At 61.9% G+C, this 57,671-nt stretch carries 42 protein-coding genes and 1 pseudogene (1 of these 43 cut by a window edge); 28 read left to right on the plus strand and 15 right to left on the minus strand.

Translation table 11 applies throughout. The features are described 5' to 3' along the window. From MHH62_RS15235 to MHH62_RS15255, 5 genes are all read left to right on the plus strand, one after another. Positions 1 to 487, plus strand: partial view of a cysteine hydrolase family protein gene (locus MHH62_RS15235; protein WP_014719280.1) — the 3' portion only. The gene continues 104 nt to the left of window position 1, outside the view; 487 of the gene's 591 nt are visible here — the last part of the coding sequence; the start codon falls outside the window, past its left edge; it ends in the stop codon at positions 485 to 487. Positions 488 to 623: 136 nt separating this feature from the next. Beyond that, on the plus strand, positions 624 to 944 hold the full coding sequence (locus MHH62_RS15240; RefSeq protein WP_014719281.1) for a hypothetical protein: 321 nt from the start codon (positions 624 to 626) through the stop codon (positions 942 to 944). Positions 945 to 1,019: 75 nt separating this feature from the next. Beyond that, a complete protein-coding gene (locus tag MHH62_RS15245; RefSeq protein ID WP_003192796.1) occupies positions 1,020 to 1,577 on the plus strand; it encodes a Smr/MutS family protein in 558 nt (185 codons plus the stop codon). A 78-nt stretch (positions 1,578 to 1,655) separates the two neighbouring features. Then, positions 1,656 to 2,201 carry a GTP cyclohydrolase I FolE gene (folE, locus tag MHH62_RS15250; RefSeq protein ID WP_014719282.1) on the plus strand — a complete coding sequence of 182 codons (546 nt, stop codon included), beginning with the start codon at positions 1,656 to 1,658 and terminating at the stop codon, positions 2,199 to 2,201. 101 nt (positions 2,202 to 2,302) lie between these two features. Further along, positions 2,303 to 2,674: a glutathione S-transferase N-terminal domain-containing protein gene (locus MHH62_RS15255; RefSeq protein WP_020302241.1), complete on the plus strand. Its 372-nt coding sequence runs from the start codon at positions 2,303 to 2,305 to the stop codon at positions 2,672 to 2,674. Positions 2,675 to 2,794: 120 nt separating this feature from the next. Here the strand turns inward: MHH62_RS15255 and MHH62_RS15260 are convergent, their stop codons facing one another. From MHH62_RS15260 to MHH62_RS15270, 3 genes are read right to left on the minus strand one after another with little or no spacing between them, the layout of a single operon-like run. Beyond that, on the minus strand, positions 2,795 to 3,115 hold the full coding sequence (locus MHH62_RS15260; protein WP_020302240.1) for a hypothetical protein: 321 nt from the start codon (positions 3,113 to 3,115) through the stop codon (positions 2,795 to 2,797). After that, entirely contained in the window at positions 3,112 to 4,437 is a 1,326-nt protein-coding gene (locus tag MHH62_RS15265) for an acyclic terpene utilization AtuA family protein (RefSeq protein WP_019818582.1), read from the minus strand. Before MHH62_RS15265 ends, MHH62_RS15260 begins: the two co-directional genes overlap by 4 nt. 1 nt (position 4,438) lies before the next feature. After that, positions 4,439 to 5,731, minus strand: coding sequence for a citrate:proton symporter (locus MHH62_RS15270; protein WP_003192804.1), 1,293 nt, complete (start codon positions 5,729 to 5,731; stop codon positions 4,439 to 4,441). Between the two features lie 125 nt (positions 5,732 to 5,856). Between MHH62_RS15270 and MHH62_RS15275 the strand changes: the two genes are divergently transcribed. Further along, positions 5,857 to 6,753 (plus strand): LysR family transcriptional regulator, encoded by an 897-nt coding sequence (locus MHH62_RS15275; RefSeq protein WP_014719286.1) that lies wholly within the window; start codon positions 5,857 to 5,859, stop codon positions 6,751 to 6,753. A gap of 102 nt (positions 6,754 to 6,855) precedes the next feature. Here the strand turns inward: MHH62_RS15275 and MHH62_RS15280 are convergent, their stop codons facing one another. After that, the gene (locus MHH62_RS15280) at positions 6,856 to 7,458 is read right to left on the minus strand and encodes a glutathione S-transferase family protein (RefSeq protein WP_014719287.1); all 603 of its coding nucleotides are present in this window, start codon (positions 7,456 to 7,458) and stop codon (positions 6,856 to 6,858) included. A 290-nt stretch (positions 7,459 to 7,748) separates the two neighbouring features. On the opposite strand from MHH62_RS15280, the gene MHH62_RS15285 reads away from it, so the two are divergent. Further along, positions 7,749 to 9,095 carry an NCS2 family permease gene (locus tag MHH62_RS15285; RefSeq protein WP_014719288.1) on the plus strand — a complete coding sequence of 449 codons (1,347 nt, stop codon included), beginning with the start codon at positions 7,749 to 7,751 and terminating at the stop codon, positions 9,093 to 9,095. A gap of 66 nt (positions 9,096 to 9,161) precedes the next feature. Beyond that, entirely contained in the window at positions 9,162 to 9,800 is a 639-nt protein-coding gene (locus MHH62_RS15290) for a LysE family translocator (RefSeq protein ID WP_014719289.1), read from the plus strand. Here MHH62_RS15290 and MHH62_RS15295 read toward each other — a convergent pair. Both MHH62_RS15295 and uraH read right to left on the minus strand, forming a co-directional pair. Next, on the minus strand, positions 9,784 to 15,069 hold the full coding sequence (locus MHH62_RS15295) for a DUF6543 domain-containing protein (RefSeq protein WP_339231262.1): 5,286 nt from the start codon (positions 15,067 to 15,069) through the stop codon (positions 9,784 to 9,786). The two genes, MHH62_RS15290 and MHH62_RS15295, sit on opposite strands and share 17 nt — an antisense overlap. A 148-nt stretch (positions 15,070 to 15,217) precedes the next feature. Next, complete coding sequence (gene uraH / locus MHH62_RS15300) at positions 15,218 to 15,571, minus strand: hydroxyisourate hydrolase (RefSeq protein WP_014719291.1); 354 nt, start codon at positions 15,569 to 15,571, stop codon at positions 15,218 to 15,220. Positions 15,572 to 16,012: 441 nt separating this feature from the next. Here uraH and puuE point away from each other — a divergent pair, with 441 nt between their 5' ends. The 8 genes from puuE to MHH62_RS15340 all read left to right on the plus strand — a co-directional run bounded on the left by puuE (position 16,013) and on the right by MHH62_RS15340 (position 23,223). Continuing rightward, positions 16,013 to 16,939: an allantoinase PuuE gene (gene puuE / locus MHH62_RS15305; protein ID WP_014719292.1), complete on the plus strand. Its 927-nt coding sequence runs from the start codon at positions 16,013 to 16,015 to the stop codon at positions 16,937 to 16,939. Then, positions 16,936 to 17,451, plus strand: coding sequence for a 2-oxo-4-hydroxy-4-carboxy-5-ureidoimidazoline decarboxylase (uraD, locus tag MHH62_RS15310; protein WP_014719293.1), 516 nt, complete (start codon positions 16,936 to 16,938; stop codon positions 17,449 to 17,451). Before puuE ends, uraD begins: the two co-directional genes overlap by 4 nt. A 41-nt stretch (positions 17,452 to 17,492) precedes the next feature. Further along, a complete protein-coding gene (gene alc / locus MHH62_RS15315) occupies positions 17,493 to 18,488 on the plus strand; it encodes an allantoicase (protein WP_014719294.1) in 996 nt (331 codons plus the stop codon). 135 nt (positions 18,489 to 18,623) lie between these two features. Next, positions 18,624 to 19,127 carry an ureidoglycolate lyase gene (locus MHH62_RS15320; RefSeq protein ID WP_014719295.1) on the plus strand — a complete coding sequence of 168 codons (504 nt, stop codon included), beginning with the start codon at positions 18,624 to 18,626 and terminating at the stop codon, positions 19,125 to 19,127. Positions 19,128 to 19,178: 51 nt separating this feature from the next. After that, complete coding sequence (locus tag MHH62_RS15325; RefSeq protein ID WP_003192825.1) at positions 19,179 to 20,462, plus strand: urate hydroxylase PuuD; 1,284 nt, start codon at positions 19,179 to 19,181, stop codon at positions 20,460 to 20,462. A 195-nt stretch (positions 20,463 to 20,657) separates the two neighbouring features. Next, positions 20,658 to 22,001: a nucleobase:cation symporter-2 family protein gene (locus MHH62_RS15330; protein ID WP_339231264.1), complete on the plus strand. Its 1,344-nt coding sequence runs from the start codon at positions 20,658 to 20,660 to the stop codon at positions 21,999 to 22,001. 44 nt (positions 22,002 to 22,045) lie between these two features. Continuing rightward, positions 22,046 to 22,414, plus strand: a complete 369-nt coding sequence (locus MHH62_RS15335) for a hypothetical protein (protein WP_130175205.1) — start codon at positions 22,046 to 22,048, stop codon at positions 22,412 to 22,414. A 23-nt stretch (positions 22,415 to 22,437) separates the two neighbouring features. Then, positions 22,438 to 23,223 (plus strand): outer membrane protein OmpK, encoded by a 786-nt coding sequence (locus tag MHH62_RS15340; RefSeq protein ID WP_003192827.1) that lies wholly within the window; start codon positions 22,438 to 22,440, stop codon positions 23,221 to 23,223. A gap of 108 nt (positions 23,224 to 23,331) precedes the next feature. Here the strand turns inward: MHH62_RS15340 and MHH62_RS15345 are convergent, their stop codons facing one another. Both MHH62_RS15345 and MHH62_RS15350 read right to left on the minus strand, forming a co-directional pair. Next, positions 23,332 to 24,480, minus strand: coding sequence for a patatin-like phospholipase family protein (locus MHH62_RS15345; protein WP_288856113.1), 1,149 nt, complete (start codon positions 24,478 to 24,480; stop codon positions 23,332 to 23,334). A 30-nt stretch (positions 24,481 to 24,510) separates the two neighbouring features. Then, positions 24,511 to 25,446, minus strand: coding sequence for a lipid A biosynthesis lauroyl acyltransferase (locus tag MHH62_RS15350; RefSeq protein WP_019818602.1), 936 nt, complete (start codon positions 25,444 to 25,446; stop codon positions 24,511 to 24,513). A 119-nt stretch (positions 25,447 to 25,565) separates the two neighbouring features. Here MHH62_RS15350 and minC point away from each other — a divergent pair, with 119 nt between their 5' ends. The 8 genes from minC to MHH62_RS15390 all read left to right on the plus strand — a co-directional run bounded on the left by minC (position 25,566) and on the right by MHH62_RS15390 (position 33,768). Then, a complete protein-coding gene (gene minC, locus MHH62_RS15355) occupies positions 25,566 to 26,303 on the plus strand; it encodes a septum site-determining protein MinC (protein ID WP_014719299.1) in 738 nt (245 codons plus the stop codon). Between the two features lie 199 nt (positions 26,304 to 26,502). Further along, positions 26,503 to 27,315: a septum site-determining protein MinD gene (minD, locus tag MHH62_RS15360; RefSeq protein WP_003192835.1), complete on the plus strand. Its 813-nt coding sequence runs from the start codon at positions 26,503 to 26,505 to the stop codon at positions 27,313 to 27,315. 3 nt (positions 27,316 to 27,318) lie between these two features. Continuing rightward, complete coding sequence (minE, locus tag MHH62_RS15365) at positions 27,319 to 27,573, plus strand: cell division topological specificity factor MinE (RefSeq protein WP_003175252.1); 255 nt, start codon at positions 27,319 to 27,321, stop codon at positions 27,571 to 27,573. 106 nt (positions 27,574 to 27,679) lie between these two features. Beyond that, on the plus strand, positions 27,680 to 28,315 hold the full coding sequence (locus tag MHH62_RS15370) for an RluA family pseudouridine synthase (RefSeq protein WP_003192838.1): 636 nt from the start codon (positions 27,680 to 27,682) through the stop codon (positions 28,313 to 28,315). A 195-nt stretch (positions 28,316 to 28,510) separates the two neighbouring features. After that, positions 28,511 to 29,800, plus strand: a complete 1,290-nt coding sequence (locus tag MHH62_RS15375) for a M18 family aminopeptidase (RefSeq protein ID WP_057976990.1) — start codon at positions 28,511 to 28,513, stop codon at positions 29,798 to 29,800. A gap of 199 nt (positions 29,801 to 29,999) precedes the next feature. Then, on the plus strand, positions 30,000 to 30,167 hold the full coding sequence (locus MHH62_RS15380) for a hypothetical protein (RefSeq protein WP_014719301.1): 168 nt from the start codon (positions 30,000 to 30,002) through the stop codon (positions 30,165 to 30,167). Positions 30,168 to 30,239: 72 nt separating this feature from the next. Then, on the plus strand, positions 30,240 to 32,405 hold the full coding sequence (locus MHH62_RS15385) for a mechanosensitive ion channel domain-containing protein (RefSeq protein WP_191949367.1): 2,166 nt from the start codon (positions 30,240 to 30,242) through the stop codon (positions 32,403 to 32,405). A 16-nt stretch (positions 32,406 to 32,421) separates the two neighbouring features. Continuing rightward, on the plus strand, positions 32,422 to 33,768 hold the full coding sequence (locus MHH62_RS15390) for an amidohydrolase (protein ID WP_198833574.1): 1,347 nt from the start codon (positions 32,422 to 32,424) through the stop codon (positions 33,766 to 33,768). A gap of 51 nt (positions 33,769 to 33,819) precedes the next feature. On the opposite strand, the gene MHH62_RS15395 is transcribed toward MHH62_RS15390, so the two are convergent. The 5 genes from MHH62_RS15395 to MHH62_RS15415 all read right to left on the minus strand — a co-directional run bounded on the left by MHH62_RS15395 (position 33,820) and on the right by MHH62_RS15415 (position 38,684). Then, positions 33,820 to 34,044 (minus strand): MbtH family protein, encoded by a 225-nt coding sequence (locus MHH62_RS15395; RefSeq protein WP_003192847.1) that lies wholly within the window; start codon positions 34,042 to 34,044, stop codon positions 33,820 to 33,822. An 82-nt stretch (positions 34,045 to 34,126) separates the two neighbouring features. Continuing rightward, positions 34,127 to 35,527: an aspartate aminotransferase family protein gene (locus MHH62_RS15400; RefSeq protein WP_339231269.1), complete on the minus strand. Its 1,401-nt coding sequence runs from the start codon at positions 35,525 to 35,527 to the stop codon at positions 34,127 to 34,129. A 260-nt stretch (positions 35,528 to 35,787) separates the two neighbouring features. Continuing rightward, positions 35,788 to 36,561 (minus strand): N-acetylmuramoyl-L-alanine amidase, encoded by a 774-nt coding sequence (locus MHH62_RS15405; protein WP_020302233.1) that lies wholly within the window; start codon positions 36,559 to 36,561, stop codon positions 35,788 to 35,790. A gap of 123 nt (positions 36,562 to 36,684) precedes the next feature. Further along, positions 36,685 to 38,004 (minus strand): ATP-binding protein, encoded by a 1,320-nt coding sequence (locus MHH62_RS15410; protein ID WP_014719306.1) that lies wholly within the window; start codon positions 38,002 to 38,004, stop codon positions 36,685 to 36,687. Continuing rightward, positions 38,004 to 38,684 carry a response regulator gene (locus MHH62_RS15415; protein WP_014719307.1) on the minus strand — a complete coding sequence of 227 codons (681 nt, stop codon included), beginning with the start codon at positions 38,682 to 38,684 and terminating at the stop codon, positions 38,004 to 38,006. The genes MHH62_RS15410 and MHH62_RS15415 overlap by 1 nt, the downstream gene beginning before the upstream one ends. Positions 38,685 to 38,859: 175 nt before the next feature. Here MHH62_RS15415 and dsbD point away from each other — a divergent pair, with 175 nt between their 5' ends. Genes dsbD through dsbG form a run of 3 tightly spaced genes read left to right on the plus strand, consistent with a single transcriptional unit; the run spans position 38,860 to position 42,169 of the window. Then, entirely contained in the window at positions 38,860 to 40,587 is a 1,728-nt protein-coding gene (gene dsbD, locus MHH62_RS15420; protein WP_339231271.1) for a protein-disulfide reductase DsbD, read from the plus strand. Next, positions 40,587 to 41,432, plus strand: a complete 846-nt coding sequence (locus MHH62_RS15425; protein ID WP_072433718.1) for a TlpA disulfide reductase family protein — start codon at positions 40,587 to 40,589, stop codon at positions 41,430 to 41,432. The genes dsbD and MHH62_RS15425 overlap by 1 nt, the downstream gene beginning before the upstream one ends. Further along, positions 41,408 to 42,169, plus strand: coding sequence for a thiol:disulfide interchange protein DsbG (gene dsbG, locus MHH62_RS15430; RefSeq protein ID WP_020302229.1), 762 nt, complete (start codon positions 41,408 to 41,410; stop codon positions 42,167 to 42,169). The genes MHH62_RS15425 and dsbG overlap by 25 nt, the downstream gene beginning before the upstream one ends. 764 nt (positions 42,170 to 42,933) lie before the next feature. Here the strand turns inward: dsbG and MHH62_RS15435 are convergent. Further along, positions 42,934 to 55,830 (minus strand): annotated as a pseudogene (locus MHH62_RS15435) (non-ribosomal peptide synthetase). Between the two features lie 51 nt (positions 55,831 to 55,881). Next, on the minus strand, positions 55,882 to 56,634 hold the full coding sequence (locus MHH62_RS15440; RefSeq protein WP_020302031.1) for an alpha/beta fold hydrolase: 753 nt from the start codon (positions 56,632 to 56,634) through the stop codon (positions 55,882 to 55,884). A gap of 301 nt (positions 56,635 to 56,935) precedes the next feature. On the opposite strand from MHH62_RS15440, the gene MHH62_RS15445 reads away from it, so the two are divergent. Next, positions 56,936 to 57,487 carry an RNA polymerase factor sigma-70 gene (locus MHH62_RS15445; RefSeq protein WP_014719314.1) on the plus strand — a complete coding sequence of 184 codons (552 nt, stop codon included), beginning with the start codon at positions 56,936 to 56,938 and terminating at the stop codon, positions 57,485 to 57,487. Positions 57,488 to 57,671 lie beyond the last annotated feature (184 nt).

The raw sequence follows: 57,671 nt of genomic DNA on the forward strand, positions 1-57,671 counted from the left end.
CAGCGGCCCGCTCGCCCTCTCGGGCATGGACGCGGCGGTAGAGAACATCAAGCAGCTTGTGACCGCAGCGCGCAGTGCCGGGCGCCCGATTGTGCATGTGCGCCACCTGGGTACCGTGGGCGGCCTGTTTGACCCCCAGGGCGAGCGCGGCGAATTCATTCCGGGCCTTGAGCCTGAGGGTGACGAAACCATCATCGGCAAACTGCTGCCCAGCGCCTTCCATGGCACCGGCCTGGAAAAGCACCTGCAAGACCTCGGCTCCCTCGACCTGATCGTCTGCGGTTTCATGAGCCACTCCAGCGTCAGCACCACCGTGCGCGCGGCCAAGAACCTGGGCTTTCGCTGCACCCTGGTGGAAGACGCCTGCGCCACCCGCGACCTGCCCTACAAGGGCGGTATCCTGAGCGCCGAGCATGTGCAGCAAACCGAAATGGCCATCATGGCAGACAACTTCGCCACCCTGGCGCTGGCCAAAGACTTGATCTGATCCTGCTGGCGGTGAGCGGCGTGTTTATTGCTCCGCTCATCCGCAAAGCCCTTTCATTTGGCGCATTTACCTCTCCCCCCGGAACAACCTGTGTATCTTCCGGTCGAAGGGCCGATACCCTGGAGGAAAGGTCGGAATGAAGATATCCGATGGTTTTGATGCTCGTCGCTTGCGCCCCAAGGGCCCGAGCAATTGGCGTCTGCGCCTGGTAGCGTGCATGGCCGCGTTGCTGGCGATAGTAGGCTTGTTGTTGGCGGGCGCTGGTGGCGCCGGCCTGTTTGGGCATTCGCCCGCCCTGGGCGAACTGAATGCCAGCCCGGGCGGCTCGGCACTTCTGCTGGGGATCGGCTTGCTGGTGCTGTGGTTGGGCGTGTGGCTATGGCGTCGCAGCCGTCGGAAAATGCGCCAGCCGCTGTCGTTGAATATCGCCTCTCACCTGATGAAAAAGCACGACTGATGGCGCTTGGATAGCGTTTCCTGCGCCCTGGCCGCCGCGATTTAGGTAAACTGCCCGCCCTTCGCGGAGGCTGACATGCAAGACGACGATTTTTCCCTGTTCAAAAACGAGCTGCGCGGCGTCAAGCCGATCAAGCACGACCGCGCCGACACCGGCAAACCCAAGACTGACCGGGCGCAGATCGCCAAGCTGCGCCAGGCCGCGACCGTGCGCACCGATGCCACCACCGTGGATGGCCTGTCTGACCAGTTCGTGATCGACGTCGGCCCCGAAGATGAACTGATGTGGGCCCGCGACGGCGTGCAGGAAAGCCAGATGCGCAAGCTCAAGGCTGGCCAGATCCCGTTCGAAGGCAGCCTCGACCTGCACGGCATGACCGTGGAAAAAGCCCGGGAAACCCTCTGGGCCTTCCTGGCCGAAGCGACCAAATTCGAAATCCGCTGCGTGCGCGTCACCCACGGCAAGGCGGTGCGGTTGGACGGCAAGCGGCCGATGATCAAAAGCCACGTCAATACCTGGCTGCGCCAGCATGCCCAGGTGCTCGGCTTTACCTCCTGCCAGGCTCGTCACGGCGGCGCCGGCGCGGTGTATGTGATGCTCAAGCGCACCATGATGGAAGGGCGCGACGAGTAACAAGTGCCATCGTCAGGCTTGCAGCGATGTGTCCGCCACCGTAACCTTGCGCTTTGCGAAAATCCCACAGGTAGTTTCATGTCCCTGGAACAGAATTACACCGCGATCCTCGGCCAACTCGGCGAGGACGTGTCCCGCGAGGGCCTGCTCGACACGCCAAAGCGTGCCGCCAAGGCAATGCAGTACCTCTGCCGCGGTTATGAACAGACACTCGAAGAAGTCACCAACGGTGCCTTGTTCAGCTCTGACAACAGCGAAATGGTGCTGGTCAAGGACATCGAGCTGTACTCGTTGTGCGAGCATCACCTGCTGCCGTTTATCGGCAAGGCCCACGTGGCCTATATCCCGAGCGGCAAAGTGCTGGGCCTGTCGAAGGTCGCGCGTATTGTCGACATGTATGCGCGCCGCCTGCAGATCCAGGAAAACCTCAGCCGCCAGATCGCCGACGCCGTGTTGGAAGTCACAGGCGCCCTAGGCGTGGCCGTGGTGATCGAGGCCAAGCACATGTGCATGATGATGCGCGGTGTCGAGAAACAGAATTCGTCGATGATCACCTCGGTGATGCTGGGTGAGTTCCGCGAGAACGCGGCCACCCGCAGCGAATTTCTCAGCCTGATCAAGTAACCGGCCAGGCAGGAAAAAACCGGCGTTCATCGCCGGTTTTTTTTCGCCTGCAGAAATCAGGTAAGCTGCGCCCCCTCAGTCATGGGCAAGAGGTTTCAGCCATGTTCGTCAAAGCACTTCGAGTGGGCCTCGGCCACGTCATCATCGCGGGCGACTTTCTTACCCGCCCACGTAAAAAACAACGCCCGGCGGAGCAACAGGCCAAGGTCAATGCTGCAGCCAAGGACCTGACCCTGTATCAGTTCCACGCCTGCCCGTTCTGCGTGAAGACCCGTCGCACCCTGCACCGCCTGAATGTGCCGGTGGCGCTCAAGGACGCGAAGAACAACGAGCAGGACCGCCAGACCCTGCTGGAGCAAGGCGGCAAGATCAAAGTGCCGTGCCTGCGCATCGAAGAGAACGGCCAGACCACCTGGATGTATGACTCCAAGGTCATCATTGACTACCTGGACAAGCGCTTCGCTGCGATCTGAAGCCCACGGCGGTCAATGTGGGAGCTGGCTTGCCTGCGATTGCATCACCGCCGTACATCTGCTGCACCGCGGTGCCCGCATCGCAGGCAAGCCAGCTCCCACATTTGCGCTGCGGTGCTATTAAGTCGGTATTGTCAGGTCGAGATCCAGCAATGCCGAACCCAGGCACTTGCCGTGGGCGTCCAGGGCCAGCGAGCGGGTTACGCCGCCGCGCAGGATTCCCGGCAGGACGAAGTTCAGCGCCTGCACGTTCGGCAACTCATGACGCTGAACCGGTGCCGCATCGGGATCGCGTAAATCGGCAAAGAACTCGGCCACGCGCTCAGCCGTCAGCTGTTCACACAGCAACGGATAATCCTCGGCGCGATAGGCAATGATCGAGATGTTCGACGTGTCGCCCTTATCCCCGGTGCGGGAATGGGCCAGCCTGTGCAGTTTCATTCTTCAATCCTCGGTTTGACCGATTCACGGGGCAACAGCAACGACGCCACCGCCACCACCTGACGCACGCTCTTGCTCGCCCCACCGCCGCCGGCCGGGCCGTTGGTGTAGAGGGTCTCCACTTCATTGCCGATCCGCACGGCGTCGCTGCGCTCGTCACACCGGGCAGCGACCCGCAGGCGCACTTCCCAAGGCTCGACGCTGCTGCGCAGGCCGTGCAATGAGTCCATGCCGATCAACTCGGCGCGCAGGTCCTGCATGTTGACGCCGATCAACGCCAGACGTTTGAGCACCACTTCCCGCGCCAACTCAGCCCGTGCGACAGCACCGGGACCGCCGTAAGACATCTGCCCTTCACCAATCCAACCGTCCAGATAACCGACGCTGACCTTCAGCTGTTCAGGCCGGGCACGCCCGCTGGCTCCTTGGGCACGCACCCGGTCCACGCCCTCCTCGACAAACCCGACCTGGGAAAAGTCGGCCGTCACATCCGGGGTCAAGTAGGCTGCCGGGTCGTGAACTTCATAAATCAGTTGTTCGGCGCAGGTCGCGCGGCTGACCCGCCCACCGGAGCCTGCCACCTTGGTGATCACTGCATTGCCGTCGGCGTCGACCTCGGCCAGGGGAAAGCCCAGGCGCGCCAGATCCTCCACATCCTTGAAGCCTGGATCGACGAAATAACCGCCACTGACCTGCCCCGCGCACTCGAGCAAATGCCCCACCAACGTGCCCCGGCCCAGTCGCGGCCAATCATCGAAGGCCCAGCCGAACTCGAACATCTGCGGCGCCAGGAACAGCGAAGGGTCGGCCACGCGCCCGGTGATCACCACATCGGCGTCGGCGTGCAACGCGTTAAGAATGCCCTCCACACCCAAGTAGGCATTCGCGGAAATCAGCCGCTCGCCCAATGCGCCTACGGTCTGGCCATTATCCAGCAACTGCTCGGCAGACAAGGTATGCAGCACGTCATCCCCGACCACCGCCACAACCTTGAGGCCCAGGCCCAGCTCGCCGGCAATGCGCCGCACTTCCCCGGCCGCCGCCAACGGGTTTGCCGCCCCCATGTTGGTGATCACCCGCAGGCGTCGACGCCCCGCCCGCTGCGCCACAAAGGGCAAGACACGGCGCATGCGCTCAGCCAGCAGCGGGTCATAACCGCCCTGCGGGTCGCTGATGCGCGCCTGTTGCGCCAGGGCGATGGTGCGTTCGGCCAGGCATTCGAAGACCAGGTAATCCAGGTCGCCGTGTTCGGCCAGTTCCACCGCAGGTTCTATACGGTCGCCGGAGTAGCCGGCGCCGGAGCCGATGCGCAAGGTGTTCATCTCAAATCACTCCCAGGAGCAACGCCGTCAGGGTCATCAACACCGAGGCGGCAAACAGGAAAGGAATGGTGAAGCGCTGGTGATCGGCCAACTCGATCTTGCACAGGCCCACCAGCAGGAAGGTCGCAGGCGTCAGCGGGCTGACCGGGAAGCCGGTGGTGTGCACGCCCAGCAGCGAAGCCTGGGCCACCTGAAGCGGGTCGACGCCCAGGGCCTTGCCGACTTCGGCGATCACCGGCATCACGCCGAAATAGTAGGAATCGGGGTCAAACAACATGCTCAGGGGCATGGACAAGAAGCCCACGACGGCCGGGATCAACTTGCCGTGGCCCGCCGGGATCTGCGCCACCGCCACTTCGGCGATGGCCTTGAGCATGCCGGTGCCTTGCATGATGCCGGTAAATACCCCGGCGGCGAGCAGGATACTGGCCATGGTCAGGGCGGTTTTCGCATGGGCGTCGATGCGCGCACGCTGGGCGTCCACGTTGGGATAGTTGATGCACAACGCAACCACGGTGCCGAGCATGAACATTACCACCGGGTCCACCCAGCCGGCGATCATCACCACCATCACCAGCACGGTCAGCATCAGGTTGACCCAGAACAACCGTGGACGACGCAGCGTGATGTCGTCATCGCTGAGCACTCGTTGCGGCACCGCCTCCACGCTGGAACCGGCGCCCAGGCCGAGGCGCTTTTCTTCGCGATGGCCCAGCCACCAGGCGCAGGCGAAGACAAAGATCAGCCCGACGATCTGAACCGGGATCAATGGTTGGAACAGGTCGGCCACCGGCACATGCAAGGCCGCCGACGAACGCAGCACCGGGCCGGTCCAGGGCAGGAAGTTGACCCCGGCGGCCATCGCACATACGCAGGCGAGGATGCGTTTATCAATGCCGAGGCGCGTATACAGCGGCAGCATCGCCGGCACCGTCACCAAGAAAGTCACAGCGCCAGAGCCGTCCAGGTGTACCAGCAACGCCAGGGTCGCAGTACCCACCACAATTCGTGTAGGACGCGTCCCGACCGTGCGCAGGATGCGATCAATGATGGGATCGAGCATGCCCGCGTCGGTCATGATCCCGAAAAACAGGATCGCGAACACAAACATGCCCACCACAGGGGCGACGTTCTTGATACCGGTAATGATGAAGGCGCTGGTTTGCAGGCCAAATCCACCGATCAGCGCGGCAATGATCGGCAAGGCGATCAAGGCCACCAGCGGCGAGAGGCGCTTGCTCATGACGGCAGCGAGCAGGCACAGGATGGTGATGACACCCAGGGTTGCGAGCATGGGTTACTCCAGGGCGGCCTGGTTGGCCGGTTATTGTTTTCCCTGGAGTATTGGAATCGCGCTAGGCTTTGTAAATTGCAATATTCAGCCACCAGCGTTCGGAAAAACAAAATGAAGCGACGCGCATGAAAAACAGCATCCAGCACATTCAAGCTTTCCTTGCGGTTGCCCGCACAGGCAGCTTCACCAAGGCGGCCAACGAACTGCATCTGTCGCCGTCGGCCCTCACCGTGCAGGTGCAACAACTGGAAGACTGGCTCGGCGTCGCCCTGCTCGACCGCAGCCCGCGCCACGTGAGCATTACCGCTGCGGGCCAGGAGGCGCGCGGGCCCATGGAAAAACTGCTGCTGGACCTGGACAACATCGTCACCGGCTCCCGCGACCTCGCCGCCTTGCGCCGCGGCGTGGTGACCATTGCCGCCCTGCCCTCAGTCTGCGCAGGCGCTCTGCCCCCGGCCTTGCGCCTGTTTCGCCAACGCTTCGCCGGCATCGAAGTGCGCCTGCATGACCTGGTGGCCCAGCGCATTCATGCAAAGGTTCGCAACGGCGAAGTGGATTTCGGCATCGGCGTGCGCGCCCGCCTGAGCCACGGGCTGGACTTCGTGCCGGTGCTCAATGATCGGCTGTGCGCATTTGTGCCATCGGGCCATGCGCTCGCCCGCCATCGCCAACTGACTCTGGAACAATTGGCGGACCAGCCGATCATCCTGACCGGCCGCGACAGCAGTGTGCGCGAGCAAGTGGACACGCTGTTCGATGAGACACGGCTGACGCTGAACGCCGGCATGGAGGCCAACTACATGTCGACCGTATTGGCCTTGGTGCGCCAGGGCCTGGGCATCAGTGTGTTGCCGGAGTCAGCGGCGGATAGCCTGGAAGGTTTGAAGCGGATCAGCATCGATCATCCCGGGGTGAATCGAGAGATCGGGTTGATCAGCCGTAGCGGGATGGGCTTGAGCCCGGCGGCGCAGCGCTGCTTTGAACTGCTCAACAAAGCACTGCCTGACACGCCGCCGCGCTAAATGTGGGAGCTGGCTTGCATGCGATGCAGACACCTCGGTTTAGCCGGGGCGCCAGGGTGACGCTCTCGCAGGCAAGCCAGCTCCCACATTGGACCGAGGGAGTCAGTCGAGCATCGCCACGTACTTGGGATGACTGGCCACGCGCTGCAACCACGCCTGCACCGCCGGATACGGCGCCAGGTCAAAGCCGCCTTCATGGGCCACATGGGTGTAGGCATACAACGCAATATCGGCAATGGAAAACTGCTCGCCCACTAAATAAGGCGTGGCTTGAAGCTGACGCTCCATCACTCTCAAGGCCTTGTAACCGCCTTTGTGGGTGGTCTTGTATTCTTCCAGCCGATCCTCGGGCATGTTCAGGTAGAACTGAATAAACCGCGCCACCGCAATGTAAGGCTCATGGCTGTACTGCTCGAAAAACTGCCACTGCAATACCTGGGTACGCAGGCGCGGTTCGGTCGGCAGGAATTCACTGCCATCGGCGAGGAAGTTGAGAATCGCATTGGACTCCCACAGGCAGGTGCCGTCTTCAAGCTCCAATACCGGGACCTTGCCATTGGGGTTCTTGGCCAGGAACTCAGGGGTCTGGGTATCGCCCTTGAGGATATCGATATCGATCCATTCATACGGAATGCCCAACAGATTGAGCATCAATTTGACCTTGTAGCAATTGCCCGACTTGTAATCGCCATAAACCTTGTACATGGGGCTCCCCTTTTCGCCGCGCTGACCGAATGCTTGCGCCCACAAGGTGCGGGTATCGAAGGCTTGTTTCAAGGCGTTGCGCAGAATAAATCCCTTGGCCTGGGCCTTTCATCCCTTTTCGCCGAGATAATCGAAAACATTATTTGCTTTATTTGTATACAAAAGCATAATTCGCTTCGTGCGAGTTCCTGACCTTTTGGTCAACAAACCCGCCGGTACCTCAAAGCGCTGTCGCCCACTCATGTGACCGGCGCTGGACATAACAATAAAACGATTGAGGAGTACTCGCTGTGGATAGCCGCAAAACCGAAGCCCCTACGTTGGACCTGGCCGCGCCCCGAGGCGGTTGGCTGGAACGCCTGTTCAAACTGCGCTTGCATGGCACCACAGTGAAGACCGAGCTGATCGCCGGCCTCACCACCTTTATCACCATGGCCTACATCATCTTCGTCAACCCCAACATCATGGCCGATGCCGGTATCGATCACGGCGCGGCTTTCGTCGCCACCTGCATCGCCGCGGCGCTGGGTTGCCTGCTGATGGGCCTGTACGCCAACTGGCCAGTGGGCCTGGCACCGGGCATGGGCTTGAACGCGTTTTTCACCTACACCGTGGTCGGCACCATGGGTTACACCTGGGAAACCGCCCTCGGCGCGGTGTTTATTTCCGGCGTGCTGTTCATGATCCTGACGCTGTCGCGCATCCGCGAATGGCTGCTCAACAGTATTCCGGTTAGCCTGCGCCATGCCATGGGCGCCGGCGTGGGTTTGTTCCTGGGGGTGATCGGCCTGAAAACCGCCGGCATCATTGTCGACAGCCCGGCTACGCTGATCAAGCTCGGCTCCCTGCATGAGCCCGCGCCGTTGCTGGCGGCGGTGTGCTTCCTGCTGATTGCTATCCTCAGTTATCACCGCGTATTCGGCGCAATTCTCATCAGCATCATCGCCGTGACCCTGGCCGGCTGGGGCCTGGGCCTGGTGCACTACAACGGCATTCTCGCCACTCCACCGAGCCTGGCACCGACCTGGATGGCCATGGACGTGATGGGTGTGTTCAATGTGAGCATGATCAGCGTGGTATTTGCCTTTCTTTTTGTACACATGTTCGACACTGCCGGTACACTGATGGGCGTTGCGCAACGCGCAGGACTTGTGAATGCCGATGGCAAGATCGACAACCTGTCTCGCGCCTTGAAGGCTGACAGTGCGTCCAGCGTGTTCGGCGCCATGGTCGGTGTACCGCCGGTGACCAGCTATGTAGAAAGTGCCGCCGGTGTGGCTGCTGGCGGCCGTACGGGTTTGACCGCGGTGACCGTGGGCATATTGTTCGTGGCGGCGATGTTTTTTGCGCCGCTGGCCGGCATGATTCCCGCCTACGCCACCGCGGGCGCGTTGATTTACGTTGCGATGCTGATGATGGCGAGCATGGCCCATATCAACTGGGATGAAGCCACCGACAGCATTCCTGCAATCGTCACCGCGATCATGATGCCGTTGACGTTTTCGGTCGCCGACGGAATCGCCCTGGGTTTTATCACTTACGTGGCGTTGAAAGCCGGCACCGGCAAGTACCGCGAGATTTCCATCAGCCTTTGGGTGCTGTGCGCGATCTTTATCGCCAAGTTCATCTTTCTGTAGTTCGGGAAGGGCTGAAAAACCGCCTCACCTTCGGGTGAGGCTTTTGCATGAAAGGGAGGAATGTAAATGACCTTGGAAACCTGGCTGTTGTTCAGCGGCGCTGCGCTGGTGGTGATCCTGATCCCCGGCCCGCTCTCATTGCTGATGATCAGCAACAGCCTTAACTATGGCCTGCGCCGCTCGTACCCGGCGTTTCTCGGTGGTGTGTTTGCCTCGATCTGCCTGTTGAGCGCCTCGGCCCTGGGCCTGGGCGCGCTGTTACTGGCGTCCGAACAACTGTTCAGCGCGCTCAAAATTGTCGGCGCACTCTACCTGTTCTACCTGGCGTGGCAGAGCTGGCAGCAATCGCGTCTGCCCAATGCAGGCGCTGAAGTTCCGCACGCTGCGCCAGTACCACGCTTTCGTGCATTGTTTGGCCGGGCTTTTGTACTGGGCGCCAGCAACCCCAAGGACATCCTGTTTTTCGCTGCCTTCCTGCCACAATTTCTCAGCAGCCAGCAACCGTTCCTGCCGCAGTTGCTGGTCATGATCGTCACCTGGACGCTGCTTGATCTGCTGTGCAAGTTGGCTTACGGCTTGGGCGCCCATGGCGCTGCGCGCTATTTGCGCAGCGGCTCGGGCCAGAGCTGGTTCAATCGGATCAGTGCCGCACTGTTTGGTGGCGCCGCAGCAGCGGCACTCGTCAACGCTAGGGGGCCAATTTGACGAAGTAGACGCTGGGGTTCAGATTGCCCTTCGTCGCCCATTGGATACCCGCCACGATTCGCACCAAGCGCTGTTCTTGCAGCGCGCTGTCGACCGCTTTCAATAGAAGAGAGTCGGGGTGTAATTTAATTGCGAACCGAATCCACTTGTCCGTCAGCTTGGTTCTCAATGTCATTCGCCCCGTCTCAAGCCATTGATAGGCGACATAGTAAATTTTGTTCGAATGGCGATGCGTCACAACTGATTCGTGGCTGAATTCTCCAGCGGTTGTCCCCTGCCGCCGCAAAGACAAATCCTGGACGGCGAAGCCCTGCTGTTCCAGCACGGCTCTGACGGCAGAGCGCTCTGCCTCGAGCCGCTGCGTCCTGACCGGTGTGACACCAAATTGAAGGCGCGGATCCAACGGGTGAGGCGGCGTGAAGTCAACACGCGTGAAGCCTGGCGCCTTGCCATCGTACCCGATGTACACCATTTCTTTGCGCCGCTCATTGGGCCGCAACATCTGTAGCAAATCATCCGTCTGGCCAACACGGCCATTTACAGCAAGCAACCACTTGTCGAGCGTGGCGCGAATATTCAGTAAATGACTGGCCGTTGCCAGTTGTGGCGGCCCCGATAACTCAATCAGCCTGGCGACTGCCAGCGCTTGGCTTGTATTTGTGAGGGTGGGAAAAGCACTGCCCACATAGCGCTCCAGTGGCCTGTCGAACAGCGGCGCATGCAGCTGCCACTCGCCCGCCGAAGTGCGTGATACCGGAATGGGCTGATCGTTGATTGCCGTACTTGTCCAGCGCTCAATATCAGTGCGAGCCAATGAAACCTGCTGCGTATCCCTGGTAATAAACGCAATGTCGGTCAATGGCGCCTGATCCCCCGTGTCCAGTAGCCTGTAATATCCGATTCCCGATCCAGCGCTCGGTGTGTCATACCTCGCGCCGATATAGATGGCATTGTAGAAGGCTCCTTGAGGAGTCGATTGCACACGTAAAACGCCAGGTATCGATGAGTCCGACAGCTCAATGGCCTGGGCTCGGATACGCCAATCGAACCAGTGGGTGGCGACCGTTGAGGACTGGACAATGGTGCTTTGTGTAGCAGAACGCACAGTCGGTGGGAACCAATCCCGTAGCGCCTCTACTTCTACGCGCCAGGGGTTGAGCACCCCCGAGCTGGGCCCCGGTTGAGGGTCGCCCGAGCCCAACAAGCGTTCACCGGGCTGATCGATGTGCAAGATCAACTCGTCTTCGCCCGGCTGCCGGGTATTTTTGAGTCGAAATACCTGTTCGTTTTCGCGCTGGTAAATCGGGTAATGGTGCGTATCGTCTGTCAGAAACAGCTCACCCTTTTTGACATGGATTCCCTTTTTGCCCGGGCCTTTCAGCGCCACGGCGTCGTCAGCAATCGCCTTGATTTTGAACCGGTCGAACACCTTGAGCTGAGTTACAACGGGCACCTTCACGCGCGCAAGGCTACCGCGCACGGCCATGCGCATGCGGTGTATGCGTGCCAGTAAAGCCCTCGGCGCAGGACGCGTCACCTTGGCCACAGCACTGCCGCGCCCCTTGGGCCCCGGTATAAAGTTTGTCAGCAGGTCAGCCGCCATAAACGCACTCATAAAACCCACGTCAACGGCATCATGAGGGTCCCCATAGCGATGAAAGCGCCGCGCCACAAGCAGCAACTCGTAGGCATCATTGAACATCCCGAATAACGGAGAGAAAAAAGCGATCAACCGGCGCCTGCGTGTCTCGCCCTGCTCGCCCAGCCGACGGGTGCGATACTCATCCAGCGCTTTGCCGGAATGGCTGGCTGCCTGGGTCTGACGTTTCAACTCCAGCACCGGGGCGTCGTAAAGCAATGCCTGGGCATCACTGTGGGACGTGGGGACAATTGCCAGCCAAGCCTCAGGTTCACTGGCAATCTGCTCAAGGATTACCTGCTCAACCTCATCCGGCAGCACCGTCGGCTCCAAGTGCTTGATACCGAAGGAGCGAACAAACTCAACCGCTTGCCATATCCCTTTGACCATGGCAAACGCAGGTATAGCGTCCAGGTAACTGACGGCAGCACCGAGCCTATCGACCCTGACCGGGTGATGGGTAATTGCCTGAAATGCCCAGCCGGGTGCGATCTGCCTCGCCAGCATCTGGGTGTTTTCAGGCCGTGCGCCAAGGCGGTTCAATGCATCCTGGGCTTGTTGCAAACTGCAGTACTCGGTGAGAACCAACGCGGGCGAAGCATTCGGCCAATAGATCACGCAATGCACCGACCGCAGGTCTCGCACGATCACCAAGCCCGCGATATAGCGGTCATGCTGCATCGTGTGGCCCACTAAATGAAGCACATGCAGTTGCAGCTCATGTTGGTTTTTCAACAAGTCTTGCGGCGTTCGTGCGGCCATCGCCGTGGTGAAGATACTTTGCGCGGTTGCCGTCAAGCCTTGTTGCGTGGCCAACAACAGATGTTGCTCAGTGCCGGCAAGCAACGTCCGGTTCAGTAACTCGGGAATGCGCCCTTTGCTGAGCGTGTGGAGGGTATCGCCAGGCGGGTAAAAAACCTGGTTGATCAACGCGTCGTACTGACCGCCGACATCCAGCGAGGAAATCGTACGGATCAAGTAAGCGGCATTCAGTTGATTTTTCCATTCAGGTTGCAAATAGCGGGCGCGATTGAGTCGCCACTGCGTCCAGGGCGCCAGTGGGTCCAGGTTATGCTGCGCCAGTTGTAACAGGCTGTAGGTGGTGCGCTTCAGGGTCGGGGTAAGTTTTATGGCGCGGTCGCCAATGGCACAACCGCTTGTCCATCCACAATAACTGCCTTGAACATCATCGGGCATATCAATGAAGGGCTGGTCGATATCAAACTGCGCAGGTATGCCGTCCAACCGCAAGCGATCGATCAGGGCACGGCGAGCGAAGGTTTCCAGACCGGGCAACTGGTCTTCAAGCCTTGTCTTGAATGCAAAAGTACTGCTCAGGTAAAAGCGCTGCGATCGCCTGAACTTCTTACGCTGGTAACGGGATGCGTGCTCCAGCCAAGCTGGCAGTTTCTTCGCTTGCAGTGCGGTTTTGCGCAACAACTCGACATTGGCCTGGGCGCGGCTCTGGGCGTCACTGACAGGTGCCTTGAGCTGCTCTTGCAGTTCTGCCAGCAGCAAGGCGCGACTTATTTGCGCATCTTTCACGCCGTTGAATATGCGCGTGATGTCTTCTGTACTGTTGTGCAGGCGCTGATAACACCCAAGCAATGTCTTGATCGCAGCCAGGGCGGGCTTGCCATTAATCGGTACGTAGCGCACAGCCAGCGTTCCACGCGCCGCGTGTGAGCGCAAGTCGTTACGCTTGTCGTGCTCGACATAGTCCCACAGCGCGCTGCGATCCCAACTATCAAGGCTGGCTTTGATACTTCGGGTCAGGGCGTCCAGTCCGGAAAACCCCTGCACCCCACCTTCCGCTCCGAAACCGCACAGGACTACCGCATGCTGGCGCCGCGGCACCCGTACCGCCGCCGCCGTAGTCACCACCCACATGTTATGGAGCGGATAGAAGGCATCAGGGTCATTGCCAATCGCAATTGACAGCACTCGGGTTTGACTGTCTGGACGTTTTGACGGCAAAGGCTGATCGAGCACTTCGATGATCAGGTCCCGATGCGCGGTGCTTATCAACTTGAGTCGATGCTGCAATTGCACCTCACAGCGTAGCGCCTCAGTCTGGGCGTCAAGAAACAACGTGCCGCGCCTGAGCGTACCCTTTCCACCAGGGCGCTCAGCCCAAAATGCCACCTCGAACAGCCGTTGCTGGGCATCCTGCACCCACCTGTCCATCGTTTGGGCATGGGCGTTGAGCTGGGATACCAGCGATACAAATGCCTGGTATGCGGGCGTATCGTTACTCAAATCATCGGGATCGAGCAACGCAACCAGCCCTTTTTCGTAGCGTTTGATCCGGTGTTCTACGGTGTATTCGGCCAAGCCTGGCGCAGTGCTGCCAAAGATTATTTCGGCGTGTCGTCGTTGCTGGTCCCATTTGAGCAACTGCTCTCGAAGCGGGCCAAGTCGGGCCCCGCCAATCAACTGCTGCCGGTTACGCTCCACTCGTGCGAGAACAACTGCTGACTCCAGAGGCTGTGACGTTCCGGCGGCAAACACATGGGCGTGGTTGCTTTTTACCGTACACGCCAATTCATTGGCCCATTGCCCTTCCAACAACGCCTGCGCGCTTGACGCCAGCGCATCCTCCATAAGCTCCACGCCTCGAGAGACAGTGGATACCGAGGAGAACGTTGCAGGTGGAAGCAACACAGAGCGACGACTTAATGGCAAACATTGCCAGAGCTCGTGTAGACGAGTCCTGCCCAGCGCCTGCACGCCGCACGCCAGGGCGACGAAAGACGGGTACTCGTAAAAATTGCGAGCCACACCCGGTAAATAGACAACATGAGGCACATCATCGGGATCGCCCTCACGATAGAAATGCAACGCGCCCGCAATAGCCACCGCAGGGTTACCCGGCCACATCAACGGGCCTACTCGCACATCGGCCCACTGTCCGCCCGCACGCAGGCGTGCTTCAGCGGTTGGTGCATCGATCACGGCCTGAACCATGGCCAATCCAGCCCGTGATAGCTCGTTCAGTTGCCTGGCAATAAAGGCCCGGTCAGCAAAAAGCGCCTGGTGCAGCTCGATCCAACGCTCCCGGCGTGTGAGCCAGGAGCCGTACTCCAGCGCGTCCCAATATTGATTGGCTGCGCGACCCAACCGCTCAAACAGCCCCAACGCGATAACCCGCCGCAGCGCTTCCAGCGGTGTATAGGGCAACCGACGGTCAGGCGCGCCCTTGACGCTGAGGAGGGTGTATTGATTGATATTGAAAGGCACCGAAGGGCGGAACAGCAGCAACAACGCACGATCAGTCAAGGTGTCGACTTTCTGCGGTAAACGCGGAGGCATGGGTTCGGTGAAGAGCAGACTGTCCGGGTCAATCTCGAACGCCTTCTGCAACTGGGCGCGGATCACCCTCAAGATCCTGGGTGAGCGCCCTATCAGGCGTGTGAGCGCCCGTGTCGACTCGCGGCATCTCGCGTCGGCCAGCCCGATCTGATTGATCAGGCGGCTGGGATGGGGATAGGCGTTGATCCGTTCTCGCAACGGAGTGCGTAGGGCCTGTAAATCGGCATCGACGAAAAAGGGCGGCGCGTCCTCCTCAAGGGTGTCGTCAGGGTCACTGGAGGGCGCTGTAACGCCGAGCTGATCAGGGGGCAAGGTCATGGTGTTTTCTTCTCTATGCACTGAGGAAAAACCAGCCTAGGGCCCATCAATGAGCAAGAGGGGCTAGATAGTTGAGCGAAAAAAAGCCCGCAGTGTGCGCGGGCGAAACCAACGAAGAGCATTTGGGGGTGTGAAGCGAGGTGACGACTCAGCTACCGCGATAAGTGGAGTAGCTGTAAGGCGAAATCAGCAGAGGCACGTGGTAGTGGTCTTGCTCGGCACTGATACCAAAGCGCAACACCACCACGTCGAGGAAGGCAGGTTCAGGCAATTGCACACCGCGGGCACGGTAGTAATCACCGGCGCTGAACTGCAGTTGGTACACGCCGCTGCGGTAGTCGTCGCCTTGCAGCAGCGGCGCGTCGCAACGACCGTCTCCGTTGGTAGTGGCGGTAGCGACGAGCTCAAGCTGCGTGCCTTCGACACGGTAGAGCTCAACCTTGATTGCGCTGCCAGGGCAGCCGTGTGCAGCGTCCAAAACGTGTGTGGTCAAACGTCCCATGGCTTCTATGCGCCTCCGGAAGTCAGTGATTGAGAAACCCGCACCTTTTCAGAGCGTTGAAAAAGCCGGCGATGACCGATTAAGACACTTTTTATGAAAATTGTACACAATAAATTCCACAGCCTTCCAATCCCCTGTAGGAGCGAGATTGCTCGCGAAAAACGCCAACGATAACGCGGGCTCCCAGGATGAAAAGTGGCGCCCTCAGGTTATTCGCGAGCAAGCTCGCTCCTACAGTGGGCTTTTTGATCTTAACCTGACCATTCAGGCAAGTTTCTTGCAGAGACCCGTAGAGAGCCCGTTCAGAAAAAATGCAGAAATGCAGGCTTACAAAGTTCGCGATAAGTTGTATACAATCACTCATCGCTGTGACGCCACTCAGTCATTCCACTGCCCGGACGCCACACACACCTGCTACCACGAACAAGAAGGAAGACTGCAGTGAGCGCTGACTACCCACGCGACCTGATCGGTTACGGCAGTAACCCTCCTCACCCCCACTGGCCGGGCAAGGCACGCATTGCGCTGTCGTTCGTACTCAACTACGAAGAAGGCGGCGAGCGCAATATCCTGCATGGCGACAAAGAGTCCGAAGCCTTCCTTTCGGAAATGGTCTCGGCCCAACCGCTGCAAGGCGAGCGCAACATGAGCATGGAGTCGCTGTATGAGTACGGCAGCCGTGCCGGTGTGTGGCGCATCCTCAAGTTGTTCAAAGAGTTCGACATCCCGCTGACCATCTTCGCCGTGGCCATGGCCGCCCAGCGGCATCCGGACGTGATCCGCGCCATGGTCGCCGCCGGCCACGAGATTTGCAGCCACGGCTACCGCTGGATCGACTACCAGTACATGGACGAGGCTCAGGAGCGCGAGCACATGCTCGAAGCCATCCGCATCCTCACCGAACTCACCGGTGAACGCCCACTGGGCTGGTACACCGGCCGCACCGGCCCCAACACCCGTCGCCTAGTGATGGAGGAAGGTGGCTTTCTGTACGACTGCGACACCTACGACGACGACCTGCCCTACTGGGAACCCAACACCCCCAACGGCAAGCCGCACCTGGTGATCCCCTATACCCTGGACACCAACGACATGCGCTTCACCCAGGTGCAGGGCTTCAACAAGGGCGACGACTTTTTCGAATACCTCAAGGACGCCTTCGACGTGCTGTATGCCGAAGGTGCCGAAGCGCCAAAGATGCTGTCCATCGGCCTGCATTGCCGCCTGATCGGCCGCCCGGCACGCCTGGCCTCGCTCAAGCGCTTCATTGAATACGTCAAAGGCCATGACCAGGTGTGGTTCACCCGCCGCGTGGACATCGCCCGTCACTGGCACCAAACCCACCCTTTCCCGGGAGCGGCGAAATGACTGCGTTCCAGACCCTGAAACCCTCGACCTTGAGCCGCGACGCCTTCGTCCAGGCCTTTGCCGATATCTACGAACACTCGCCATGGGTGGCCGAAAAGGCCTTCGACCTGGGCCAGGACGCGTCGATCGACCAGATCGAAACCCTGCACCAGCGCATGAGCGATATCCTGTTGAGTGCTGATCACGCCTCGCAACTGGCGCTGATCAATGCTCACCCGGACCTGGCCGGAAAAGCTGCCGTCCAGGGCCAACTGACCCAAGCCAGCACCGATGAACAAGCGGGCGCGGGTATTCACCAATGCACGGCCGAAGAGTTTTCTCGCTTCACCGAGCTGAATGAGGCCTACAAAGCCAAGTTCAAGTTTCCCTTCATCATGGCGGTAAAAGGCAGCAACCGGCATCAGATCCTCGCCGCGTTCGAAACGCGCATCCACAATTCGGCAGACACCGAGTTCAAGTGCGCGCTGGACGAGATCAACAAGATCGCGTTGTTCCGTTTACTGACCCTCTAGCAGTCCATCCCCAGCCACTCTATCTAAGGCAGACAAGAAGAATGAAAGCTTACGCCGTACCTTTCGAAAAGTTCGTCAACCTGGCCGACGCCCGCCTGGGCACCAAGATCATCTCGGTGACCGATGACTGGTTCGCTGACGCCAACCGCCTGTTCCAGCCGACCCCGGCCGTGTGGAAGGAGGGCGTTTTCGATGACAACGGCAAGTGGATGGACGGCTGGGAGTCACGCCGCAAGCGCTTCGAAGGCTACGACAGTGCAGTGATCCGCCTGGGCGTGCCGGGTTCGATCAAAGGCGTGGACATCGACACTTCATTCTTCACCGGCAACTTCCCGCCGTCGGCCTCCCTGGAAGCCTGCTTCCTGGCCTCGGGCGAGCCGGATGCCAACACTCAGTGGGTGGAAGTGCTGTCAGCCGTCGAGCTGCAAGGCAACAGCCACCACTACCACGAGATCAACAACGACCAGGCGTTCAGCCACCTGCGCTTCAACATCTACCCGGATGGCGGCGTGGCCCGTCTGCGTGTGTACGGCGTGCCGTTCCGTGACTGGTCTTCGGTGGGCGACAACGAACAGGTCGACCTGGCTGCCGCGCTCAATGGCGGCCGTGCCCTGGCCTGCTCCGATGAACACTTCGGCCGCATGAGCAACATCCTCAACCCGGGCCGTGGCATCAACATGGGCGATGGCTGGGAAACCGCGCGTCGTCGTACACCGGGCAATGACTGGGTGATCGTCGCCTTGGGCCACCCGGGCGAGATCGAGAAAATCGTGGTCGACACCCTGCACTTCAAGGGCAACTACCCGGATACCTGCTCGATCCAGGGCGCTTTCGTGAAAGGCGGCACCGACAGCCAGATCGAAACCCAGTCGCTGTTCTGGCGCGAACTGCTGCCGGCGCAGAAGCTGGAAATGCACGCCGAACACACCTTCGCCGAGCAGATCAAGGCGCTGGGGCCGATTACCCACATCCGCCTGAATGTGTTCCCGGATGGTGGTGTGAGTCGCCTGCGTGTCCTGGGCAAAGTCTCGAAATAACACCCGATCGTCCCCACGCTCTGCGTGGGGACGCATCCCGTGACGCTCCGCGTCACACAGCGGACGCAGAGCGTCCAGGGCAGCGTTCCCACGCAGAGCGTGGGAACGATCTATAGACAAGATAAGAAGACAGCCATGCGCACACTGATGATCGAACCCCTGACCAAAGAAGCCTTCGCCCCTTTCGGAGACGTTATCGAAACCGATGGCAGCGATCACTTCATGATCAACAACGGGTCGACCATGCGCTTTCACAAACTGGCCACGGTCGACACCGCGAAGCCGGAAGACCACGCCATCATCAGCATTTTCCGCGCCGACGCGCAGGACATGCCGCTGACCGTGTGCATGCTGGAGAGACACCCGCTGGGCAGCCAGGCTTTCATTCCGCTGCTCGGCAACCCCTTTCTGATCGTGGTCGCGCCACTTGGCGATGAACCTGTATCGGGCTTGGTCCGCGCCTTCGTCACCAACGGCAGGCAGGGCATTAATTACCATCGCGGCGTCTGGCACCACCCGGTGCTGACGATCGAAAAGCGGGATGACTTCCTGGTGGTTGATCGCAGTGGCACAGGCAATAACTGCGATGAGCATTTTTTCAAAGAGGATGAGCGTTTGATCCTCGCCCCCCACCAATAAGAGAAGGTCTGATCACCCGACAACAAGGGTGACAGGCGAGAGGTAAAGACTGTGGAAGCACATCTGTTGGAATGGCTGAACCTGAGCGTGCGCTGGGTTCACATGATCACTGGCGTCGCCTGGATCGGCGCTTCTTTCTACTTCGTCTGGCTGGAAAACAACCTTAATCGCGTCAACCCCAAGAACGGCCTGGCCGGTGACTTGTGGGCGATCCACGGTGGCGGTATCTACCACCTGGAAAAATACAAACTGGCCCCGCCGACCATGCCGGACAACCTGCACTGGTTCAAATGGGAAGCCTATTTCACCTGGATGTCAGGCGTCGCGCTGCTGTGCGTGGTGTTCTACCTCAACCCGACGCTGTACTTGCTCGCCCCCGGCAGCAGCCTCAGCGGCACCGAAGGCGTATTGCTGGGCATCGGTTCACTGTTCGCCGGCTGGTTTATCTACTCCTTCCTGTGCGATTCGGCCCTGGGCAAACGCCCTGCCCTGCTCGGCTTGATCCTGTTCGTGCTGTTGATTGCGGCGGCCTACGGCTTCAGCAAGGTGTTCAGCGGCCGTGGCGCCTACCTGCATGTGGGCGCGGTGATAGGCACGATCATGGTCGGTAACGTGTTCCGCATCATCATGCCCGCCCAGCGTGCGCTGGTGGCGGCCATCGCCGAGAACCGCACACCGGACCCGGCGCTGCCGGCCAAGGGTTTGCTGCGCTCACGGCATAACAACTACTTCACCTTGCCGGTGCTGTTCATCATGATCAGCAACCACTTCCCGAGCACCTATGGCAGCCAATACAACTGGCTGATCCTGGCCGGGATCGCGGTGGCAGCAGTGTTGGTGCGCCATTACTTCAACACCCGGCATGACAGCCAGAAGTATGCGTGGACCTTGCCGGTGGGCGCGTTGGCAATGATCAGCCTGGCCTACGTGACCGGGCCCAAGCCGGCTGAACCGATTGCCAAGGCACCGGCGGCGATTGAGTATCAGCCGCTGCCGGAAACCGCCTTGGGCGGTGGCTTGAAACCGGCCGCGCCTGCCGCACCCGCCGCTGAACCGGCACCGGCCCAGGCCACCACGGACTTCGGCCAGGTGCACCATGTGATCGAGCAACGCTGCACCGTGTGCCACTCGGCCAAGCCCACCAGCCCGCTGTTCAGCACCGCTCCGGCTGGGGTGATGTTCGACACACCGGCACAGATCCAGCAGCAGGCGGCGCGCATTCAAGCGCAGGCCGTGGCCAGCCAGATCATGCCGCTGGGCAACATTACCCAGATGACCCAGCAGGAAAGGGATTTGATTGGCACCTGGATCAATCAGGGGGCCCGCACCAACTGACTGTTTCACACAGGACCAATGTGGGAGCTGGCTTGCCTGCGATAGCGGCAGATCACCAACATTTTCGGTGACTGACACACCGCCATCGCAGGCAAGCCAGCTCCCACAAGGGAGATCAGTGATGGTTTGAAGATTAAGTTTCATCCGGCAATTGAATGCCAAACAACACAAAAATAAAAAGATTCGAGGTGTTGCATGTCCCAGTTAGAAACGCAGACTCCTGCCGCGCCCGCCATGGTGCGGCTGCCCCTCTTGCAATTGATCCTGGTAGGCCTGCAACACGTCTTGCTGATGTACGGCGGTGCCGTCGCCGTGCCCCTGATCATTGGCCAGGCCGCCGGCTTGAGCCGTGAAGAAATCGCCTTTCTGATCAACGCCGACCTGCTGGTGGCTGGTATCGCCACCATGGTGCAGTCGTTCGGCATCGGCCCCATGGGCATCCGCATGCCGGTGATGATGGGCGCCAGTTTTGCCGCCGTGGGCAGCATGGTCGCCATGGCCGGCATGCCCGGCATCGGTTTGCAGGGCATCTTCGGCGCGACCATCGCCGCCGGGTTCTTCGGCATGCTTATCGCACCGTTCATGTCCAAGGTAGTGCGCTTTTTCCCGCCGCTGGTGACCGGCACGGTGATCACCGCCATCGGCCTTTCGCTGTTTCCCGTGGCGGTGAACTGGGCCGGCGGAGGCAGCGCCGCCGCCACGTTTGGCTCGCCGGTCTACCTGGCGATTGCCGCCCTGGTGCTGGGCACTATCTTGCTGATCAACCGCTTCATGCGCGGCTTCTGGGTGAACATCTCGGTGCTGATCGGCATGGGCCTGGGTTACGCCCTGTGTGGTGTGATCGGCATGGTCGACCTCAGTGGCCTGGCCCAGGCGCCGTGGGTGCAGGTGGTGACGCCGTTGCACTTTGGCATGCCCACGTTCGAGTTGGCACCGATCCTGTCGATGTGCCTGGTGGTGGTGATCATTTTTGTCGAGTCCACCGGCATGTTCCTCGCCCTGGGCAAGATCACCGGCCAGGAGGTCACGCCGAAGATGCTGCGACGCGGCCTGTTGTGTGATGCCGGCGCGTCGTTCTTTGCCGGCTTCTTCAACACCTTTACCCACTCCTCCTTCGCGCAGAATATCGGCCTGGTGCAGATGACCGGCGTGCGCTGCCGCTCGGTCACGCTCATGGCCGGCGCGTTCTTGATCGTGCTCAGCCTGTTACCCAAGGCGGCCTATCTGGTGGCATCGATTCCACCTGCGGTACTCGGCGGCGCGGCGATTGCGATGTTCGGGATGGTGGCGGCAACCGGGATCAAGATTCTGCAGGAAGCCGACATCGCCGACCGCCGTAACCAGTTGCTGGTGGCGGTGAGCATCGGCATGGGCCTGATCCCCGTGGTACGCCCGGAGTTCTTCGCACGACTGCCGTTGTGGATGAGCCCGATTACCCACAGCGGCATCGCCATGGCCACCCTCAGCGCGCTGTCGCTGAACATCCTGTTCAACATTCTCGGCGGCGCTGAGCGCCCCGAAGTCGCACATACGCATTGATTCCTTTGTTAGTACAAAAATAACAACAAACAGGGAACCCCCACATGCACAACCTTGACATGGGGCCGGCCACACGCCGCGCCCCATTCTTGCCCCTCGCGCTCTGTTACAGCGCACTTGAGCCCAGGCCTGGGAGCCAGTATTCTCCGCGCCCGCTCGAATCGACTCAAAAAAAAACAGCGAATGTAAAAGCTGACCTCAAGGCCAACTTATCCCGGCCTGATGTTTGCTGCCAAAGTGCACAAAAGTCCCCTGAATTCGACTGCATCCGCTGCAGCCGACGGGGATTTTTTGGCTTTTTCAACACCTTGGCGCAGCTCTTGCTAAAAGCATCAAAGCTGACCGAACAGACGATTTTTGCAGCGAACCAAAAGGCGCCACACCAGAGCGCCTGCGTAGAAGAAAAACCATAAAATTTTAACTCGGGAGCAACCGAATGAAACCTATGTTCAAAGGCCTGATGCTGGCTGGATCACTGTTGGCCGGTGGCCAGGCCGTAGCCGGTGACTTGTTGCAATGGCAAAACAACAGCCTGACTTATCTGTGGGGCAAGAGCTTTACCGTCAACCCGCAGATCCAGCAAACCGTCACCTTCGAACATGCCGACGCATGGAAGTACGGCGACAACTTCTTCTTCCTCGACCGTATCTTTTACAACGGCAAGGAAGACGGCAATGTCGGCCCGAATACTTACTACGGCGAGTTCAGCCCGCGTTTGTCGTTCGGCAAGATCCTGGACAAGGACCTGTCGTTCGGCCCGATCAAGGACGTGCTGCTGGCCTTCACCTATGAGTTCGGCGAGGGCGATAACGAGTCCTACCTGCTGGGTCCGGCGTTCGACTTGAACATCCCCGGTTTCGACTACTTCCAGTTGAACTTCTACCAGCGCCAGACCGAGGGCAATCGCCCGGGTGACGGCGTGTGGCAGATCACTCCGGTCTGGTCGTACACCATTCCCGTGGGTAATTCCGACGTGCTGATCGACGGTTTCATGGACTGGGTGGTGGATAACGACAAGAACGCCCGCGGCACTTATCACGCCAACCTGCACTTCAACCCGCAGGTCAAATACGACTTGGGCAAGGCGCTGCATTGGGGCGACAAGCAGTTGTATGTGGGTTTTGAATACGACTACTGGAAGAACAAGTACGGGATTGAAGACAGCGGCGCCTTCAAGACAACCCAGGACACGGCAAGCTTCCTGGTCAAATACCACTTCTAAAGGTTGATCGCGGTTCCCTGTGGGAGCTGGCTTGCCTGCGATCGCGATGTGTCTGTGCCAGCAGTGTTGGCTGGCATACCGCTATCGCAGGCAAGCCAGCTCCCACATTCAGTTTGACGTCAGGCCGAGGAAACGAGTGATTTCTTCGCGCTTGGCCAGCGCATCCTTGCGCCCCAGTTCGATCAACTCGCTGCAATACCCCGCCTCGAACAACAGATAACTCAACACCCCTGCCCCGCTGGTCTTGGTCGCCCCCGGCCCGCGCAAAAACACACGCAACGCCGCCGGCAACTCCTGGCGATGTCGTGCGGCGATTTCATCGATGGGCTGGCTGGGGGCAATCACCAGCACCTCTACCGGTGCCAGGCCCTGCACCGCCGCATCCACAGGCACCACACGGCTGAACTGATTCAAGCGCTCCAGCAGCTCGATATCGCTTTCCAGGCTGTCAATGAACGTGCTGTTGAGCATATGCCCACCGATTTGCGCCAGGGTCGGTTGCTGGCCGGTGTAGGTGCGTTGCACCGAAGGTTCATTGCCCCGTGGGTTGCCGCTTACCCCCACCACCAACACGCGACTGGCGCCCAGGTGCAAGGCCGGGCTGATGGGCGCGGACTGGCGCACCGCACCGTCGCCGAAATACTCCTGACCGAGCTTGACCGGGGCAAACAGCAGCGGGATCGCCGAACTGGCCAGCAGGTGCTCTACCGTCAGTTGGGTCGGTACCCCAATGCGCCGATGACGCAACCAGGCATCGATGGTGCCGCCGCCCTGATAGAAGGTCACCGCTTGCCCGGACTCATAGCCAAAGGCCGTCACCGCCACAGCCTGCAAGTGCTTGCGGCGGATAGCCTCGTCGATGCCGTCCAGGTTCAAGCGCTCTTGTAACAAGTCGCGCAGTGGCGAACTGTTGAGCAACGCCACCGGCACCTGGCTACCCAGGCCCAACAGGCTATGGATCAGGAAACGACTGGCCTGGCGCATCACCCCCGGCCAGTCACTGCGCAGCACCTGATGGCTGCGAAAGCCCTGCCAGAAGGCCGTCAGCCGTTGGATGGCTGCCGAAAAATCACTGGCGCCGCTGGCCAGGCTCACCGCATTGATCGCACCAGCCGAGGTGCCGACGATCACCGGAAAAGGATTCGCTGCCCCCGCAGGCAGCAATTCGGCAACCGCCGCCAGCACCCCCACCTGATACGCCGCTCGCGCCCCGCCGCCGGAAAGAATCAAGCCTGTGACCGGTTCAGCTGGGCGCATTGCGTCACTCCATGTGAGAAAGGGTTGGGCTTATCGACGGCGCTTTTCGTACAACTTGGGCTCACCCGGCGGTCGGCTCTTGAAGCGGCGGTGGGTCCACAGGTATTGCTCGGGGCATGCGCGTACCGAGGCTTCGACCCACTGGTTGATGCGCAGGCAGTCGATTTCGTCGGTTTCACCCGGGAAGTCGGTCAGCGGCGCATGGATCACCAGGCGGTACCCGCTACCGTCAGCCAGGCGCTCCTGGGTAAACGGCACCACCAGCGCCTTGCCCAGGCGTGCGAACTTGCTGGTGGCGGTGACGGTAGCAGCCTGGATGCCAAACAACGGCACGAAGATGCTTTGCTTGGCGCCGTAGTCCTGGTCTGGCGCGTACCAGATGGCCCGGCCGGCGCGCAGCAGCTTGAGCATGCCGCGCACGTCGTCACGCTCCACGGCCAGGGAATCGAGGTTGTGGCGTTCACGACCACGGCGCTGGATAAAGTCGAACAGCGGGTTGCCGTGTTCGCGGTACATGCCGTCAATGGTGTGCTTCTGCCCCAGCAGCGCCGCGCCGATTTCCAGGGTGGTGAAGTGCAGCGCCATGAGGATCACGCCCTTGCCGTCCAACTGCGCCTGCGTGAGGTGCTCCAACCCTTCGACATGGGCCAGGCGCGCCAGGCGCGGCTTGGGCCACCACCAGCTCATGGCCATTTCAAAGAAGGCGATGCCGGTGGAAGCGAAGTTTTCCTTGAGCAGGCGTTTACGTTCCTTGGCGGATTTTTCCGGGAAGCACAGCTCAAGGTTGCGCGCCGCAATACGGCGACGATCGCCCGCCACGCGGTACATGCCCGCGCCCAGCAGGCGACCAATGTTCAACAGCGCCCGATACGGCAATTGAGTGACCAGCCACAGCAGGCCGAGCCCCAGCCATAGCAGCCAAAAACGCGGGTGAAGAAATACAGCTCGAAAACGCGGGCGATCCATTACAGATTCCGGTAAAGACAAGGGCCGCGCATTCTACAACGGTTCGACTCGGCTTGCGGCGAGTGAGTGTTCTCGTTATAAGTCTCGACACTTTTCGTGACAAGCCGCTTTCGCCGACCATGAGCCAAACCGAACCGCTAGACCAAGATCCCGTGTTCCAGCTAAAAGGCAGCATGCTCGCCATTACCGTGCTGGAACTGGCCCGCAATGACCTCGACGCCCTGGACCGCCAACTGGCCGCCAAGGTCGCCCTGGCGCCAAACTTTTTCAACAACGCCCCGCTGGTGCTGGCGCTGGACAAGCTGCCGGCCGGCCAGGGCGTGATTGATTTGCCCGGCCTGATGCGCGTATGCCGTTCCCATGGCCTGCGCACCCTGGCGATTCGCGCCAGCCGCATCGAAGACATTGCCGCCGCCATCGCCATTGAACTGCCAGTACTGCCACCATCGGGCGCCCGTGAGCGCCCTCTGGAACCATTGGTCGGCGAAGAAAAGAAAAAACCGGAAAAACCACCGGAGCCTGCGATCAGGCCTACAAAGATCATCACTTCGCCGGTACGCGGCGGGCAGCAGATTTACGCCCAAGGCGGCGACCTTGTGGTGGTCTCCTCGGTCAGCCCGGGGGCGGAACTTCTTGCCGATGGCAACATCCATGTATACGGCCCGATGCGCGGACGCGCCCTGGCCGGCATCAAGGGTGATACCAAGGCGCGTATTTTTTGCCAGCAGTTGACCGCTGAGCTGGTTTCCATCGCGGGTCAGTACAAGGTTTCCGAAGATTTGCGCCGCGATCCACTGTGGGGCGCTTCGGTACAGGTCAACCTGTCGGGCGATGTGTTGAACATCATCCGTCTTTAACGGATACTGCCGCATTTTCCAAGCATCTCTAGACTCTGATAGCAAAGCGAAACCGGCAAGACTTGTGTAGGACTTTTTGGAAGTTGGTGTTTCCCCATGGAAACCCCGTCTTTTTCCTGCAAAGGCTGTCCGCCTGCGGCGAGTTCCAAGAGATGTTTTTCAGGGACCGAAAGTCCTTTTTCCTTAGGGGTGAAACACCTTGGCCAAGATTCTCGTGGTTACATCCGGCAAGGGTGGTGTGGGTAAGACCACCACCAGCGCCGCTATCGGTACCGGCCTCGCTCTGCGCGGCCACAAGACAGTCATCGTCGACTTCGACGTCGGTCTGCGTAACCTTGACCTGATCATGGGCTGCGAGCGTCGCGTGGTGTATGACTTCGTCAACGTGGTGAACGGCGAAGCCAACCTGCAACAGGCCCTGATCAAGGACAAGCGCCTTGAGAACCTGTACGTGCTGGCTGCCAGCCAGACCCGTGACAAAGACGCGCTGACCAAAGAAGGCGTCGGCAAAGTGCTCGCCGAGCTCAAGGAAACCTTCGAATACGTGGTCTGCGATTCCCCGGCTGGTATCGAAACCGGTGCTCACCTGGCGATGTACTTCGCCGACGAAGCCATCGTGGTGACCAACCCGGAAGTCTCCTCGGTACGTGACTCGGACCGCATGCTCGGCCTGTTGGCCAGCAAGTCCAAGCGCGCCGAAGAAGGCCAGGACCCGATCAAGGAGCACCTGCTGCTCACCCGCTACAACCCGGAGCGCGTCAACAACGGCGAAATGCTGGGTGTTGAAGACGTGAAGGAAATCCTCGCCGTGACCCTGCTGGGCGTGATTCCGGAATCCCAGGCCGTGCTGAAGGCATCCAACCAGGGCGTACCGGTGATTCTCGACGACCAGAGCGACGCCGGCCAGGCGTACAGCGATGCCGTCGATCGCTTGCTGGGCAAGACCGTGGAACACCGCTTCCTCGATGTCAAGAAGAAGGGATTCTTCGAGCGTATCTTTGGAGGCAACTAAACAATGAAATTTCTCGACTTCTTTCGCGCCAACAAAAAACCCAGTACCGCATCGGTCGCGAAAGAGCGTCTACAGATCATCGTGGCGCACGAACGCGGCCAACGCAGCACCCCGGACTACCTGCCAGCCTTGCAGAAGGAACTGGTCGAGGTGATCCGCAAGTACGTCAATATCGGCAACGATGACGTGCATGTCGCCCTGGAAAATGACGGCAGCTGCTCGATTCTGGAACTCAATATCACCCTGCCCGATCGTTGATCGAACGGGCGGTCGCCACGGCGGCTCCACTGACGGCCCCCTCGCTCCTACAGGGTGAGGGGGCCGTCAGTGGAGCCGCCGTTGGCGTTTGTTACGAGGCTGTTTAATGCCGCTGTCCAATATCCACATCCTGCATCAGGACGACGCTGTCCTGGTGGTGAACAAGCCGACCCTGCTGCTCTCGGTGCCTGGCCGCGCCGACGACAACAAGGACTGCCTGATCACTCGCCTGCAGGAAAACGGCTACCCCGAAGCCCGCATCGTCCATCGCCTGGACTGGGAAACGTCGGGGATCATCCTGCTGGCCCGGGACGCCGACACCCACCGCGAACTGTCCCGCCAGTTTCACGACCGCGAGACCGAAAAGGCCTACACCGCCCTGGCCTGGGGCCAACCGGCACTGGACAGCGGCAGCATTGACCTGCCCCTGCGCTACGACCCGCCGACCAAGCCCCGCCATGTGGTCGACCATGAGTTCGGCAAACATGCACTGACCTTCTGGAAAGTCCTGGAGCGTTGCGGCGACTGGTGCCGCGTAGAGCTGACACCCATCACCGGGCGCTCGCACCAGTTGCGCGTGCATATGTTGTCCATCGGGCATCCGTTGCTGGGCGATGGTCTGTACGCCCATGAACAAGCCCTGGCCGCCTGGCCGCGCCTGTGCCTGCATGCAAGCATGCTCAGCTTCACCCATCCGCAAAGCGGCGAGCGCCTGCGCTTCGAGTGCCCTGCGCCTTTTTGAAGGGCTGATGCGATCAAATGTGGGAGCTGGCTTGCCTGCGATATCGGCGTGCCAGCCAATACATCTGGCACAGAAAGACCGCTATCGCAGGCAAGCCAGCTCCCACAGGGTTTGATGTGGTTCTCGGCCATGCACGCTCACTCCAAATATCTGGCCAATACGGTAAACTCTCGCCACTGCTGTCTGGAGCTATTTATGCGCGAAGCGTTGAATCAAGGCCTGATCGACTTCCTCAAGGCCTCCCCTACTCCTTTTCATGCCACTGCCGCCCTGGCCCAGCGCCTGGAAGCCGCCGGCTACCAGCGTCTCGACGAGCGCGACACCTGGGCCACCGAGGCCAACGGTCGCTACTACGTGACCCGCAACGATTCCTCGATCATCGCCTTCAAGCTCGGCCGCCAATCGCCGCTGCAGGACGGTATCCGCATGGTCGGCGCCCACACCGACAGCCCATGCCTGCGGGTCAAGCCCCAGCCGGAACTGCAACGCCACGGCTTCTGGCAACTGGGTGTGGAAGTCTACGGCGGCGCGCTGCTGGCGCCCTGGTTCGACCGCGACCTGTCCCTGGCCGGGCGTGTCACCTTCCGCCGCGATGGCAAGGTCGAGAGCCAACTGATCGACTTCAAGCTGCCGATCGCTATCATTCCCAACCTGGCCATTCACCTCAACCGTGAAGCCAACCAGGGCTGGGCGATCAATGCCCAGACCGAGCTGCCGCCGATCCTGGCGCAGTTTGCCGGTGACGAACGCGTGGACTTTCGCGCCGTGCTCACCGAACAGTTGGCCCGCGAGCATGGGTTGAATGCCGATGTGGTGCTCGACTACGAGCTGAGTTTCTACGACACCCAAAGTGCTGCCGTGATCGGCCTCAATGGCGACTTCATTGCCGGTGCGCGCCTGGACAACCTGCTGTCGTGCTACGCCGGCTTGCAAGCCTTGCTCACCAGCGACACCGATGAAACCTGCGTGCTGGTGTGCAACGACCACGAAGAAGTCGGCTCCTGCTCGGCCTGCGGTGCCGATGGCCCGATGCTGGAACAGACCCTGCGTCGCCTGCTGCCCGAAGGTGAAGAATTCGTACGCACCATCCAGAAATCCCTGCTGGTGTCGGCAGACAACGCCCACGGCGTGCACCCCAACTACGCCGACAAACACGACGCCAACCACGGCCCGAAACTCAATGCCGGCCCGGTGATCAAGGTCAACAGCAACCAGCGCTACGCCACCAACAGCGAAACCGCGGGGTTCTTCCGCCACCTGTGCATGGCCCAGGAAGTGCCGGTGCAGAGCTTCGTGGTGCGCAGCGACATGGGCTGTGGTTCGACCATCGGCCCCATCACTGCCAGCCACCTGGGCGTGCGCACGGTGGACATCGGCTTGCCGACCTTTGCCATGCACTCGATCCGCGAGCTGTGCGGCAGCCATGACCTGGCGCATCTGGTCAAGGTGCTGGGGGCGTTCTACGCCAGCCGCGACTTACCCTGAGACCGAGGCGCGCCCATCGCGGGCAAGCCCGCTCCCACATTGATCTGTGAATGCATTTCAGTGTGGGAGCGGGCTTGCCCGCGATGGGTTTCCAAACAGATATAAGGCTATCTGACTCACATCAACTGCACTTCTGCCAATCCGGCCTAGACTTGTCAGAACTTCCAGTCCGACAAGGCCGCCCCTCGCCATGATCTCAATGTCCTCATTCCACGCCATGCTGATCCCCATCCTGATCGGCATGATCATGCTCGCGGTCGGCTTCAACTTTCGCGACAAGCCTCTGGGCGTGTTTGGCATGTGGATCGGCATGCTGTTGATCCTCGGCACCGTGCTCTACAAGATCCTCGCCAAACTGGCGCAGTGACAAATGCGCTCGCATTGGGCATAGCGGCCTCGTACACTCGGTCAATTCGTCGTTTTCAAGGTTGACCGCCTCGTGCTTTCCCGTCTGTTTGCCCTGCCCTGCTACCTGCTGATCGCCCTGCTCACGCTGCTGCCAGTGATGCCCGCCCAAGCCGTGGGCTTGCCCGGGATGCTGGGCGGCTCCAGCAAGACCCAACCCCAGGCCGAAGTGCCCTTGGGGCAGTCGCTGGACGACGTGATCAAGACCCTGGAAAACGACCAGCAACGCACCCAGTTGCTCAGCGACCTGAAGAAGCTGCGCGCCGCCACGCAAAAGGCCCAGCCCGCCGCCGAACTCGGCGTACTCGGGTTGATCGGCAGTACGCTGTCGGGCTTTGAGCAGCAGTTTTCCGGCGCCGACAGCCCGTTGGGGCGCTGGTCCAATGAAGTCGACCTGGCCAAGGATGAACTCGCCGCCCTGATGTTGCCGGCCAGCGAATGGCTGCCGATCATCTTCGGTTTTGCTGTGATCCTGGCTGTGTGGAGCCTGCTGGCCGCTGCGCTGATCTGGCTCAGCCATCGGGTGCGCGAGCGTTTCGGCCTGCCCGAAGAGCTGCCGCAGCACCCGCGCACTTGGGACATGCTGCGCTTTGCCCTGCGCAAGCTGGGCCCCTGGTTGATCGCCCTGGTGATCACGGTTTACCTGAGCTACGCCCTGCCTTCCTCCCTGGGCAAATCCCTGGCCATGGTGCTGGCCTATGCCTTGGTGGTCGGCACCTGTTTCTCGGCCATCTGCGTGATTGCCTTCTCCGTACTCGACGGCCCGCACCGCCACCGCGCCCTGTATATCCTGCGCCATCAGGCGTTCCGCCCGCTGTGGTGGATCGGCAGCTTTGCCGCCTTCGGTGAAGCCTTGAGCGACCCGCGCCTGGTTGCCGCGCTCGGCCAGCATCTGGCCCACACCGCCGCGACCGTGGCCAATGTCATGGCGGCGTTGTCCACCGGGGTGTTTATCCTGCGGTTCCGCCGTCCGATTGCGCACCTGATCCGCAACCAACCGCTGTCGCGCCGCCTCAACCGCCGAGCGCTCACCGATACCCTGTCGATCATCGGCACCTTCTGGTACATCCCGGCTCTTCTGCTGGTGGGCATCTCACTGTTCGCCACCTTCCTGTCGGCCGGCGACACCAGCACCGCCCTGCGCCAGTCGCTGCTGTGCACGGTGTTGCTGGTGTTGTGCATGGTGATCAACGGCCTGGTGCGCCGCCACGCCCTCAAGCCGCACCGCGGGCACAAGCGCCATGCGCTGTACTCCGAACGCCTCAAAGGCTTTGTCTACACCCTGGTGCACCTGGTGGTGTGGCTGGTATTTATCGAACTGGGGCTGCGGGTCTGGGGCCTGTCGATGATTCGCTTTACCGAAGGTGAAGGCCATGAAATAGCCGTGAAGCTGTTCGGCCTCGGGGGCACCTTGTTGTTCGCCTGGCTGATCTGGATCCTCAGCGACACCGCGATTCACCACGCCCTGACCCGCTCGCGCAAAGGCCTGGCCAACGCCCGCGCGCAAACCATGATGCCGTTGATCCGCAACGTGCTGTTCGTGACCATCTTCATCATCGCCGCCATCGTGGCGCTGGCGAACATGGGCATGAACGTTACGCCACTGCTGGCCGGTGCGGGCGTGATCGGTATCGCCATCGGTTTTGGTGCGCAATCGCTGGTAGCCGACTTGATCACCGGGTTGTTCATCATCATCGAAGACTCCCTGGCCATCGACGACTACGTGGACGTCGGCGGCCACCTCGGTACCGTAGAGGGCCTGACCATCCGTACCGTGCGCCTGCGCGATATCGACGGCATCGTGCACACCATCCCGTTCAGCGAAATCAAGAGCATCAAGAACTACTCCCGCGAGTTCGGCTACGCCATCTTCCGGGTGGCGATCCCTTACAACATGGAAATCGACGACGCGATCAAACTGATGCGCGAGGTCGGCCATGCCATGCGCAACGACCCGCTGCAACGCCGCAATATCTGGTCGCCGCTGGAGATCCAGGGCGTGGAAAGCTTCGAGTCCGGCAGCGCGATCCTGCGCGCACGCTTCAAGACCGCGCCGATCAAGCAGTGGGAAGTGTCGCGGGCATTCAACCTGTCGCTCAAGCGGCACCTGGATGAAGCCGGGCTTGACCTGGCGACACCGCGCTTGAGCGTGCAGGTGCTGACCGCCGGCAGCGTGCAGGAGAAAGATCCACAACAATAGGCAAGGAGAGGTTGGTATGCGAATGAACGGTCTGACACACCAATGGGTTTTGGGTCTGCTCGGCGCGGTCGCGAGCAGTGCAGTGATCGCCGCCAGCAGCGGCCAGGACAGTGCCCGGGAAACCATTGCCGCCCAGGCAAAAATCCTCGAACCCAGCCTGTTGGAAACCCGCCGCGATATCCACGCCCATCCGGAACTGGGCAATACCGAAACCCGCACCGCCGAGTTGGTCGCCAAACAGTTGCGCGAACTCGGCCTTGAAGTAAAGACCGGGGTGGCCCGCACTGGCGTCGTCGCCATCTTGAAAGGTGCCCTGCCCGGCCCGACCGTGGCTCTGCGCGCCGACATGGATGCGCTGCCGGTCAAGGAAGTCGCCGACCTGCCCTTCGCCTCCAAAGCCAAGGGCACCTACCTGGGCAAAGAAGTCGACGTGATGCACGCCTGCGGCCACGACGCCCATACCGCTATCCTGCTGAGCACTGCGAAGATTCTTACCGGGATGCGCGAGCGGCTGCCCGGCACCGTGGTGTTTTATTTCCAACCGGCCGAAGAAGGCCCCAGCGATTTTATCCCCGACGGCAAGAACACCTGGGGCGCGAAGATGATGGTGCAGGAAGGCGTAATGAAAGCGCCCAAGCCTGACGCGGTGTTTGGCCTGCACGTATGGGCCGGTGTGCCTGCCGGGCAAATCGCCTATCGCCCTGGCCCGACCCTGGCCAGTTCCGATGACCTGCGCATCAGGATCCTCGGCAAACAGACCCACGCCGGCCGCCCCTGGGACGGTATCGACCCGATCACCGTCGGCGCGCAAACCATTGTCGGCTTGCAGACCGTAGTCAGCCGCCGTACCGATATTTCGTCATTCCCCTCTGTGGTGAGCATCGGCACCATCAACGGTGGCACCCGCTATAACATCATCCCCGAGTCGGTGGACATGAGCGGCACCATTCGCTCCTACGACTACGGCATTCGCCAGAAGCTGCATGGGGATGTGCGCCAGACCGTAGAGAAAATCGCCGAAAGCGGTGGCGCCAAGGCCGAAGTGACGATCATCGAGAAGTACGACCCCACCATCAACAATCCGGCGCTGACCGAGAAAATGCTGCCGAGCCTGCGCTGGGCGGCTCAGGATGATGTGGTGCAAGGCCCGTTGGTGGGTGGCGCCGAAGACTTCTCGTTCTATGCCAAGGAGGCGCCGGGGCTGTTTGTCTTCCTGGGGGTGACCCCAAGGGACCAGGACATGAGCAAGGCGGCGCCGAATCACAACCCTGGGTTCTTTGTGGATGAGTCGGCGTTGGTGGTGGGCGTGAGGACACTGGCGTCGTTGGCGACGGATTACCTCTACACCCACACATCACCGTAATGCTTGATGTGGGAGGGGGCTTGCCCCCTCCCACATTTGAACCCAGGTGAATCAGTTGGCGAGGGCCGCGCCGTCCATTTTCTGGCGCAGGCTCAGCGGGCGCATATCGGTCCACACTTCCTCGATGTAGGCCAGGCATTCTTTCTTCATGCCGCTCTTGCCCACGGTGCGCCAGCCTTCCGGCACGGCCTTGTAGTCGGGCCAGATCGAATACTGTTCTTCATGGTTGACCACTACCTGAAAGAGGATGTCGTCGCGGTCAAATACTGAGGTCATTGCTGTTCTCCGTCGCTCAAAGGCTGGCTGCGCACCACGCGCAGCACTGATATCTGTAGAAACGTACCAAGGGCCTGGAAAATTAGACGCTGGCCACGGCCGCCGCCAAGGCGCGCCCGAAAATCTCGGCCACCTGGTCGACTTCGCCAGCGGTGATCACCAGCGGTGGCAGAAAACGCACCACACTGCCATGGCGCCCGCCCAGTTCCAGGATCAGCCCTCGCTTGAGGCATTCGCGCTGCACCAGCGGCGCCAACTGGCGATGCACCGGTGGGTGGCCCTGACTATCCGGCGTGCCAGCCGGGTCTACCAGCTCCACCCCCAGCATCAGCCCACGCCCACGGATATCCCCCAGATGCGGGAAGTCGCGCTGCAGGATGCGCAGGTGTTCGCCCAGGCGCTCGCCCATGGCCGCCGCATGGCCCGCCAAGTCGTGATCCTTGAGGTAGCGCATCACCGCTGAGCCTGCCGCCATCGCCATCTGGTTGCCACGGAAGGTCCCGGCATGGGCGCCAGGCAGCCAGGTGTCGAGCCAGTCGCGATACACCACCACCGCCAGGGGCAGGCTGCCGCCAATCGCCTTGGACATGACCACCACGTCCGGGATGATGCCGGCGTGTTCGAAGGCAAACATTTTGCCGGTACGCCCAAAACCACTCTGGATTTCATCGACGATCAGCGCCACCCCCGCTTGCGCGGTGATACGGCGCAGGCCACGCAGCCAGTCGAGGTCCGCCGGGATCACGCCACCCTCGCCCTGGACCACTTCGACAATCACCGCCGCTGGCAGCAACACGCCGGCTTCCGGATCGTTGAGCAGATTCTCCAGATAATGCAGGTTGACCCGCACGCCTTCGGCGCCACCCAGCCCAAACGGGCAACGGTAGTCATACGGGAATGGCAGGAACTGCACGCCATTGCCGAGCAAGGCGCCCAAGGGTTGCTTGGGTCCCAGGCTGCCCATCAAACTCAGCGCGCCCTGGCTCATGCCGTGATAGCCGCCCTGGAACGACAGCACGGTGCTGCGCCCGGTGGCGGTGCGCACCAGCTTCAACGCGGCTTCCACCGCATCGGTGCCGGTGGGGCCGCAGAACTGGATTTTCGCTTCTCGCGCCAGCTCCGAAGGCAGCAAACCGAACAGGTCCTGCACGAATTGATCCTTGACCGGCGTGGTCAGGTCCAGGGTGTGCAGGGGCAGTTCGTCGCTCAGCACTTGCTGGATGGCCTGGATCACCACCGGGTGGTTATGCCCCAGCGCCAGGGTTCCGGCGCCGGCCAGGCAATCGATGAACCGACGCCCCTCGACGTCCTCCACGTAGATCCCCTTGGCGCGCTTGAGCGCCAAGGGGATGCGCCGAGGGTAGCTGCGGGCGTTGGATTCCTGCTGGCGCTGGCGGGCCAGCAGCGGGCTTTCGTCAAACTGATAGAGCGTTTCCGCGGCCTGCACCGGGGCGTCTTCGATACGGCTGGTAGCGACTGACATCTCTGGATCCCTCAATACGCTGTTGATCGTGACCAAACTGCCGATCCGTTGGCGTCTGGCCCAAGGGCATGCGCACGGATTTCCTGTTGTGGAGACGCTTCAGGTGCACGGGGATTTAGGAAGTTGGTCGGATATTTACCGATTGTGGGGAGATTAAAATGTGGGAGCGGGCTTGCTCGCGAAGGCAGTGTGTCAGTCGCTGCATCGGTTACTGCACTACCGCTTTCGCAGGCAAGCCAGCTTCCACATTTGAACAGCGCTCAGCTCCGAAGCCCGCGGTATTTTTCATTCAGCGCATAAAGAATCGCGCACGTCTCTGCATCCAGGAATCCACAATAATCCCGTGGCCGAAAGTGCATCTGGAACGCCCGGGTGCGCTGCTCAAAGGCCCGGCGATTCTGCGCCGGCTTATACCCATAACGCTGAAACGCCCTCTCCACCTCGACCTCCGGCGGCAAGCCGAGACAAAAGCGGCGCTGGTACATCGCCCGCGTCTGCTCATCAAACCAAGCCCCAATGCCGGCTTCATGCAGCAGACGCCAGGGCAGCCGAGGCCCCGGATCGCTCTTGCGCCAGTAGGCCACGTCCGAATGCCCGAGCCAGTCAGTAGGGCCGACCTGCGGATAGCGCTCCAGCAGGTCGCGAAGCAATGCAATCAGTAGGTCAATCTGCGCGGGTGCGTATTGCGTAAAGGTAAAGACGCCCGCGTCATCCCGCGCCAGGTTGACGATTTCAATGCCCACCGAGCGGCTGTTGAGATCCGCCTTCCCCGCCCAATAACTCACGCCGGCGTGCCAGGCGCGCTGGCCCTCGTCCACCAGGCGAAACACGCGCAGCTCTTCATAACCGGCAGCACAGTAGCTGGGCTCATCGGGGTCGGGCAGCAGGTAGTGGGCGCTGACGCCCTCTTGAGTGAGGGTGCGTAGCGATGAAGCAAAGGGCGCTGCGGTGTAGTGCACAATCACCTGCTGCACGGATTCGCCGCGGCGGTCGTTGAAATCCCTAGCAGGGAAACTGGTGTCGATCACCAACATAAGAACAGTCCTTTTCAATTCAGGCCGACTCATTCGGCCCGTTCAAGCACAAAAAAATTACCGCCATCCTGAAGACTTGAGCCTCAGGCGGGCGGTAATTATTTGCCACGTGAAAAGGGCAGCTCAGCGCCGCAACGGCATGCCCAGGTCGACCCGCATACCATCGGGCTGGCTGTCGAAGTGCAGCGAGCAGGAGCAACGCTGCACGATCGCCTGGACAATCGCCAAGCCCAGGCCACAACCTTCGCTGCTGCCATTGCGCCAAAAGCGTTGGGTGAGGTATTGCAGGTCTTCGCTGGAGATCTGCTGGCCATGGTCACGCACGCGGAACACCACGTTATCCGGGGTAGAAAACACCTGCAGTTCCACGCGGGTATCGGCGGGGGTATGGCGCAAGGCGTTGTCCAGCAGGTTACGCAAGGCCGCGACGGCAAGGCCAACGGGCATTGCCACTGGCACAGGGGAAAGATCCGGCGCCAGGATCAGATCAATGCGTGAATTGTCGCCGGCGTTGGCATCCTGGATCGCCAACCGGGCGACTTCCTCGGCACTGGATTGCAGGCCATCGTCAAACGACAGGCTGCCCTCCACCCGCGCCAGCAACAACAGTTGCTCCAGGGTGCGATGCAAGCGGTCGGCGCCCTCCTCGGCGTGCGCCAGGGACTGGTCGCGGGCCGCGCCCTCGGTCATGCGCGCGACTTGCAGGTGGGTCTTGATCGCGGTCAACGGGCTGCGCAGCTCATGGGCGGCGTCGCCGGTCAGGCGACGTTCGCGCTCGATGGTCTTGGCGATGCGCTGCAGCAGTTGGTTCTGGGTGTCGAGCAACGGCTTGAGTTCACTGGGCAGCGGGTGAATCTGCAAGGGTTCCAGGGAATCGGCACTGCGCCGCATCAAGGCATCCCGCATACGGTTGAGCGGCACCAGGCTTTGGCCGATGCCCAGCCATAGCAGGCACAGGCAGCCCAGCAATGCCACACCGACCGGCACCGACGCCGCCAGCAGGATCGACAGGTTGAGGGCTTCACGCTCCACCTGGCGGTCGGCGGTGGTGATCAGCAAGTCGCCACGGGACAGGGTAAAGCTGCGCCAGCCCACGCCGTCGATGATCTGGTCGCGAAAACCGCTGCGGCGCGACTCCAGCCCTTCCTCCGGCGTGGTATGGCTGCGCGCCAGGATCTCGCCGCGCAACGAACTGACCTGGCAGGCCATGCCGCCCGGCACATTCAGTTGTTCGGTACGCAAATGCGCGCCACCGCTGACGCTGGCCAGGCCCGGCATCTGCTCGGTGAGCCCGGCTACCATGCGCGCCGAAGCCACCAGGCGCTGGTCGAGGGAAAACATCATCTGGTTGCGCAAATCGTTGAGCATCCAGGCGGCCGCCAGCACCCAGATCAGTACAAAAGCGGCGCCCAGCTTGAACGTCAGGCGCAGGCGCAAGCTCATCACGGCGTGTTTTCTCCCCCATCAGCGGTGCCCAGGCGATAGCCCAGCCCCCTGACGGTTTCGACGATGCCATTGCCCAACTTGCGCCGCAGGTGGTGGATATGCACGTTGAGGGCGTTGCTTTCCAGTTCGTCGCTGAAGCCGTAGACGCTGTCCTTGAGCTGTTCACTGGACAGTACGCGGCCCTTGTTGTGCAAAAGCGCCTGCAACAACGCCTGTTCACGCCGGGACAAATCTACCGGCTGGCCGCCGAGGAAGGTCTCGCGGCTGCTGGGGTCGTAGGCCAGGCGGCCATGTTCGATCAGATTGACGCTGCGTCCCGCCACACGGCGCAGCAGGGTTTGCAGGCGAGCAGCGAGTTCACGCAGGTCGAAGGGCTTGAGCAGGTAGTCGTCGGCGCCGGCTTGCAGGCCGTCGACGCGGTTGGTCACCGAGTCCCGCGCGGTGAGGATCAGCACCGGAATGTCCAACCCCTGGCTGCGCTGTTGTTGCAGCAGCTTGAGGCCGTCTTCGTCGGGCAGGCCAAGGTCGAGCACCATAATGTCGAAGGCCGCGGCCTTGAGCATCGCCCGCGCAGCCGAGGCGGTGGCCACGCGCTCCACGGTGAAGCCCTGGGCAGTCAGGCCGGCCACGATGCCACTGGCGATCAGTTCGTCGTCTTCACAGACCAGTACGTGCATGGTTAACCCTTCATAAAAGATGGCGCGATTAGAAAAGCCACGGATTAAGCGCGCATTATGCCGCTAAAGTTCGCAACATCGGATAATCCCTACGCTCTAGAATAGCGGCGGTTAATCATCGGTTAATCAACGCCACACATTGTGTGCCTCACTTGCATCGAACTAAGGCTTGACCATGCGGCATCTGTTTACCTTTCTGCTGGTGTTGTTCGCGGGATTCGCCCAGGCAGCGCCGGGCAGCCCCTTCGAAACCAAACCCGACTTCCTCCCGGTGGGCAAAGCCTTCGCCTTTACCTCCGAACGTCTTGAGAGCGGCGAAACCCAGCTGTTTTGGCAGATTGCCGACGGTTATTACCTGTACCAGCAACGCATGAAGTTCGACGGCCTGGCCGAAAAACCCGTGCTGCCCGAGGGTGAAGCCCATAGCGACGAGTTCTTTGGCGAGCAGCAAGTCTATCGCCAGGGCCTGGAAGTGAAGATCCCCGCCGGCACCACCGGCCAGGTCAAGCTCGGCTGGCAGGGCTGCGCCGATGCGGGTCTGTGCTATCCGCCGCAGTCGATCACCGTGGACCTGGGCGGCAACCCGGCCGTCGCCGCGACCGCGCAAGCCCAGGACCAAAGCCTGGCCAGCGGCCTGCAACAGCGCAGCCTGGGGTGGAGCCTGCTGGTGTTCTTCGGCCTGGGCCTGCTGTTGGCGTTTGCGCCCTGCTCGTTGCCGATGCTGCCGATCCTCGCCGGCCTAGTGGTGGGCAGTGGCGCCAGCCCGCGCCGTGGCTTTGCCCTGGCCGGCAGTTACGTGGTGTGCATGGCGCTGGTGTATGCCGCCCTGGGGGTGATGGCCGCGTTGCTCGGCGCCAACCTGGCGGCGTTGCTGCAAACCCCGTGGATCCTTGGCAGCTTTGCGGCGTTGTTCGTGCTGCTCGCCCTGCCGATGTTCGGCTTCTTTGAACTGCAACTGCCCGCCTTCCTGCGCGACCGCCTCGATAACGTCAGCCGCCAGCAAAGCGGTGGCAGCCTGGTGGGTGCCGGTGTGCTCGGCGCATTGTCCGGCCTGCTGGTGGGGCCGTGCATGACCGCGCCCCTGGCCGGCGCCCTGTTGTATATCGCTCAAAGCGGCAATGCGCTGCACGGCGGCCTGATCCTGTTCGCCATGGGCATCGGTATCGGCATTCCGTTGTTGCTGTTGGTCACTGTGGGCAACCGCTTCCTGCCCAAGCCGGGTACCTGGATGAACGTGCTCAAGGGCATCTTCGGCTTCCTGTTCCTGGGCACCGCGGTGCTGATGATTCGCCCGATAGTCGGCGACAGCCTGTGGATCGGCCTGTGGGGCGCCTTGGCGCTGGTGATGGCGTACTGTGGCTGGGCGCTGGCCCGTGAGTCCGGCCTGGCGGCCAAGGTATTCGGCGCCGGTTCCCTGGTGCTGGGCCTGTGGGGCGCGGTGCTGGTGGTGGGGGCGGCCGGTGGCAGCGATGAGCTGTGGCAACCCTTGAAGGTTTACAGCGGCTCAAAGGTCGCCGGTGCACCGAGCGCCCACGATGCCTTCACCACGATCAACGACCCGGCCGTACTGCAAAGCCAACTCGACAGCGCCAAGGCCCAGGGCCAGTGGGTGCTGTTGGACTATTACGCCGACTGGTGCGTGTCGTGCAAGATCATGGAAAAACAGGTGTTCGGCAAACCCGAGGTGATGGACGCGCTCAAAAACGTGCGCTTGCTGCGCCTGGACGTCAGCGCCGACAACGCCGCCAGCCGCGAGCTGCTGGGCCGCTACAAAGTGCCAGGGCCACCGAGCTTCGTGTGGATCGGCCCGGACGGTGAAGAACGCCGCGCCCAACGCATCACCGGGGAAGTAGACGCCGCCGCCTTCCTGCAACGCTGGACCCAGACGCGGGACGCTCTCTGATGCTGACCCTTACCATCGGCACCTTCGCCATCGCCCTGAATCACCTGCTGCTGATCAGCGCGCTGATTCTCGCCACCCTGGTGGGCTGGCGCGTGGCCAAGCGCGGCGGCGAAAACCCGGAGTCGGTGCTGTTCAGCCTGTTCCTGCTGGGCCTGCTCGCCGCCCGAGTCAGTTTTGTGCTGATGTATTGGAGTTATTACAGCAACGACTGGGTAGAGATGGTCGACCTGCGTGACGGCGGCTTTCTCGCCTGGCCCGGGATCATCGCGCTGATCCTCGGCGCGCTGGCGTACGGCTGGCGTCGCCCGGCCCTTCGCAAGCCGCTCAGCGCCGGGGTGATCACCGGCCTGTTGTTCTGGGGCATGACCAGCCTGTCCCTGAGCCTGTACGAAAAAGGCACACGCCTGCCGGACATCACCCTGCGCAATGCCAATGGCGAGGTGGTGCAACTGGCGGATTATCAAGGCGGCCCGTTGGTGATCAACCTGTGGGCCACCTGGTGCCCGCCGTGCCGGCGCGAAATGCCCGTACTGGAAAACGCCCAGCGCATGCGCCCCGACGTGACCTTCCTGTTCGTCAACCAGGCCGAAAGCATGCAAAGCGTCAGCACCTACCTGGCCACCCAGGGCCTGACCCTGGACAACGTGCTGTTCGACGCCAGCGGCCGCCTCGGCCAGGCCGTGGGTTCCATGGCCTTGCCGACTACGCTGTTCTACCAAGCCGATGGGCGCCTGATCAACAGCCACCTGGGCGAACTCTCCGAAGCCAGCCTGGCTCGTGCCATGGAACCCTTCGACAACACCACGACAAGGAAACCGACATGCCTCGCCTCCGCCACCTGCTGACCCTGCTGCCTTTGACGCTAGCCGCTACGCTGGCCCAGGCCGAAGACCTGCCGGCCCCGATCAAACAGATCGAAGCCAAGGGTGCCAAGATCATCGGCAAATTCGATGCGCCCAGTGGCCTTACCGGCTACGCCGCCCAGTACCAGAACCGTGGCATGGCCTTGTACCTGACCGCCGACGGCAAGCACGTGATCGCCGGCAACCTGTACGACGCCCAGGGCAATGACCTGAGCACCGCGCCCCTGGAAAAACTGGTGTACGCGCCGATGGCCAAGGAAGTCTGGGCCAAGATGGAAAACAGCAGCTGGATCCAGGACGGCGACAAAAATGCCCCGCGCACCGTCTACCTGTTCAGCGACCCCAACTGCCCGTACTGCAACATGTTCTGGGAACAGGCGCGCCCGTGGGTGAAGGCCGGCAAGGTGCAGTTGCGCCACATCATGGTCGGCATCATCCGCGAAGACAGCCCAGGCAAATCCGCGGCCCTGCTCGCCGCCAAAGACCCGCAAAAAGCCCTGCAAGAACACGAAGCCGCCGGCAAGGGCAGCAAGCTCAAGGCGCTGGAAAAGATCCCGGCCGAGGTCGAGGCCAAGCTTGATGCCAATATGAAGCTGATGGATGAACTGGAGTTGTCGGCGACGCCGGCGATCTTCTATCTGGATGACAAGGGTGGGTTGCAGCAGCAGCAAGGGGCGCCTTCGCCGGATAAGTTAGTGAAGATTCTCGGACCAAAATAAGCGCCGCCCTCGCGGGCGCCATCGCGGGCAAGCCAGCTCCCACATTTGAATGTATTCACAACTCAAAATGTAGGAACTGGCTTACCTGCGATGAGCATAGGTATCTACACAACTTCGGCACGACGCTAAATCTGTGGCGAGGGAGCTTGCTCCCGTGACGGCTTGGCAGCCGACACAGATATAACTGATGCCCCGCGATCCAATGTGCGAGCTGGCTTGCCTGCGATGAGCATAGGTATCTACACAACTTTGTGGGTTGTAACAGCAGACGGTAACCACGATGCGAAGCGAGTCGCTCTTGATCTGCTTTTGATCTTGATCTCAGGCGCCCCGTTAAACCACGCTGGCCGAACGCAGGCTTGAATTCGTGGGCAACCCGGCAGGACGCCGGGTTAGCCGCCCCGCGCCATGGATGGCGCGTGGCGGCGGCCCACGGATTCAAGCCTGTGTTCGGGCACACCGAGCCTAAGCGAGGTGCCGAGTGGTGGGGCAAGAGCGTTTTGCTTACTTTTGCGCTTTTCAAAAGTGAGCCGCTGTAAAAGCGGAACCCTAAGTGGCCGTTACCGCAGGAATGGATATGTACTCGGTATAACTGCGTCGGCTGTCAGGCCGCCATCGCAGGCAAGCCAGCTCCCACATTTGGATCGCGGTGCACCAGCTCGATCAGCGTCGGCTGCCAGGCCGCCACGGGAGCAAGCTCCCTCGCCACAGGTCCAGCTGTGTAGATGCCTATGCTGCAATGAGGCCCTGACAGACAACGAAGATCAAAGCCCCTCCAACTCCGCCATCAAATCGCTCAACCGATCCACCTTCTCGGCACTGATCTCATTGCCTGCCACCCCCTCGATATACTCGGCCAACTGCGCCACGGTGCTGCACTCGAACATCGCCCGCAACGGCACATCGCGCTGCAGTGTCTTCTGCACCCGCGAGGCAATCTGCGTGGCCAGCAGCGAATGCCCGCCCAGTTCGAAGAAGTTGTCCTGCACCCCGACCCGCTCGACCTTCAGCACCTCGGCCCAGATACCCGCCAACGTAGTTTCCAGTTCAGTGCGCGGCGCCACATAGTCCTGATTGTGCAACTGGCCGATCTCCAGGGCCGGCAGGGCCTTGCGGTCGAGCTTGCCGTTGGCATTCAGGGGCAGGCGGTCAAGCCATAGCCAATGCAGTGGCACCATGTATTCCGGCAGTTCGGTACGCAGGCGTTGCTTGACGCGCTCCAGCTGTTCACTCGGTTCCAGCGTGGCATCGGCGGCCACTAGGTAGCCGACCAGATGTTTGCCATTGGCCCCCTCTTGCACACCCACCGCCGCGTCGCGCACGAGGGGTTGTTCATGCAGGCGCGCTTCGATTTCACCCAGTTCGATGCGGTAGCCGCGAATCTTCACCTGGTGGTCGATACGCCCGACATACTCCAGCACCCCATCGCTGCGACGCCGTGCCAGGTCGCCGGTACGGTAGAGGCGCTCACCAGGCGCGCCAAAGGGATTGGGTACAAACACCTGGGAGGTGCGCAGCGGATCGCTGACATAGCCACGACCGACACCGGTGCCGGCGACGCACAACTCGCCCACGGCGCCTTGGGGCACCAGTTCCAATGCGCCATCGAGCAGGTACAAACGGTTGTTGTCGGTCGGCGTACCAATCGGCAGGTAAGTGCCACGGGTCGACGCCAGATCGACGCGGAAGAACGCCACATCATCGGAGCATTCCGCCGGGCCGTAGGCATTCACCAGGCCAATTTGCGGGTAACGCAGCAGCCACTGATGGGCCAGCTCAGGTGGCATGGCCTCCCCGGTCGGCAACATCCAGCGCAGGCCGTCGAGGCGGATACGCTCCTGGGCCAACATGCCCTGGATCAGCGACGGCACACTCTCCAGCACGGTGATGCCCTGTGCTTGAACGTGGGCCAGCAACCCTTGCGGATCATGGGCGATGGTATTGGGCACAATGTCCACACGCGCGCCAAACAGCGGCGCGGCGAGGAACTGCCACACAGAAATATCGAAGCTTTGCGACGCGGTCTGGGCGATCACATCGGCATCGCTCAGGTTCAGGTACGGTACCTTGCTCAATTGGTTGTTGAGCATGCCGCGCTGTTCCACCATCACACCCTTGGGCAAGCCGGTGGAGCCTGAGGTGTAGATCACGTAAGCAAGGTTGTCCGGGCCACTGTAGACACCTGGGTTTTCACCACGGGCGGGAATTTCCTCCCACACCAGCAACTGGCAATCGACACCTTCGAGCAACTCGATGGCCTGTTCACGGCACGCCTCGGTGCACACCAGCAACGGCGTGCGGCTCAGGTCGATGATGCGGCTCAGGCGCTGGCCCGGCAGGCCCGGGTCCAACGGCAGGTAGCCGGCGCCGGCCTTGAAGCTGCCGATGATCATGCCGAGCAAATCCAGCCCACGTTCAGCCAACAACGCCACCGGTTGGTCCAGGCCGACACCCGCCGCAATCAGCGCGTGGCCGAGGCCATTGCTGCGGCGATTCAGATCCTCGTAGCTCCATTGCTGGTCAAGACAACTGGCGGCGATACGCTGCGGATGCTGCGCGACCTGCGCCTCGAACAACTCGATATAGCTGCGTTCCAGCGGGTAGGCATGTGCGCTCTGGTTACAGCCTTCCACGAGGAATTCACGTTCCTGCTCACCCATCAGCGCCAGCTCGTCCATGTCACCATGGAAGCCCTGCACCAGCGCCAGCAACAGGCGCTTGAATTCAGCGAGCATGCCTTGCACGGTGCTTTCGTCGAAATAACGCTGGTCGTAGGACAGGTGCAAACCGAGGTCATCGCCTGGATAGCACACCGCCGTCAGCGGGAAGTTGGTGTGGGTACGGCCAGAATCCGAGGTGGCGTTCAGGCTTTGCGCACGGTCCAGCACCGAGACTTCCACTGGCGCGTTCTCAAACACAAACAGGCTGTCGAACAGCGGCTGGCCCTTGGGCAATTCGCTGTGTTCCTGGATCGTCACCAACGGCAGGTATTCGTACTCGCGCAGTTGCATATTGCTGTCGAGCAAGGCGCTCAACCACTGGCGCACGCTGCAGCGCTGGCCGTCCTCGGGCAGTTTTACCCGCAACGCGATGCTGTTGATAAACAGGCCGACAGTGCGTTGCATCTCGGGCATGTCCACCGGGCGACCAGCCACGGTGACGCCGAACAGCACATCGCGATCACCACTCAAACGCCGCAGCACCAGGGCCCACGCCGCCTGGGCGAAGGTGTTGACGGTAAGCTGATGCGCCTGGGCCAGTTCGCGCAGTTGCGCACCGTCGCGGGCATCCAGGCGGGTGTAGCAGTCGCCCACCATCATGCCGCCGCTGCCACCAGCGTGTTCGCGCAGGAACGGGCGGTCGCTCGGGATCGGCGTGGCGCGCTCGAAGCCTTGCAAGTTTTGCTGCCACCACTGGCGCGCTTCGTTGAGGTCCTGGCGTTGCAGCCAGGCAATGTAGTCGCGGTAGCGCGGCGGCGCGGCCAGTTGCGCATCGCGGCCTTCGCCCAGGGCTGTGTAGATATCGAAGAAGTCATTCATCAGCAGCGAACGGCACCAGGCATCGATCAGGATGTGGTGGTTGCTCATCATGAACCAGTAGCGCGCCTCGCCCACGCGAATCAGGCGCAAGTGGAAAGGTGCTTGATTGAGCAGGTCAAAGCCGGCTTCGCGCTCGGCCTTGAGCAAGGCTTGCAGACGCGGCTCCTGCTCATCCTGCGGGTCGGTGCTCCAGTCCAGGTACTCAATCGGCGTGCTGCCGGGCTTGTGGATCACTTGCAGCATGTCTTCGCCGACGTTCCAGCAGAACGAGGCACGCAAGGCTTCGTGGCGGGCGATCACCGCTTGCCAGGCCTGGGCAAAACGCTCCGGGTCCAGGGCGCTGTTGATGCGATAGCGATCCTGCATGTAATACAGGCCGGTGCCGGGCTCCAGCAGCGTGTGCAGCAGCAAGCCCTCCTGCATCGGGGTCAGCGGGTAGACGTCTTCGATGGCGCTGGCCGGGACCGGCAATGCGTCCAGTTGCACCTGGCTCAGGCGCGCCAGGGGGAAGTCGGACGGCGTGAGGCCGCCGGCATCGTCCTGCAGGCAATGGGCGATCAGGCTGTGCAATTCGGCCAGGTAAGCTTCGGCCAGATCGCCAATCACCTGCTGATCATGCCGCTCAAGGCTGAAGGTCCAGCGTAGCACTAGCTCGCCGCCATACACCTGGCTGTCGATGCTCAGTTCGTTGGGCAACGGCGCATCCGGGTCATGGGCCTGACCGGCGGATTCCTCCAGCGGATGGAACAGCGCGTCAGTGCCAAAGCTCTGGTCGAACTGGCCCAGGTAGTTGAAGGTAATCTGCGCGCTCGGCAATGCGGCCATGCTCTGCTTGCACAGATCATCGGCCAGGTAACGCAGTACGCCATAACCCAAGCCTTTATGCGGCACGCCACGCAGTTGCTCCTTGATCGCCTTGATCGAGTCGCCTTGCTCGGCCTGCGGCGTCAGACGCAACGGGTAGGCACTGGTAAACCAGCCCACGCTGCGGGTCAGGTCGATGTCATCGAACAAGGTTTCGCGGCCATGGCCTTCCAGTTGGATCAGTGCCGAGGCCTGCCCGCTCCAGCGGCACAGTACGCGGGCCAGGGCGGTGAGCAACAGGTCGTTGACCTGGGTGCGATAGGCACTCGGCGCCTGTTGCAGCAACTGCCGGGTGCGCTCGGCATCCAGGCGCACGCTGACCGTGTCGGCATCGCAGTTTCGCAATGTTCCGTGTGGGCGCTGCACCGGCAAGGTCACGGCGGGGCCAGCCAATAGGGCTTGCCACAGACTCAACTCTTCGCGCAGGGATTCACTGTGGGCATAGGCTTGCAAGCGCGCAGCCCAATCGCGCAGCGCGCTGGTCTTGGCCGGCAGGCTGACGGACTGGCCTTCACTGAGTTGGTGGTAAACGTTTTGCAGGTCTTCCAGCAGGACGCGCCACGACACGCCGTCCACCACCAGGTGATGGATGGCGATCAGCAAGCGTTGCTGGCCTTGCGGCCCGTCCACCAGCAAGGCGCGCAACAGCGGCCCCTGTGCCAGGTCGAGGCTGCGCTGAGTGTCGGTGAACAACGCCGTGCACGCCTGCATGTCGCGCACCTGCGCCTGCAGCAGCACGCCGCCTTCCGGCACGCCCAAGTATTCGGCATGCCATTGCGCATCGCGCGAGGTAAAGCTCAAGCGCAGCGCGTCGTGGTGTTCCAGCACCGCCAGCAACGCTTGCTCCAGGCGATGGGCATCGAGCAGTTGCAGTGGCTTGAGCACCAATGCCTGGTTCCAGTGCTCGCGCGCCGGGATGTCGGTGTCGAAGAACCAGTGCTGGATCGGCGTGAGGCCCGAGGGGCCGGTCAGCAATCCTTGCTCGGCGATGATGAGCTCCGAGCGAGTCGCCACGGCAGCCAGGCTCTGTACGGTCTGGTGCTGGAACAGGTCACGGGGGCTGAAATGAATCCCGGCCTGGCGCGCCCGGCTCACCACCTGGATCGACAGGATCGAGTCGCCGCCCAGTTCAAAGAAGTTATCGTCGAGGCCCACTTGCTCCACGTTCAGCACCGCGCACCAGATGGCGGCCAGGCTGTGTTCCAGCTCGCTGCGGGGCGCGACGTAGGCTTGGCGATTGGCCTCTGGGTCCGGCTCAGGCAAGGCGCGGCGGTCTAGCTTGCCGTTGGCGGTCAGCGGCATGCTCTGCAGCACGATCAGATGCGCGGGCACCATGTAGTCCGGCAGTTGCGCCTTGAGGTGCGCCTTCAACGCGTCGCGCAAAGCGGCGTGCTCGGCATCGCTGACCAGGTACGCCACCAATTGCTTGCCGCTCGGCGCATCCAGTGCCAGCACCACCGCTTCGCGCACAGCGTCATGTTCGAGCAAGCGCGTTTCGATTTCGCCCAGTTCGATGCGAAAACCGCGAATCTTCACCTGATGGTCGATGCGCCCCAGGTACTCCACCAGGCCATCGGCGCGTTGGCGTACCAGGTCGCCGGTGCGGTACAGGCGCCCACCCTTGCCAGCAAACGGGTCTGCGACAAAGCGCTCCGCCGTCATCCCCGGCCGCTGGTGGTAACCCTGGGCCAGGCCGGCGCCACCGATATACAGCTCACCGCTGGCGCCCTGGGGCACCAGCGCCAGGTCGGCGTCGAGAATGTAGGCCACGCGCGCGCCGACGATGCTACCGATCGGCACACTGCCAGCGCCCTCCTCCAACTGCTCGGGCGCCAGGCTGGCCAGGGGCATCACCACGGTTTCGGTGGGGCCGTAGGCGTTGAAGAACAGCTGGGGCGTAAACGCCGCACGGATGCGTTGCAGGTGTTCGCCGGTCAAGGCTTCGCCACCGGTGATGCACATGCGCACCGGCAGTGTCTGTTGCTGGGTCGCCAGCCACTGCGCCAACTGGCTGCCGTAGCTGGGGGTGAAACCGAGCACATTGATGCGATGGGTACGGATCAGCGCGCAGATCTCTTCGGCATCCCACTGGCCCTGGGCGCGCAATACCACCCGCGCCCCGCACAGCAGCGGCACCAGCAAACGTTCGGTGGCAGCGTCGAAGTTGATCGAGTAAAAGTGCAGTTCGCAGTCATCCGGGCGCATGTCAAACCGCTCGATCACTGCCTGGCAATGCATGGCGATCTCACCGTGGGACACCACCACACCTTTGGGCTTGCCCGTGGAACCCGAGGTGTAGATGAGGTACGCCTGGTGTTGCGCCAGGCTCACCAGCGGCAGCGCCTCGGCGGGGTAATTGGCCAGCACCGGCGAGTCATCCTCCAGGCACCAGCACGCCACCGTCGCCGGCAATTCACCCAGGGCTTCGAACAGGGCCGCATCACTGAGCAGCAGGCCGATGCCACTGTCTTCGATCATGTAATGCAAGCGATCCAGCGGGTATTCGGGGTCCAGCGGCACATAGGCACCGCCGGCCTTGAGGATCGCCAGCAAACCGATGACCATTTCCAGCGAACGCGGCAGCGCCAGGCCCACGCGCACCTGCGGGCCCACGCCACGCTCGCGCAGCATCCAGGCCAGGCGGTTGGCGCGCTCATCCAGTTGCGCATACGAGAGGGTCACACCGGCAAAGGTCAGCGCCGGGGCCTCCGGCCGCTGGCTGGCCTGCTGGCTGAACAGTTGATGGATGCACTGGTCGAGGCGATGCTCGCCCTTCTCCACCCCCAGGCTGTCTTGCAAGGCGCGTTGTTCATCTGCGCTCAGCAACGGCAATTCGCTCAGGCGCTGGCCAGGATCGGCGACCAACGCTTCAAGCAAGTTGCGCCAATGCTCGGCCATACGCGCAATACGCGGCTCGTCGAACAGGTCGGTGCTGTAGGTCAGGCAGCAACCCAGGCGATGGTCGAGGTCGGTGACTTCCAGGTTGAGGTCGAACTTGGTCGCCCGCGCATCGTTGGCCAGGTACTCCACGGTCATGCCAGCCAGTTGGCGGCTTTGCTGGAATTCCCAGCGCTGCACGTTGCACATCACCTGGAACAACGGGTTGTACGCCGCGCTGCGCGGCGGTTGCAGGGCTTCCACCAGATGGTCGAACGGCAGGTCCTGGTGGGACTGGCCCTCGATCACGGTATGGCGCACCTGCTCGAACAGCTCGCTGACCCGCATCTGCCCAGTGAGCTGGCAACGCAGCACCTGGGTATTGAGGAACGCGCCAATCAAGCCTTCGCTTTCCGGACGGATACGGTTGGCCACTGGCGCGCCGATGCGCAGGTCGGTCTGGCCGCTGTAGCGGTAGAGCAACACCGCCAGGGTCGCGGTCATGGTCATGAACAGCGTGAGGCCGTGCTGGGCGTTGAAGGCTCGCACGCGGGCGGCCAGCTCATCGCTCAAATCAAACCGGTACAGCTCGCCCCGATGGCTTTGCACGGGTGGCCGTGGACGGTCGCCGGGCAATTCCAGCAACGGGTGTTCGTTGCCCAGTTGGGCAGTCCAGTAGTCCAGCTGACGCTGGCGCTCACCGGCTTCCATCCACTGGCGTTGCCATACGCTGTAGTCGAGGTACTGCACCGGCAACGTTGGCAGCGGTGAGTCGCGCTCGTCGATAAAGGCTTCATACAAGGCGCTGAGTTCACGGGCAAAGATGTCCATGGCCCAGCCTTCGGTGACGATATGGTGCAGGGTCAGCACCAGGTAATGTTCCTGCTCGCCGGCCTTGACCAGGCAGGCGCGCAACAGCGGCCCGGTTTCCAGGTTGAACGGCGTGTGCGCCTCGACATCGGCCAGTTGCTGCAAACGCTGCTGGCGCTGCGGCTCATTCAGCGCGGAGAAATCCTGCCAGTCCATGCGCACATTGGTTTGCGCCGAGACCTTTTGACAGGCCACACCATCGACACTTGGGAAAGTGGTGCGCAGGGTTTCGTGACGCATGATCAAGGCCTGCAAGGCGGCCTCGAAACGTCCCACATCCAGCACGCCGCGCAGGCGCGCCATGCCGCCGACGTTGTAGGCCGGGCTGTCCGGTTCCATCTGCCAGAGGAACCACATGCGCTGCTGGGAATAGGACAAGCGGACCGGCTGGCTGCGGTCGACTTTGGCGATGGCCGTCTGTTGGTTGCGCTGGCCCGCCGCCTGGATCAGCCCGACCTGCTCGGCGAAATCGCCCAGCTCGCTGGCTTCGAACAGGGTGCGCAGCGGCAGTTCGACGTCACAGGCCTGGCGGGTGCGGGAGATGATTTGCGTGGCCAGCAACGAGTGCCCGCCAAGTGCGAAAAAGTCATCGCGCAGGCCGATGCGTGGCAGGCCAAGCACCTTGCGCCAGATCGCGGCGATGTGCAGTTGCAAAGGTGTATGCGGTTCGACGTGTTCGCGGGTTTGCCATACCGGCTCTGGCAAGGCACGCCGGTCGAGCTTGCCGCTGGGGCTCAGGGGCATGGCGTCCAGGCGCATCAGCAGCGCGGGCACCATGTACTCCGGCAACTCGTCAGCCAGGGCGATTTTGACCCTTTGCTCATCCAGTTCGGCGTCGGCGGTGTAGTAGCCGATCAACTGGGCATCACGTACCAGCACCACGGCCTGGGCGATGCCTGCCTGGGCCAGCAGGCGCGCTTCTATTTCTTCCGGCTCCACCCGGAAACCGCGCAGTTTGACCTGCTGATCGAGGCGTCCGAGGTATTCGAGCACACCATCGGCGTTCCAGCGCGCACGGTCACCGGTGCGATACAAGCGGGTGCCCGCCGCGCCCAGCGGGTCGGCGACAAAACGTTCGGCCGTCAGCCCGGCACGGCCCAGGTAACCCCGCGCCAGGCCGATACCGCCGATGCACAATTCGCCCGGCACACCGGCCGGTAGCGGGTTGAGTTGCTCGTCCAGTACGCGGCAGATCACATTGCCCAATGGCCGGCCAATCGGCGAGCGCTCGCCATCCGAGGCGGCGCACTGCCAGTGGGTGACGTTGATCGCGGTTTCGGTCGGGCCATAGCGGTTGTGCAATTGCACCGCGGGCAAGCGCGCCAGTACACGGTTACGCAACTCGGCGGGCAAGGCTTCGCCACCGGAGAACAGGCGACGCAGGCTGGTGCATTCGGCTGCCAGGGGTTCATCGATAAACAGCTGTAACAACGGCGGCACGAAGTGCAGCGTGGTCACCCCATGTTCCTGCACAAGCTGCGCGATGCGGTGCGGGTCGCGATGTTCGCCCGGCCCGGCCAATACCAGGCGGCAGCCGGTAATCAGTGGCCAGAAGCATTCCCACACCGACACGTCGAAACTGATCGGCGCCTTTTGCATCAGCACATCGGTTTCGTTCAGTTGATAGGTGGCCTGCATCCACTGCAAACGCTCGGCCAGGGCGCCGTGGGTGTTGCCCACGCCTTTGGGTTGGCCGGTGGAACCGGAGGTGTAGATCACGTAGGCGAGGTTATCGCCGTGCAGGTGCAAGCCTGGCGCCTGGGTCGGCCAGCTGTCCAGATGCAGGCTGTCCATGGCAATCACGCACACGCCTTCGGCGCTGGGCAGTTGGGGCAGCAACGCGGTCTGGGTGAGCAGCAGTTGCACGCCGCTGTCCTTGAGCATGTAGGCCAGGCGTTCAGCGGGGTAATCCGGGTCCAGCGGCACGTAGGCGCCACCGGCCTTGATGATGGCGAGCAGACCGATCAGCAGTTGCGGCGAACGCTCGGCGGCGATGGCCACGCACACGTCCGGGCCGACGCCTTTGTCGCGCAGGTAATGGGCCAGGCGGTTGGCCTGGGTGTGCAGTTGGGCGAAGGTCAGGCTGCCGTCCTGCCAGACCAATGCGGTGGCGTCCGACGTTTGTTGGTTGAGCAGCTCGGGCAGCCAGTGCCGGGCCGGCGCGCAGGGGGCTTCGCTCCAGGGTTGCTGTTCGTCAGCCTGCATCAACGGCAGATCGCCGATGGCGTGTTGTGGTTGCGCGCACACAGCGTGAAGTAGATGGATGAAGTGCTCGGCCAGACGCTGGATGGTCGCGCAATCGAACAGCTCGTCGGCGTAGTCGAACGACAGGCTCAAGCGCCCATTGCGATCTTCTTCGCTGTGCAGTTGCAGGTCGAACTTGGCTTCGCGGCTGTGCCAGGGCAACTCATCGGCCAGCAGGCCCGGCAGGCGGCGCAAGGCACTGAGGTCGCGCTGCTGGTGGTTGAACATGACCTGGAACAGGCCCTGTTCGCGGGCCTGGGGGAAGGCTTCCAGCAGTTGTTCGAAGGGCAGGTCCTGATGGGCCTGGGCGGCCAATGTGGTCTCGCGGGTGGCGGCCAACAACTGATTGAACGGCAGGCGCCCGTCCAGCTCGGCGCGCAGTACCAGGGTGTTGATAAAGAAGCCGATCAGGCCCTGGGTTTCATGGCGTGGGCGGTTGGCATTGGGCACGCCGATACGGATATCGCGCTGGCCACTGTAGCGATAGAGCAAGGTCTGGAACGTCGCCAACAACAGCATGAACGATGTTGAGTCATGGGCCTGGGCGGTCTGGCGGATCGCCGCACTGAGGCGCGCATCCAGGCGCTGGCGATGGCGCGAGGCGCTGTGCCGATGCTGGGCGGCACGCGGGTGATCGGTGGCCAGGTTCAGGGCCGGATGCTCGTCACCCAACTGCGCTATCCAGTACGCCAGCTGTCGCTGGCCCTCGCCTTCGGCCAACCATTGACGCTGCCAGCTGCCGTAGTCGGCGTATTGCAAGGCCAGCGGCGGCAACTCCAGGGACTGGCCTTGGGCGGCAGCGGCGTACAGGCGCGAGAACTCGTCGATCAGGATATTCAGCGACCAACCGTCAGCAATGATGTGGTGCAGCGTCACCAGCAGTTGGTGCTCTTCATCGCCCAGGCGCACCAGGGTAACCCGCAGCAACGGGCCTGTTTCCAGGTCGAACGGGCTGCGCGCCTGGTCTTCGCGAACCTGTTGCGCACGGGCTTCGCGCACGGCGTTTGGCAAATCGCTGAGGTCGATGACCGGCAGTTCGAAATCCGCCGTAGCCTCGACACGCTGAAACGCCTGACCATCGCGCTCGTAGAAGCGCGTGCGCAGGGCTTCGTGACGCTGGATCAGTTGCTGGAAGCTGTGGCGCAGTGCGTCTTCATCCAGCTCGCCGCGCAGGTGCAAGGCGCCTGGAATGGTGTAGGCGCTGCTGTGAGGGTCCAATTGCCAGGTGATCCACAGGCGGTTCTGTGCCAGGGATTGGGGCAGGTCTTCTTGACGCGATAAGGCGTGCATTGCGCCTTGGGCCACGCCGCCGTCCTGTTGCAGTTGCGCCACAGCCGCAGCAAAGGCCGCGAGTGTCGGCGCTTCGAACAGCAGGCGCAGGTTCAGCTCCAGCCCCAGGCTTTCGCGCAGGCGGGCGACCACTTGGGTCGCGGTGATGGAGTTGCCCCCCAGCAGGAAAAAGTGATCGTCGCCCGCCACCTGGGCCAGTTGCAGTTGCTCGCACCAGATCGCCGCGATCCGCTGTTGCAGGTCCGATTCCAGCGCCACTTCGCTCGCCTGCCCCTGCTGCCCGGGGAACTGCGCGTAGCTGTCGAGGCTGCCATCGGCATGCCCAATCGCACAGGCCGCACGCTGCACTTTGCCGCTGGAGGTCTTCGGCAAGGCGCCGGGGTTGAGCAGCACCACCACACTCGGAGCTTGCTGGCAGGCCTCGGCCACGGCTTGGCGGATCGCTTTGATCAGCGCTTCGGGCGGCAGGATTTTCTGCACGCTGCGGCTGATTTCCGCGGCGATGCCGATGCCTTCCAGGCCCTGGTCATTGACCGCAAACGCGGCGACCCGGCCCTTGCGCACCCCTTCCACTTCGCGCTCGATGGTCTGTTCGATGTCCTGGGGGTAGAGGTTATGGCCGCGCACGATCAGCAGGTCTTTCAGGCGCCCGGTGATGTACACCTCACCGTCGCGGATAAAGCCCAGGTCACCGGTGCGTAACCAGGTGCGGCCAGCATGCTGGACGAAGGTCTTGGCGCTGGCTTGCGGGTTGCGCCAGTAGCCGTGGGCGATGCTCGGGCCCGTGGCCCAGAGTTCGCCGACGCACTGGTCGGGCAGCTCGGTGAGGGTGTGCGGGTCGGCGATCAGCACGGCGTGGTCCGGCTGGCTGGTGCCGCAACTTATGATCGCAGGGCCCTGCCCCGGTTCGGCGCGGTTGGCGGCCAGCGCCTGTTCGTCCACGCGCAGCGCGGGAATGCCACGGCCACGGGTGCCGCCGGCGACAAACAGGGTGGCTTCGGCGAGGCCGTAGGAGGCGAAGAAATTATTCGGGGTGAAACCACAGGCCGCGAATTTTTCCGCGAAGCGTTCCAGGGTGTCGAGGCGGATCGGTTCGGAACCCGAATAGGCCACGCGCCAGCGGCTCAAATCCAGGCGCTCCAGGGCCGACTCACTGACCCGTTCGCTGCACAGGCGGTAGGCGAAGTCCGGGCCACCGCTGATGGTGCCGCCGTATTCGCTGATCGCCTCCAGCCAGCGCAAAGGTCGGCCAAGGAAGTAGGCCGGCGACATCAATACGCAGGGCACGCCGCTGAAGATCGGTTGCAGCAGGCCGCCGATCAGGCCCATGTCGTGGTACAGCGGCAACCAGCTGACGATCACGTCATCGGGGTTGAGGTCGATGCCAAAACCACGGCGGATCAGCACTTCGTTGGCCACCAGATTGCCGTGGCTGACCTGCACGCCCTTGGGCAATGCAGTGGAGCCGGAGGTGTATTGCAAGAACGCGATGTCGTCGGCCTTGAGGTCGGGCTCGACCCACTGGTCGGCCCGCTGCGCCTCCAGGGTGTCGACGCTCAACACCTTGGGCGCGTTTTCAATCTGCGCCAGGCCCTCGCTGAGGCTGGCAATGGTCAACAGCAGCCGCGGCTCGGCATCGCTGATGATCGACAGCAGGCGCTCCTGGTGATGACGGCGCGTGGATTCCGGTGGATACGCCGGCACCGCGATCACCCCGGCGTACAGACAACCAAAGAACGCCGCCACATAGTCCGGGCCACTCGGGAACAGCAACACCGCACGCTCGCCCAGGCCAGCGTTGGCTTGCAAGGCAGCGGCGATGGTGCGGGCGCGTTGGTCGAGGTCGCGATAACTGAGCACCACACTGTGCTCGGCGCTCTCGGCGAGGAAGCGCAACGCCACCTGGTCCGGCGTCTGCGCAGCACGCTGTTAAAGGGACTGGACCAGGGTGCGGGGGAGTTCGAAGGCGTCCATCATGGGGTTCCTGCCTGAAATCGGCTTACGGGAAATTCGGGAAGTCGGTGGGGTTCAGCCGGCGACGAGCTGCCGCGCCGCGCCAATGCGCCAGCGCGCCAAGTGCTCGTCGGCATAGCGACGCACGCAGCGCAGCACGGCGCTTTCGTGCTGCACGAGGAAGAAGTGATGGCCGTCAAACATGTCCAGGGAAAACCCACTGGCGGCGTCGAGTTGCCAGTCGAGCAACTGGTCGGCACGCACGCTGTCTTGCTTGCCACCGAACACATGGATCGGCAGCGCCAGGGGCTGGCGCTCGCCATAGGTGAAACTGCCGCACAGCAGAAAATCGGCGCGCAGGATCGGCAACATCAGTTGCATCAGCTCGGGGTTGGCCAGGGCTTCTTCGGCGGTACCCTGCAATTCGCGCAGGCGGGCAATCAGTTGGGCATCGGTCTTTTCGACGGCGTACTCGCTCACATCACGACGCGCCGGGCCCGCCGTGCCGGACGCGAACAACGCCAGGGGCGCGGGCAGATTGCGCGCGTTCAGAGCGTGAGCCAATTCAAACGCCAACAGCCCGCCAAGGCTGTGGCCGAACAAGGCATAGGGACCATCCAGATCACGGCTGATTTCTTCAGCAAGCTGCGCGGCCAAGGCCTTGATATCGCGCTGCAATGGCTCGTCCATGCGCATGCCGCGTCCCGGCAATTCCAGCGGGCACACTTGCAGCCAGTCCGGCAGCACCCGGCGCCAGCGAGCGTAGACCGAGGCGCTGGCGCCTGAGTGGGGCAGGCAAAACAGGCGCAGCCGCAGGGACGTACTCATCCCGCGAGGACTCCGAACTGAAACACGCTGAATGCACGATAAAAACCCATCTGGTCCTCCTGCGGGTGCTGGTCCTTGGCCGTTGTACTAACGAACCTGTCACCCATGAGAACGGACGGAGCCTTCAAATAATTAGTCGCCGGGGGGGAGCGAGACGTGGTTCACACCTTCGCCCAAGGCATAAGATTAGTTCGCCTTCTCATTTGACAATAATTATCATTAAGCATAATTTGTTGCCCGATATGTAGGAGGCCTCAGCAGGGATGCCCTCCCCTAACCTATTCGCAGCAAGGTGATTTCCATGACGGAACCAGTATCCACAGGCAGGTGCGATTCACCCCTTCTCCAGGCGTTCGTCGACAATCGACTGATTCTGGTGAAGATCGCGGCCCGCATCACCGGGTGCCGTTCCCGCGCCGAAGACGTGGTGCAGGACGCCTACTTCCGGCTGCAGTCGGCGCCGACCATTACCTCATCGTTCAAGGCCCAACTGAGTTATCTGTTCCAGATCGTGCGCAACCTGGCGATCGATCATTACCGCAAGCAGGCCCTGGAGCTCAAATACTCCGGGACCGAAGAGGAAGGCTTGAATGTGGTTATTCACGGCGCTTCACCGGAAACCTCGCACATCAATTTCAACACCCTGGAAAACATCGCCGACGCCCTGACGCAACTGCCCCAGCGTACCCGCTACGCGTTCGAGATGTACCGCTTGCATGGCGTGCCGCAAAAAGACATCGCCAAGGAGCTTGGGGTGTCGCCGACCTTGGTGAACTTTATGATTCGCGATGCGCTGGTGCATTGCCGCAAGGTGTCGGGCAGTCATAGCGATACGTTTGCGCGGCGGGTTTGAGCACAGCGAGGACATTCTGGGTAAGGGCCCACGGTAACCACGATGCGAAGCGAGTCGCTCTTGATCTGCTTTTGATCTTGATCTCAGGCGCCCCGTTAAACCACGCTGGCCGAACGCAGGCTTGAATTCGTGGGTAACCCGGCAGGACGCCGGGTTAGCCGCCCCCCGCGCCATGGATGGCGCG

The sequence above is a fragment of the Pseudomonas sp. FSL L8-0168 genome (genome assembly GCF_037976155.1).
Classification (GTDB): domain Bacteria; phylum Pseudomonadota; class Gammaproteobacteria; order Pseudomonadales; family Pseudomonadaceae; genus Aquipseudomonas; species Aquipseudomonas paracarnis.

Excerpts from the sequence above, each read along its gene's own strand:
- MHH62_RS15255 (WP_020302241.1), top strand. The coding sequence starts at position 2,303 with ATGTTCGTCAAAGCACTTCGAGTGGGCCTCGGCCACGTCATCATCGCG.
- MHH62_RS15320 (WP_014719295.1), top strand. The coding sequence starts at position 18,624 with ATGCGCACACTGATGATCGAACCCCTGACCAAAGAAGCCTTCGCCCCT.
- minE (WP_003175252.1), top strand. The coding sequence starts at position 27,319 with ATGAAATTTCTCGACTTCTTTCGCGCCAACAAAAAACCCAGTACCGCA.
- folE (WP_014719282.1), top strand. The coding sequence starts at position 1,656 with ATGTCCCTGGAACAGAATTACACCGCGATCCTCGGCCAACTCGGCGAG.
- MHH62_RS15280 (WP_014719287.1), bottom strand. The coding sequence starts at position 7,458 with ATGTACAAGGTTTATGGCGATTACAAGTCGGGCAATTGCTACAAGGTC.
- MHH62_RS15350 (WP_019818602.1), bottom strand. The coding sequence starts at position 25,446 with ATGGATCGCCCGCGTTTTCGAGCTGTATTTCTTCACCCGCGTTTTTGG.
- uraH (WP_014719291.1), bottom strand. The coding sequence starts at position 15,571 with ATGGGACGTTTGACCACACACGTTTTGGACGCTGCACACGGCTGCCCT.
- MHH62_RS15340 (WP_003192827.1), top strand. The coding sequence starts at position 22,438 with ATGAAACCTATGTTCAAAGGCCTGATGCTGGCTGGATCACTGTTGGCC.
- MHH62_RS15335 (WP_130175205.1), top strand. The coding sequence starts at position 22,046 with ATGCACAACCTTGACATGGGGCCGGCCACACGCCGCGCCCCATTCTTG.
- MHH62_RS15275 (WP_014719286.1), top strand. The coding sequence starts at position 5,857 with ATGAAAAACAGCATCCAGCACATTCAAGCTTTCCTTGCGGTTGCCCGC.
- MHH62_RS15410 (WP_014719306.1), bottom strand. The coding sequence starts at position 38,004 with ATGAGCTTGCGCCTGCGCCTGACGTTCAAGCTGGGCGCCGCTTTTGTA.
- MHH62_RS15440 (WP_020302031.1), bottom strand. The coding sequence starts at position 56,634 with ATGAGTACGTCCCTGCGGCTGCGCCTGTTTTGCCTGCCCCACTCAGGC.
- MHH62_RS15405 (WP_020302233.1), bottom strand. The coding sequence starts at position 36,561 with ATGTTGGTGATCGACACCAGTTTCCCTGCTAGGGATTTCAACGACCGC.
- MHH62_RS15425 (WP_072433718.1), top strand. The coding sequence starts at position 40,587 with ATGCTGACCCTTACCATCGGCACCTTCGCCATCGCCCTGAATCACCTG.
- MHH62_RS15400 (WP_339231269.1), bottom strand. The coding sequence starts at position 35,527 with ATGTCAGTCGCTACCAGCCGTATCGAAGACGCCCCGGTGCAGGCCGCG.
- MHH62_RS15445 (WP_014719314.1), top strand. The coding sequence starts at position 56,936 with ATGACGGAACCAGTATCCACAGGCAGGTGCGATTCACCCCTTCTCCAG.
- MHH62_RS15270 (WP_003192804.1), bottom strand. The coding sequence starts at position 5,731 with ATGCTCGCAACCCTGGGTGTCATCACCATCCTGTGCCTGCTCGCTGCC.
- MHH62_RS15295 (WP_339231262.1), bottom strand. The coding sequence starts at position 15,069 with ATGACCTTGCCCCCTGATCAGCTCGGCGTTACAGCGCCCTCCAGTGAC.
- uraD (WP_014719293.1), top strand. The coding sequence starts at position 16,936 with ATGACTGCGTTCCAGACCCTGAAACCCTCGACCTTGAGCCGCGACGCC.
- MHH62_RS15290 (WP_014719289.1), top strand. The coding sequence starts at position 9,162 with ATGACCTTGGAAACCTGGCTGTTGTTCAGCGGCGCTGCGCTGGTGGTG.
- MHH62_RS15415 (WP_014719307.1), bottom strand. The coding sequence starts at position 38,684 with ATGCACGTACTGGTCTGTGAAGACGACGAACTGATCGCCAGTGGCATC.
- MHH62_RS15375 (WP_057976990.1), top strand. The coding sequence starts at position 28,511 with ATGCGCGAAGCGTTGAATCAAGGCCTGATCGACTTCCTCAAGGCCTCC.
- MHH62_RS15240 (WP_014719281.1), top strand. The coding sequence starts at position 624 with ATGAAGATATCCGATGGTTTTGATGCTCGTCGCTTGCGCCCCAAGGGC.
- minC (WP_014719299.1), top strand. The coding sequence starts at position 25,566 with ATGAGCCAAACCGAACCGCTAGACCAAGATCCCGTGTTCCAGCTAAAA.
- alc (WP_014719294.1), top strand. The coding sequence starts at position 17,493 with ATGAAAGCTTACGCCGTACCTTTCGAAAAGTTCGTCAACCTGGCCGAC.
- MHH62_RS15245 (WP_003192796.1), top strand. The coding sequence starts at position 1,020 with ATGCAAGACGACGATTTTTCCCTGTTCAAAAACGAGCTGCGCGGCGTC.
- MHH62_RS15260 (WP_020302240.1), bottom strand. The coding sequence starts at position 3,115 with ATGAAACTGCACAGGCTGGCCCATTCCCGCACCGGGGATAAGGGCGAC.
- MHH62_RS15395 (WP_003192847.1), bottom strand. The coding sequence starts at position 34,044 with ATGACCTCAGTATTTGACCGCGACGACATCCTCTTTCAGGTAGTGGTC.
- MHH62_RS15345 (WP_288856113.1), bottom strand. The coding sequence starts at position 24,480 with ATGCGCCCAGCTGAACCGGTCACAGGCTTGATTCTTTCCGGCGGCGGG.
- MHH62_RS15265 (WP_019818582.1), bottom strand. The coding sequence starts at position 4,437 with ATGAACACCTTGCGCATCGGCTCCGGCGCCGGCTACTCCGGCGACCGT.
- MHH62_RS15380 (WP_014719301.1), top strand. The coding sequence starts at position 30,000 with ATGTCCTCATTCCACGCCATGCTGATCCCCATCCTGATCGGCATGATC.
- MHH62_RS15370 (WP_003192838.1), top strand. The coding sequence starts at position 27,680 with ATGCCGCTGTCCAATATCCACATCCTGCATCAGGACGACGCTGTCCTG.
- MHH62_RS15330 (WP_339231264.1), top strand. The coding sequence starts at position 20,658 with ATGTCCCAGTTAGAAACGCAGACTCCTGCCGCGCCCGCCATGGTGCGG.
- dsbG (WP_020302229.1), top strand. The coding sequence starts at position 41,408 with ATGCCTCGCCTCCGCCACCTGCTGACCCTGCTGCCTTTGACGCTAGCC.
- MHH62_RS15390 (WP_198833574.1), top strand. The coding sequence starts at position 32,422 with ATGCGAATGAACGGTCTGACACACCAATGGGTTTTGGGTCTGCTCGGC.
- dsbD (WP_339231271.1), top strand. The coding sequence starts at position 38,860 with ATGCGGCATCTGTTTACCTTTCTGCTGGTGTTGTTCGCGGGATTCGCC.